This window comes from Paenibacillus rigui, assembly GCF_002234615.1.
In the GTDB taxonomy this organism is placed as follows: domain Bacteria; phylum Bacillota; class Bacilli; order Paenibacillales; family NBRC-103111; genus Paenibacillus_S; species Paenibacillus_S rigui.
Window position 1 is genome coordinate 1 of record NZ_NMQW01000021.1, and the last position, 57671, is coordinate 57671.

The 57671-nt window shown below is 49.2% G+C and carries 47 protein-coding genes and 2 pseudogenes (1 of these 49 running past the window's edge); 41 read left to right on the forward strand and 8 right to left on the reverse strand.

From position 1 onward, the window contains the following. Nucleotides 1-296: hypothetical protein (locus CF651_RS32665; RefSeq protein ID WP_218827850.1), on the reverse strand; the 296-nt coding region annotated here is incomplete at its 3' end. 365 nt (nucleotides 297-661) lie between these two features. On the opposite strand from CF651_RS32665, the gene CF651_RS14895 reads away from it, so the two are divergent. The 4 genes and pseudogenes from CF651_RS14895 to CF651_RS32850 all read left to right on the forward strand — a co-directional run. Continuing rightward, nucleotides 662-970 carry a PadR family transcriptional regulator gene (locus tag CF651_RS14895; protein WP_094015661.1) on the forward strand — a complete coding sequence of 103 codons (309 nt, stop codon included), beginning with the start codon at nucleotides 662-664 and terminating at the stop codon, nucleotides 968-970. Beyond that, nucleotides 967-1314: a DUF1048 domain-containing protein gene (locus CF651_RS14900; RefSeq protein ID WP_094015662.1), complete on the forward strand. Its 348-nt coding sequence runs from the start codon at nucleotides 967-969 to the stop codon at nucleotides 1312-1314. Before CF651_RS14895 ends, CF651_RS14900 begins: the two co-directional genes overlap by 4 nt. 12 nt (nucleotides 1315-1326) lie before the next feature. Further along, nucleotides 1327-1677 carry a DUF1048 domain-containing protein gene (locus CF651_RS14905; protein WP_094015663.1) on the forward strand — a complete coding sequence of 117 codons (351 nt, stop codon included), beginning with the start codon at nucleotides 1327-1329 and terminating at the stop codon, nucleotides 1675-1677. Nucleotides 1678-1719: 42 nt separating this feature from the next. Continuing rightward, nucleotides 1720-1836, forward strand: a pseudogene (locus CF651_RS32850) (ABC transporter permease); the annotation flags it as partial. Here CF651_RS32850 and CF651_RS31945 read toward each other — a convergent pair. Then, entirely contained in the window at nucleotides 1817-2038 is a 222-nt protein-coding gene (locus tag CF651_RS31945; protein WP_144029052.1) for a hypothetical protein, read from the reverse strand. The pseudogene CF651_RS32850 and the gene CF651_RS31945 overlap by 20 nt on opposite strands. An 85-nt stretch (nucleotides 2039-2123) precedes the next feature. On the opposite strand from CF651_RS31945, the gene CF651_RS14910 reads away from it, so the two are divergent. Then, nucleotides 2124-2975, forward strand: coding sequence for a helix-turn-helix domain-containing protein (locus CF651_RS14910; protein WP_094015664.1), 852 nt, complete (start codon nucleotides 2124-2126; stop codon nucleotides 2973-2975). A gap of 61 nt (nucleotides 2976-3036) precedes the next feature. Here CF651_RS14910 and CF651_RS14915 read toward each other — a convergent pair whose 3' ends face one another. Further along, nucleotides 3037-4932, reverse strand: coding sequence for a rhamnogalacturonan lyase (locus CF651_RS14915; RefSeq protein WP_179232819.1), 1896 nt, complete (start codon nucleotides 4930-4932; stop codon nucleotides 3037-3039). 287 nt (nucleotides 4933-5219) lie between these two features. Here CF651_RS14915 and CF651_RS14920 point away from each other — a divergent pair, with 287 nt between their 5' ends. The 3 genes from CF651_RS14920 (at nucleotide 5220) to CF651_RS14930 (ending at nucleotide 7998) form a co-directional block, all read left to right on the forward strand. Further along, nucleotides 5220-5981 carry a (S)-benzoin forming benzil reductase gene (locus CF651_RS14920; RefSeq protein ID WP_094015665.1) on the forward strand — a complete coding sequence of 254 codons (762 nt, stop codon included), beginning with the start codon at nucleotides 5220-5222 and terminating at the stop codon, nucleotides 5979-5981. Nucleotides 5982-6122: 141 nt separating this feature from the next. After that, nucleotides 6123-7235, forward strand: a complete 1113-nt coding sequence (locus CF651_RS14925; RefSeq protein WP_094015666.1) for a glycosyltransferase family 4 protein — start codon at nucleotides 6123-6125, stop codon at nucleotides 7233-7235. Nucleotides 7236-7266: 31 nt separating this feature from the next. Beyond that, nucleotides 7267-7998, forward strand: coding sequence for a YheC/YheD family protein (locus CF651_RS14930; RefSeq protein WP_245855921.1), 732 nt, complete (start codon nucleotides 7267-7269; stop codon nucleotides 7996-7998). Nucleotides 7999-8166: 168 nt separating this feature from the next. Here CF651_RS14930 and CF651_RS14935 read toward each other — a convergent pair whose 3' ends face one another. From CF651_RS14935 to CF651_RS14945, 3 genes are all read right to left on the reverse strand, one after another. Next, complete coding sequence (locus CF651_RS14935) at nucleotides 8167-9678, reverse strand: sensor histidine kinase (protein ID WP_094015668.1); 1512 nt, start codon at nucleotides 9676-9678, stop codon at nucleotides 8167-8169. A 3-nt stretch (nucleotides 9679-9681) separates the two neighbouring features. Further along, complete coding sequence (locus tag CF651_RS14940; RefSeq protein WP_094015669.1) at nucleotides 9682-10410, reverse strand: response regulator transcription factor; 729 nt, start codon at nucleotides 10408-10410, stop codon at nucleotides 9682-9684. Nucleotides 10411-10596: 186 nt separating this feature from the next. Further along, nucleotides 10597-11229, reverse strand: a complete 633-nt coding sequence (locus tag CF651_RS14945; protein WP_094015670.1) for a TetR/AcrR family transcriptional regulator — start codon at nucleotides 11227-11229, stop codon at nucleotides 10597-10599. A 179-nt stretch (nucleotides 11230-11408) separates the two neighbouring features. Between CF651_RS14945 and CF651_RS14950 the strand changes: the two genes are divergently transcribed. The 5 genes from CF651_RS14950 to CF651_RS14970 all read left to right on the forward strand — a co-directional run bounded on the left by CF651_RS14950 (nucleotide 11409) and on the right by CF651_RS14970 (nucleotide 17495). Further along, a complete protein-coding gene (locus tag CF651_RS14950) occupies nucleotides 11409-12911 on the forward strand; it encodes an MDR family MFS transporter (protein ID WP_245855922.1) in 1503 nt (500 codons plus the stop codon). A gap of 294 nt (nucleotides 12912-13205) precedes the next feature. Further along, nucleotides 13206-14300, forward strand: coding sequence for a LacI family DNA-binding transcriptional regulator (locus tag CF651_RS14955; RefSeq protein WP_179232820.1), 1095 nt, complete (start codon nucleotides 13206-13208; stop codon nucleotides 14298-14300). A 63-nt stretch (nucleotides 14301-14363) separates the two neighbouring features. Next, nucleotides 14364-15524, forward strand: a complete 1161-nt coding sequence (locus tag CF651_RS14960; protein WP_094015672.1) for a Gfo/Idh/MocA family protein — start codon at nucleotides 14364-14366, stop codon at nucleotides 15522-15524. 114 nt (nucleotides 15525-15638) lie between these two features. After that, nucleotides 15639-16358, forward strand: a complete 720-nt coding sequence (locus tag CF651_RS14965; RefSeq protein ID WP_094015673.1) for a ThuA domain-containing protein — start codon at nucleotides 15639-15641, stop codon at nucleotides 16356-16358. Nucleotides 16359-16391: 33 nt separating this feature from the next. Beyond that, complete coding sequence (locus CF651_RS14970; protein WP_094015674.1) at nucleotides 16392-17495, forward strand: Gfo/Idh/MocA family protein; 1104 nt, start codon at nucleotides 16392-16394, stop codon at nucleotides 17493-17495. Between the two features lie 80 nt (nucleotides 17496-17575). Here the strand turns inward: CF651_RS14970 and sspI are convergent, their stop codons facing one another. Beyond that, a complete protein-coding gene (sspI, locus tag CF651_RS14975) occupies nucleotides 17576-17779 on the reverse strand; it encodes a small acid-soluble spore protein SspI (protein WP_094015675.1) in 204 nt (67 codons plus the stop codon). Between the two features lie 140 nt (nucleotides 17780-17919). Here sspI and CF651_RS14980 point away from each other — a divergent pair, with 140 nt between their 5' ends. The 8 genes from CF651_RS14980 (at nucleotide 17920) to CF651_RS15015 (ending at nucleotide 26147) form a co-directional block, all read left to right on the forward strand. Further along, entirely contained in the window at nucleotides 17920-18630 is a 711-nt protein-coding gene (locus tag CF651_RS14980; protein ID WP_094015676.1) for a potassium channel family protein, read from the forward strand. Between the two features lie 11 nt (nucleotides 18631-18641). Further along, on the forward strand, nucleotides 18642-19451 hold the full coding sequence (locus CF651_RS14985; protein WP_094015677.1) for a TrmH family RNA methyltransferase: 810 nt from the start codon (nucleotides 18642-18644) through the stop codon (nucleotides 19449-19451). A 122-nt stretch (nucleotides 19452-19573) separates the two neighbouring features. Further along, nucleotides 19574-19939 (forward strand): helix-turn-helix domain-containing protein, encoded by a 366-nt coding sequence (locus tag CF651_RS14990; RefSeq protein ID WP_179232821.1) that lies wholly within the window; start codon nucleotides 19574-19576, stop codon nucleotides 19937-19939. A 448-nt stretch (nucleotides 19940-20387) separates the two neighbouring features. Further along, nucleotides 20388-20786 carry a CidA/LrgA family protein gene (locus tag CF651_RS14995; RefSeq protein WP_094015679.1) on the forward strand — a complete coding sequence of 133 codons (399 nt, stop codon included), beginning with the start codon at nucleotides 20388-20390 and terminating at the stop codon, nucleotides 20784-20786. Continuing rightward, nucleotides 20783-21478: an LrgB family protein gene (locus CF651_RS15000; protein WP_094015680.1), complete on the forward strand. Its 696-nt coding sequence runs from the start codon at nucleotides 20783-20785 to the stop codon at nucleotides 21476-21478. The genes CF651_RS14995 and CF651_RS15000 overlap by 4 nt, the downstream gene beginning before the upstream one ends. A gap of 197 nt (nucleotides 21479-21675) precedes the next feature. Then, nucleotides 21676-22410: an SDR family NAD(P)-dependent oxidoreductase gene (locus CF651_RS15005; RefSeq protein ID WP_094015681.1), complete on the forward strand. Its 735-nt coding sequence runs from the start codon at nucleotides 21676-21678 to the stop codon at nucleotides 22408-22410. Nucleotides 22411-22711: 301 nt separating this feature from the next. Then, nucleotides 22712-24529 (forward strand): cache domain-containing sensor histidine kinase, encoded by a 1818-nt coding sequence (locus tag CF651_RS15010; RefSeq protein WP_094015682.1) that lies wholly within the window; start codon nucleotides 22712-22714, stop codon nucleotides 24527-24529. A 34-nt stretch (nucleotides 24530-24563) separates the two neighbouring features. Further along, nucleotides 24564-26147: a response regulator gene (locus tag CF651_RS15015; RefSeq protein ID WP_094015683.1), complete on the forward strand. Its 1584-nt coding sequence runs from the start codon at nucleotides 24564-24566 to the stop codon at nucleotides 26145-26147. Nucleotides 26148-26322: 175 nt separating this feature from the next. On the opposite strand, the gene CF651_RS15020 is transcribed toward CF651_RS15015, so the two are convergent. Further along, a complete protein-coding gene (locus tag CF651_RS15020; RefSeq protein ID WP_179232822.1) occupies nucleotides 26323-30738 on the reverse strand; it encodes an S-layer homology domain-containing protein in 4416 nt (1471 codons plus the stop codon). A gap of 1141 nt (nucleotides 30739-31879) precedes the next feature. Between CF651_RS15020 and CF651_RS15025 the strand changes: the two genes are divergently transcribed. The 20 genes and pseudogenes from CF651_RS15025 to CF651_RS15115 form a co-directional block, all read left to right on the forward strand. Continuing rightward, entirely contained in the window at nucleotides 31880-32761 is an 882-nt protein-coding gene (locus CF651_RS15025) for an ABC transporter permease (RefSeq protein ID WP_425436274.1), read from the forward strand. A 2-nt stretch (nucleotides 32762-32763) separates the two neighbouring features. Further along, complete coding sequence (locus CF651_RS15030) at nucleotides 32764-33633, forward strand: carbohydrate ABC transporter permease (protein ID WP_094015685.1); 870 nt, start codon at nucleotides 32764-32766, stop codon at nucleotides 33631-33633. A 66-nt stretch (nucleotides 33634-33699) separates the two neighbouring features. Then, nucleotides 33700-35277 carry a type 2 periplasmic-binding domain-containing protein gene (locus CF651_RS15035; protein ID WP_094015686.1) on the forward strand — a complete coding sequence of 526 codons (1578 nt, stop codon included), beginning with the start codon at nucleotides 33700-33702 and terminating at the stop codon, nucleotides 35275-35277. 85 nt (nucleotides 35278-35362) lie between these two features. After that, on the forward strand, nucleotides 35363-37459 hold the full coding sequence (locus CF651_RS15040) for a hypothetical protein (RefSeq protein WP_144029053.1): 2097 nt from the start codon (nucleotides 35363-35365) through the stop codon (nucleotides 37457-37459). 8 nt (nucleotides 37460-37467) lie between these two features. Continuing rightward, nucleotides 37468-38559 (forward strand): mandelate racemase/muconate lactonizing enzyme family protein, encoded by a 1092-nt coding sequence (locus CF651_RS15045; protein WP_218827851.1) that lies wholly within the window; start codon nucleotides 37468-37470, stop codon nucleotides 38557-38559. A gap of 52 nt (nucleotides 38560-38611) precedes the next feature. Then, the gene (locus tag CF651_RS15050; RefSeq protein WP_094015689.1) at nucleotides 38612-40636 is read left to right on the forward strand and encodes a family 10 glycosylhydrolase; all 2025 of its coding nucleotides are present in this window, start codon (nucleotides 38612-38614) and stop codon (nucleotides 40634-40636) included. A gap of 29 nt (nucleotides 40637-40665) precedes the next feature. Beyond that, nucleotides 40666-41664 carry a D-2-hydroxyacid dehydrogenase gene (locus CF651_RS15055; protein WP_094015690.1) on the forward strand — a complete coding sequence of 333 codons (999 nt, stop codon included), beginning with the start codon at nucleotides 40666-40668 and terminating at the stop codon, nucleotides 41662-41664. Then, nucleotides 41661-42536 (forward strand): NAD(P)-dependent oxidoreductase, encoded by an 876-nt coding sequence (locus tag CF651_RS15060; RefSeq protein WP_094015691.1) that lies wholly within the window; start codon nucleotides 41661-41663, stop codon nucleotides 42534-42536. Before CF651_RS15055 ends, CF651_RS15060 begins: the two co-directional genes overlap by 4 nt. A gap of 125 nt (nucleotides 42537-42661) precedes the next feature. Continuing rightward, on the forward strand, nucleotides 42662-44023 hold the full coding sequence (locus CF651_RS15065; protein ID WP_094015692.1) for an FAD-binding oxidoreductase: 1362 nt from the start codon (nucleotides 42662-42664) through the stop codon (nucleotides 44021-44023). A 1-nt stretch (nucleotide 44024) separates the two neighbouring features. Further along, entirely contained in the window at nucleotides 44025-45383 is a 1359-nt protein-coding gene (locus CF651_RS15070; RefSeq protein ID WP_094015693.1) for a (Fe-S)-binding protein, read from the forward strand. A 76-nt stretch (nucleotides 45384-45459) separates the two neighbouring features. Beyond that, nucleotides 45460-46860, forward strand: a complete 1401-nt coding sequence (locus tag CF651_RS15075; protein WP_245855928.1) for an FAD-linked oxidase C-terminal domain-containing protein — start codon at nucleotides 45460-45462, stop codon at nucleotides 46858-46860. Between the two features lie 170 nt (nucleotides 46861-47030). Beyond that, on the forward strand, nucleotides 47031-47777 hold the full coding sequence (locus tag CF651_RS15080; RefSeq protein ID WP_094015695.1) for an IclR family transcriptional regulator: 747 nt from the start codon (nucleotides 47031-47033) through the stop codon (nucleotides 47775-47777). A 157-nt stretch (nucleotides 47778-47934) separates the two neighbouring features. Further along, nucleotides 47935-48696 (forward strand): fumarylacetoacetate hydrolase family protein, encoded by a 762-nt coding sequence (locus tag CF651_RS15085; protein WP_094015696.1) that lies wholly within the window; start codon nucleotides 47935-47937, stop codon nucleotides 48694-48696. A 24-nt stretch (nucleotides 48697-48720) separates the two neighbouring features. Further along, entirely contained in the window at nucleotides 48721-50895 is a 2175-nt protein-coding gene (locus CF651_RS15090; RefSeq protein ID WP_094015697.1) for a malate synthase G, read from the forward strand. A 99-nt stretch (nucleotides 50896-50994) separates the two neighbouring features. Beyond that, complete coding sequence (ystJ, locus tag CF651_RS15095) at nucleotides 50995-52188, forward strand: NADP-dependent malic enzyme (RefSeq protein ID WP_094015698.1); 1194 nt, start codon at nucleotides 50995-50997, stop codon at nucleotides 52186-52188. 21 nt (nucleotides 52189-52209) lie between these two features. Further along, a pseudogene (locus CF651_RS33155) lies at nucleotides 52210-52350 on the forward strand (glycerate kinase); the annotation flags it as partial. Next, nucleotides 52342-52761: a glycerate kinase gene (locus CF651_RS15100; RefSeq protein WP_281254477.1), complete on the forward strand. Its 420-nt coding sequence runs from the start codon at nucleotides 52342-52344 to the stop codon at nucleotides 52759-52761. The pseudogene CF651_RS33155 and the gene CF651_RS15100, both read left to right, overlap by 9 nt. Before the next feature lie 493 nt (nucleotides 52762-53254). Then, entirely contained in the window at nucleotides 53255-54508 is a 1254-nt protein-coding gene (locus tag CF651_RS15105; protein WP_094015732.1) for a sensor histidine kinase, read from the forward strand. Beyond that, the gene (locus CF651_RS15110; RefSeq protein WP_094015700.1) at nucleotides 54505-55152 is read left to right on the forward strand and encodes a response regulator; all 648 of its coding nucleotides are present in this window, start codon (nucleotides 54505-54507) and stop codon (nucleotides 55150-55152) included. Before CF651_RS15105 ends, CF651_RS15110 begins: the two co-directional genes overlap by 4 nt. 131 nt (nucleotides 55153-55283) lie before the next feature. Beyond that, nucleotides 55284-57671, forward strand: the 5' portion of a protein-coding gene (locus tag CF651_RS15115; protein ID WP_094015733.1) for an efflux RND transporter permease subunit. Its footprint extends 705 nt past the window's final position; only the first 2388 of its 3093 coding nucleotides appear in the window; it begins with the start codon at nucleotides 55284-55286; its stop codon lies off the right edge, out of view.

A 57671-nucleotide genomic window follows, 5' to 3' on the forward strand; every position in this document is an offset into this window, starting at 1 on the left:
TCGACCTTAGTCAGCATAGGATGAGGCGGGTGAGGAGCGTCATCGACCTTCGTAAGCATAGGATGAGGCGGATGAGGAGCGTCATCGACCTTCGTAAGCATAGGATGAGGCGGATGGGGAGCGTCATCGATCTTTGTAAGCATAGGATGAGGCGGGTGAGGAGCATCATCGACCTTCGTAAGCATAGGGTGAGGCGGATGAGGAGCATCATCGATTGCCGCCTTTGTTTGGGCTCCTATTGGCATCGCTAATATTGCCGTTGCCGCTAAACTTAATACTATTGCTTTAAAATTCATTCGTATTACCTCCATATTTGCCCTGACTGATCAGGTTAATTTTTATAATTTGTATACTATCAGAGAAGGACGCAGGTTCGATATACTCAAAAGTTTGAGTAATGGCGAATCGGATGCGCGCGAACAATTAGCGGGGACTGTACCGAGAGTAATCAAGGAAGCTGCTGCCACGGCGGTTGCGAAAGGGAATGAATGTCCATTTTTCCTTGAGTTAACAGTCAAGATAGTTGAAAATGTAAATCTGTGTCAGAGCAATGCTATTGACAGACTAACTACTTCGTGTTACTATATAGCAGTAGTAAGTAATACATGATACCAGTCATACAGAATAGCAAAGGGTGATTGTACTGGAAAACCTAACGGAAATGCTCAAAGGCGTGCTTGAGGGCTGTGTACTTGAGATTATAAGCCGCAAAGAAACCTACGGCTACGAAATCACGCGGCGGCTGAACGCTCTAGGTTTCACAGATGTTGTGGAGGGAACGGTGTACACCATTCTGATCCGGCTTGAAAAAAACAAGTTGGTGGAGATCACCAAGAAACCCTCCGACATGGGACCGCCGCGAAAGTTTTTCGCGATCAACGGCGCGGGGCGCGAGGAGTTGCGGAGGTTCTGGGAAAAATGGGAGTTCGTATCATCCAAAATTTACGAGTTAAAGGAGAAAAAACAATGAATTTTTGGGAAAAAATCACTGGCAGCGACATGACAAAAGAAATGAAAACTTTTGAATTGCGAGCCCAAAAGCTGCCAGCTGATTATCAAGCGGCATGGAAAGAAATTAATGCCAATCTCTGGCCGCATTCGGATTTTACCGGCCGCAACCTCATGCCAATTCTTGATGGTGTGCTTGGTCTGCTCGAAGAAACGGCGGCGGACGGTCAGCGTGTCCATGAGGTTTTGGGTGACGATATCAAAGGCTTCTGTTCAGCCCTGACCGGTGCAGAAGGGGCAAAGTCTTATCGCGACAAGTGGCGTGAGCAGCTTAACAATAATATCGCTAAAAAATTAGGTAAATAGGGAGCGGGTAAAATGAGAATACAAGATATCATCCAAGGCAAAAAAGAGTGGCGAGCGCATGTGGCGCGTGTCAAAGCGCTCCCGCAAGATTATCAGATTGTTTATAAAGAGATTCAAAAATATTTCTTTAAGGTCGGCCCTGTCGAGCTGACCGACGGGACCGGCTTGCTCGCGGGGATTGTTAATCTTTTCGAAGAGGGTGCGGCTTCGGGGAAAGGCGTGCTCGAAGTGACGGGCAGTGACGTGGCGGCTTTCTGCGATGATCTAATCAAAGATTCAAAAACTTACGCTGACATCTATAAACAATCTGTTGACCAGGAAGGCAACAAGACCATGAAAAAGGGCACGGACAAAAAAAAGTAAAAGGGGGATCGGGATGGGAAAAGCAATTCATGGTCATCATTCCTATTGTCAAGTCAACCGGTAGGCAATGATATCTGGATCGCTTTAGCGTGGTGTTTAGGGATAATGATCGTCGCATATCTATTTGGGGTGCGCGCATTCAAACGGAATGCAGCTTAGTGAAGTGATGTTCTATTATTCCTTTTATATCGAAGTATGAGGCATCAAAGATAACCAGGGAGCAGACTGCCACGGGTAACCTGTTCTCTTTTTTTATTGAAGTTGGCGTCAAATCGTGGATGCCGTTAAGCTGCCGGGCACGGTAGTTCAATACATCAGTAACTTCCTCAAAAGGCACCGCTTCAAATCCGCTTTTTTGCATCAAAAAATGTACCTTATATTAACAATTTTGGGTATTATTTTAGTAGAGAGAAGGGAGAGGAACTTAAAGGGAGGAATGGATAGACGTGTCCGATTGGATATATGGTTCTGCCAGGGAAAACCGGACGACCACCCCCGGAAGGCTGCTGTCCGGCCGGTATCGTCGGCCTCACGGCTACAAGGTGAAGCGGTCCAGAGGAACGAAGGATTTTTACCTGACCTTTACCTTACAGGGAAAGGGGGTATTCCACAACGGACAAGATTCCTGTGAATGCCCGCAGGGTGACATCACGCTGATTACTCCCGGAACCCCGCATTATTATGGAACGCCGGAAAATACGATATGGGAGTTTTATTGGTGTCATTTTGTCCCCAAGGAGGAATGGGTGCCGCTGCTGCAGCTGCCGGAAGCGATCAAGGGGATCCGCTGGGCCCGTTTTTCCGGCAATAAGGAAAGCTTGCGTTTGAGGCGCGCGTTCAGGAGCCTGCTTCATTATAACGAGGAAGCGAATGCTTTTGCGGAAAAATTGGCGGTTAACGCGTTGGAGGAGATTCTGCTCTTAATTTCAAAAAACAGTCGGACCGGACGGACGGAGCTATCAATGGATCCGCGTGTGGAGCAGGTGATCGAGCTGATATCGAGGCAATTTTATCGCCCGTACCGCGTCTCGGATTTGGCGGCGCTGGTGAATTTATCGCCTTCCCGGTTCACCCACCTATTCAAGCTGCAGACCGGCGAATCCGTGATGGACATGTTAAACAAAATACGTCTTCAACAGGGGAGAAAGCTGCTGGAGACGACGTCTAAAAGCATTGCTGAAATCGCTGAGGAGGTGGGCTATAACCATTCGTTTTATTTCTCGCGGCAGTTTGCTGCGTTCTATGGCAAGCCTCCGGCTCTTTTTCGGAAATACGGCTTTTCCAACAGGGATGAATGAGGAAAAGGGAGCGGCCGTAGAATCAGCCGTTCCCTTAAGGAAGCAGGATGTCTTTCAAACGTTACGGGGTAACGTAAATATTGGGCTGTGCCGGTGTCGCCATGCCGGTGCCGAGATAGAAGCTCGTATGAGGCGGCTGGTTGTAGGCGACATTTTGCCAGGCCACGTCCAACCGGTACAACGGATCATGCATCAGAGTCCACAGACGGGTGCTCGTTACGTCCGTCGTCGCGTAGATCCGTAAGGCGGTATTGTCCGACTTGCGCCAGATGACCTCTTCGCGCCAGTCCCCGAGCAGATCGGCCTGAAGGCTCGGATTGCCCTTGGTTGTGTTATTGGACAAGGTGCCTGTAGCTGTCAATAAGGTCGTCGTGTTGGATGTGGTGTAATTCCATTTATCGATCCGGCCTACGCCCTTGGAGCCGTCCCAATTATGATCCAGCAGCTCGCGGGACAAGTCGCCGTCCCACCAGATGCCGAAGTTAACCGAAGAGGGAATGGTGCTGCTGATCTTCGTGCCGTTAATTTGATACAATCCGACGCCGTTGGTCGCCCACACCTCTTCACCCGGGTATCTGGGATCGATGTCCGCAGCCATGCCTCTTCCGGTGTCGGCGCCTGTGTAAACACCCCACTGAATAGCGCCGGTACCCGCATTCCAGACGGCTGCTCCGTAAGTGGCTCCCGTGTTCTCCATTACCTTGAACACTTCAAGCCCGGTATTGTTCGGGTTCAGGTCCCCGACATGAAGGGCATCCCCGTGGCCCAGCCCGGTAGTATACAGCTTCCCGCCATTATCGTCGATGGTCATTGCGCCGTACACAATTTCATCCTTGCCGTCGCCATCGACATCTGCGGCCGTCAGGTTATGGTTGCCTTGTCCGGCATAGGCGGAGTTTCCGGAGGTGTCGGAGTCGAACGTCCACAGCTTGGAGAGCGTTCCGCCGCGCCAATTGTAGGCGACCAATACGGTGCGGGTATAATAGCCGCGGGCCATAACGAGGCTGGGCCTTTGTCCGTCCAGATAAGCAATGGTGGCCAAAAAGCGGTCCACGCGGTTCCCGTAGCTGTCACCCCAGCTGCTGACGGTACCCCGGGGCGGATCGTAATTCGTTGTCGTTAACGCCTTGCCGGTGGCTCCTTCAAAGATCGTCAAATATTCGGGGCCGCTCAGTACTCTGCCCGTCGAATTGCGGTAATCCGCAGTGGAGCTGCCGATGGTAACTCCGGTGCCGTCCTTCGTGCCGTCTGCCGTTTTCATGGCAATCTCGGCTTTCCCGTCGCCGTCCAGGTCATAAACCATAAACTGGGTGTAGTGCGCACCCGCACGGATATTTTTACCTAGACCGATCCGCCAAAGCCGGGTGCCGTTGAGCTTGTAGGCATCGACAAACACTTCGCCGGTATAACCGTCCTGCGAGTTGTCCTTGGAATTGGACGGGTCCCATTTCAAAATAATTTCGTACTGGCCGTCGCCATCCAAATCGCCGACACTGGCATCGTTGGCATTATAGGTATAGGCGACGTTATCCGGCGTGGTCCCTCCAGCAGGCTGCTGAATGGGGACGTCCAAATAATTGGCAGCCCATGGCGTGACCGCTGCCGAAGCAGCCTGCTCCGTGCCGTCTACGATAGCGCGGACCGTATAGCTGGAGCTGGTGGTTCCTGCTGTATCCAGGTAGTTCGTGCTGGATGTGATGGGGGAGGCATTGAGCTTCACACCGTTGCGGTACAGATTGAAGGACACGCTGGATGCCTCCGTGCCAAGCAGCCTCCAGCTGATCAGGACACCGGTTCCGGTCTTGACAGCGACGAGCCCCCGGTCGAGCTTTTCCATTTGCCTGGCCACAGCGGCATGAGCGGCGGGAGGTGCCGGGAGGCCAAGGGAGGTAAGGAGCAGAGAGCCTAGTGCGATGAAGCAGAACGATTTTTTCCAGCGAGGAACGGATTTGAGCATAGCAACAGCCTCCTTGAATAATTGGGATTGCTGGGTGTATGCACCCACATTATGAATGCGCTTACATTATATATTATATCGCGGTCCCGGAGCCGCTTTAATGCAGATAATGGCTATTTTTCTGCACAAAACGGCTATCTCCTTTACTCAGACAAGCGAAGGCCTTTGTGAAGGACGGCACAGCCGCATAGCGGCCCGGGAAAGCGGGATCGATTTCACGATACAACCGGAGGTGTGCTACCATAAGGGGAAACGAACATTTTAATGGAAAAGAGGTTGAGGCTGTTATGCATTACTACATCATCACAGGAGGCTCGAAGGGCCTTGGCGCCGCGATCGTCTCGCAGCTGCTGCAGCAGGGCGCTGCGGTACATTGCATCGCCCGCAGCGCCCGGGAGAGCTTGCGGCCGCCGGCGCTTCCGCAAGGCGCCTCGCTTACGTTTCACGCGCACGATCTCGCGCAGACGGAAGCGCTGGATTCGCTCCTGGCGCAGATCCTCGGCGCCATGCAGCTCGATGCAGCGGACTCCGTCACGCTCATCAATAATGCAGGGACGCTCGAGCCGATGACCACCATCGGCCGGGTGGCTCCCGAGGACCTGCAGCGCAGCCTGCAGGTCAATCTTGTCGCGCCGATGCTGCTGGCGAACAGCTTCATCCGGCAGACGCAAGCGCTGCCGATCCGCAAGCGGGTCGTGAACATTTCCTCGGGCGCGGGCAGGAAGCCTTATCCCGGCTGGGGTGCATATTGCACGGCCAAAGCCGGGCTTGACATGCTGACGCGCTGCGTCGGCGTCGAGCAGGAGACACAGACGTACCCGGTCGAGATGTATGCTATCGCACCGGGTGTCGTTGACACGGACATGCAGCAGAGCATCCGTGCGACGGCTGCGGAGGATTTTCCGCAGCGGGGCCGTTTCATCCTGCTGAAGGAGCAAGGGGAGCTGCAGACCCCGGAGGCGACGGCGCATCAGCTTATTGCATTGCTGGACGCGGATGCCTTCGTACAAGGCGAAATTGCCGATCTTCGTACGAAAACGAAATCCTGAGCCCACCCTGCCTAGGACCTTGACCTGCTGTTGTACCTCGCGACCGGTTCTTTAAGGATAGGCGTCTGCCCTTAACCATAGCCCGGGTTGAAGCATACAATATGGTGTTTCAACTACCTCGAAGGGCAGGCGTGTTGTCCCATGCGAATCCTGATCATTGCACCCGAGCAAATTCCGGTCCCGCCGGTCATGGGGGGTTCCGTGGAAATATGCATTTTTGCCATCGCCAAGAAACTGGCTCGTCAGCACGAGGTTACCGTCATTAGCCGCAAGCATGGCAGCTACCCGAAGCGGTCGGTCATCGGGGGCGTGAACATTGTGCGCGTGCCGACGGGCAGCCCCAAGACCTATTTGTCCCATGTAAAGTCTTATCTTTCCGGCAAAAGCTATGATTGGATCCAGATAGATAACCGTCCCCGTTTTCTCCATGCTATCAAGCAAATGTTTCCCCATACACCGGTTTCCTTGTTCCTGCATTCCCTTACCTTTGTTTCTTCTCCGCGCTTATCCCGCAAGGAAGGAGCGGTTTATTTACGCAAGGCGGATTTGATCATTGCCAACAGCGCCTCCCTTAAAAGAGAGCTGTCCCGCCGTTTCCCCGGAGCTGCCGGACGCATTCGTAAAGTGTGGCTCGGCGTGGATGTGGAGCGCTTCCGCCCGGCAAAGCGAAAGCAGGCCGGCAGCTATACACTGCTGTTTGCTGGCAGAATCATTCCGCGCAAGGGCATTCCCGTCCTGCTGAAAGCGGTACACCTGGCCAAAAAACGATCGAGCCGCCTGAAGCTGCTGATTGCCGGAGGCTCGAATAACAAAGGCTACGGGCGGCAAATGCGCTCCTTATCCAAAAGGCTTGGCGTCAGCGCGACGTTTCTCGGAACGATTCCGCATCGCCGGATGCACAAGATTTATGCGCGTGCCGATTGCTTCGTATGCCCTTCACAGGGACATGAAGCTTTCGGGCTGGTCAATGTGGAAGCGATGGCCTCCGGTCTTCCCGTTATCGCTTCCGACAACGGAGGGATTAAAGAGATTGTAAAGCATCAGCGCAATGGTCTGCTTGTCCGCAATTACAAACATGCGGGAGCCTTCGCGGAGGCGATCGTCAAACTGGCGGGAAGCCGGAAGCTGACGCGGCAGCTGGGGGCCATGGCGCGCAAAGACAGTGTGCGGCTGTTCAGCTGGCAGGCGACAGCGTCGAGGCTGCAGAGCATCTACCGCTCGGCTGCTGCAAAGCAAAAAAAGAAAGGTGGATAATATGAACAGGTGCAAGGGAGCAAGACATGTCATGAGCAAATGGAAAAAAACACGGGTTCTGTGGAAGAAGGCGGAGCTGCGCTCGAATATACCCGAGACTCGCAAAATGACGCGGGAAACGTTAAAGGAGATGCTGAACCGGTACCAGATGGTGTATGTGAAGCCGGATGTCGGCACCTATGGTAACGGGGTCATGCGTGTTGAAATGAAGGAAAACGGCGGGGGATACCGTTATCAAAACGGCTTGAAGGTCAGAAGCTTTACCAGCTTCGATCCGATGTTCGAATCGATCCGCAAGCATACAAGACGGAGACGTTATCTTGTCCAGAAGGGAATCCACCTGACCAGGTATCGCAAACGACGCTTCGATATCCGCGTTATGGTCCAGCAATCCCCTAAGCGCAAATGGGAGGCGACAGGGGTCATCGGACGGGTAGGGGACCCGCGCAAGGTGGTGACCAATGTCCATAACGGCGGCAAAATCACGCCCATAGAGACGCTATTGGCAGCTTATATGCCCGACAAGCAAAAGCGGGTATTCGTATCCAGGCTGAAGAAGCTGGGGACGATGGCGGCGAAGCAGCTGCACAGGCAGTTTCGCGGGATCAAAGAAATCGGGCTCGACGTGGCGCTGGACCGCCAGCTTCATCCGTGGGTGCTTGAGGCCAATACGTGCCCTGACCCGTATATATTCAACAAATTGAAGGATAAACGAATTTTCGGCAAAATCGCACGTTATGCGAGGGCCTACGGGCGGATTTGAGGAAAAGTCTGCTTTCTGCCTTGCAGGACAACAAGCCAAAGAGCCCTGTGAAAGGGCTTTTTGGATGGAAGGGAAGGGGGCCCCGCTCGGGCTGCCCCCACGAGCAGAATGACACTTGCACGACGGCGGTCCGCTGATTCATGCGGCAAGCCACACAACCTTATGGGCTTACTCTGCCCCTCCCTTCGCCGGCTTTGTCTCCTCCTGAGCTGCGGGGAGGGGAAGCTGCGAATTCATTTTGGGCAGTGTGATATAAATGGTGGTGCCGATTCCCGGCGTGCTCTCTGCGGTAATCGTGCCTTCATGCGCTTCGACCAGCTGCTTCACGATGGACAAGCCCAGACCGGTTTCGCTGCTGCTTTTGGTGCGGGAAGGATCGGCTTTGTAAAATCGCTCCCAGATGAGCGACAATTCTTCTGGGGTCATCCCTCGGCCCGTATCAGTGATTTCTATCATCGTTTCCGTCTCGTTGTCCGAGCCCTTCAAACGAATGGAGCCGTATTCCGTAAATTGCAGGCTGTTTTTCACGAGATTAATCAGAATTTGGGTCAGGCGGTCATAATCGCCGTACACGGACAGATCGGGATCGCAGTCGATATCGATCCGCAGGTGCTTGGCTTCGATAAGAACCTCCAATGATTCCACTATCATTTCCAACAAGTCTCTTAACGCGTTGCGTTTTTTGTGCAGGGTGATCATGCCGGCTTCAATCTTCTCCATATCGAGCAGCTCGTTAATCAGGCGGATGAGCCGGAACGTTTCTTTTTCGATGATGCCGTAGTACTTGTATTTGTCCTCCGGCTGTGTCACGAGGCCGTTCTTCAAGCCCTCGATGATGCCGCGAATGGAGGTCAGCGGGGTCCGGAGCTCATGCGTGACGTCCATAATAAAATGGCGGCGGCGGTTCTCGTACTGTTGCAGCTTGTTGGAGGCTGCCTCCAGCCGGATCGCCATCGTGTTGAAATCGGCGGACAATTCCCCCAGCTCGTCCGAGCGCTGCACCGGGAGTCTGGAGGCATAGTTGCCGGAGGCAATCTGGCGCGTGGCCCGCCGGAGGGCACGGATGCTTTTGCTCATATTGCGGGAAAAAAGCCAGCTGACCAGCACGGCCAGCACAAAGACGATAAGCACCATGTAGATCAGGGCTTCGTTAAACGTTTGCAGCGTTACCTCATAGCCCTGCAGCGGGGAAAAGACGAATAAGAACATGTCGCCCTTCAAGCTTTTAGCCCGGATCGGCTTGGAGACGACGACCAGAGGCTCGTTATCCGTGCTGTTCAATATAAAGCTCTCGTTATCCTTCATTGTAAAAATTCGCTGCCGCATGTCGTCCAAAAAAAGCTTCTCCCGGTAAGGAGCAGGCATTTTCGGATCGCGGTATACGATCTCGCCTGACTTATCCAGAAGAATGAATGAAATTTTTCGTTCGCTCAGCAGATTACGATAGGCCTGGATGGCAGCGGTAGGTTCCACGTCCTCCTTGACCAGGAGTCTCACGATGCCTTTGCCGGCGCTAGTCAGTTCACTGGTTTCGAGCTCGAGCGCCTGCTGCTTCATGAAATAGACGAAGCCGGAGGCCAGCGCGCCGAGAATGAGCAGGGATACCATCAAATGGCTGACAAACTGCCTTGCAAAAAAAGTGAAGCGGTAACGAAATCCCGGTTGACCCTGAACCTTCATGCACTATTCCTCCAGCTTGTAGCCTACACCCCATACCGTCACGATCAGGGAGCAATCCGGCACCGAGATTTTGTTCCGCAGCCGTTTGATATGCACATCGACGGTTCGTTCTTCCCCCAGGTAATCGTATCCCCAAATGCTCTCGAGCAGCTGCTCGCGGGTAAATACCTTCTTCGGATAACGGACGAACAGGCAGAGCAGTTCAAATTCTTTGGGCGTTAAATTCGTAATCACATGACCTTGTATGATGGCCGTCCGGGCTTCAAGCTGAATGGTAATGTGCTTGTGCTTAAGCGTCTGAAAGCCGTTATCCGGTTCCTCGCCCCCCTCGGATGAGGAAGTGCCCTGAAGCTCGGAGCCTGCGGTGCCGCTCGCTTTGTAACGGCGGAGCACGGCTTTCATTCTGGCGATAAGCTCCATGGGGCTGAAAGGCTTTGTGACATAGTCATCTGCCCCCAGCTCAAGTCCTTGAATCCGGTCCTGCTCCTGATCGCGTGCCGTGAGCAGAATGATCGGCGTCTCCCGCTGCTTGCGCAGATCGCGGCACAGGCTTACGCCGTCTTTGCCGGGCAGCATCCAATCGAGGATGACAAAGTCCCAGTCTTCTTGCTCCAGCCGACGCTGAGCGGTTAATCCATCATGGACAAATGTCGTATTATACTGCTCCTTCTGGAAAAATAGCTGCAGCATTTCACAAACGGAAAGATCGTCTTCGGCCACAAGCAGCTTCACATCGAACACGCTCCTTGATTATCAGCATAGTTAGTTCAAGCATAGTCGATTCCGGCCTGGAATAGCAAGATGTGCGGCCGGGGAGGCGCAGGTGACCGCATTGCGGAGTTGCGGCGGAGACGGGAGGGAGGAGCGGGCCGGTGCCAAACCAGGTTACCTGTGGCAAACAGCCGCGTAGAAGCGGACCTACGGACGCGGTGGACCGAGATCCGGCTGGAGCGACAAGTGCGTAGGCCCAAGGAGATGCAGACGCTTCAGCTGCAGAGCCATATAAGTGGGGGAATAAGGCATATTGTGGTCCAGCCAGTGCTTCATAATACCGATGTGGGCGGCTGTCGCGTAGCGGATGATGAACTCGCGGGGAAGCAAGAGGTGCTGTTCATCGGGTTGGGCCAGCGTCTGCCTTTCGAACAGCGCCAACCGGATGACCCCCTCCATTCGTTCGGCGAAGCCCGGGATGCCGTTATGACTTAGCATAACCTTATAAAATGTGGCGTTAGTGGAGATATGCTCGAATTGGCGGATAAATGAAACCGGCGGCTCATCGGTGTTCATATTGAGTTGTTCCGCCGAAAAGTCAGGCGGCAGCTGCATCGCCTTCTGCAGCTGATCCAGCATGTGGTCGGTAAGCTTCTCCAGAAGATCGTACTTGTCTTTATAGTGCAGGTAAAACGTTGCTCTGTTTATCACAGCGCGGGCGGTAATATCGCGCACTGTCATCTTGTCAAAGCCCTTCTCACCCATCAGCGAGATGAAGGCATCATCTATGGCGCGCAGGGTCCGTTGGATTCGAAGGTCGGTTGAAGCTTCATTATTCATCCTTTTGTCCTCCTATGTGTCTATTATGTAGAGGATGTTCAACAGTCTGGACTGAGGTGTCAATTATGCGATACTTCTTCATTTTTTGACGGTTGAAGGTCAACGCTATGCCGTTTAATATAATCCACACAGAATTGTTAAAACGACACTGTGTCGATTATATTCGGAGGTGCATCATTTTGTCCAATGAAAAAACGAATACGAAATGGGTGACGGCAGGCTTGCTGCTGGGTCTGGTCCTGTCTTCCTTGGATCAAACAATTGTAGCGGCGTCGCTGCCTACGATTACGAAGCAGCTGGGGGGATTCTCTCTTTACAGCTGGGTGTTTACCGTTTACATGCTTGCTTCGACAGTCATGATGCCTATTTATGGCAAGCTTGCCGACCTCTTCGGACGCAAGCGCGTTTTCCTGGGCGGTTTGTCTTTATTTTTACTGGGATCGTTATTATGCGGCTGTGCTCATTCGATGTACGAGTTAATCGCCTTTCGCTGTATTCAGGGACTGGGCGCCGGTGCTTTGATGCCGGTCGCGTTCACGATCATCGCAGATATTTACCCGCCTGAGCAGCGGGTAAAATTTATGGGCTTGTTCAGTACGGTGTTCGCCGCTTCCAGTATAGGCGGACCGGTTCTTGGGGGGCTGCTGGCCGCGTGGAGCTGGAGGTGGATTTTCCTCATGAATTTGCCCATCGGCCTGCCCGCGCTTCTCCTGCTGGCTGCTGCTTTGAAGGAAACGCAGCCTCTGCGCAGCAGACCGAAGATCGACTGGTCGGGAGCGGCCGCTTTTGCCGGCAGTGTCGTCGCGCTGCTTCTCGCCCTGGTGCTGGGAGGCAACGAGTATGCTTGGGGCAGCCCCGTCAACTTGGGCTTATGGATCACGGGTGGAGCGCTTCTCGGGGTGTTTATTTGGGTGGAGGCCAAGGCGAAGGAGCCGATGATGCCCATGCGGCTTTTTACCCTTCGAACGGTGACCTGCAGCCATATCGCCGGATTTTTTATCAATGCGGCTTTGTTCGGAGCTATCGCGTATATTCCGTTGTTCGTGCAGGGGGTGATCGGGGTTAGCTCCGTGGTGACCGGCTATATTTTGGTGCCGTTCATGCTGGCGACGGTTGTCACAATGACAGGGTGCAGGCGATGGATGATGAAGGTTTCCTACCGCACGATTTTGGTGATGAGCTTATCCTGCACGCTGGCCGGCTTTCTGCTGTTTTCCCGCATGGATATGGATACAACAACGCTGGAAATCGTCATATATATGCTGGTTGCCGGGTTCGGAGCGGGCGCGGTGTTTCCGGCACTTGGAACGGCGGCGCAGCATGCCGTCGAGTGGAGCCTGCGCGGGGCGGCAACATCGTCGAACCAGTTTTTCCGGTCCGTTGGCGGCACCATTGGCGTCAGTATCATGGGCGGGATGCTATCAAGGGGGATCGCCGACCGGTTAGAGGCATCGAAGGCGGCAGGGCTGGACATCCAAGGGCTCTCCGATCCCGAAACGGTATTGAACGGGGAGCTTCGGCTCCAGCTGCCGGAGTCCGCCCTGCAGGAATTGCAAAGAGCCTTTAGCGGAGCGCTTCATGATGTGTTTCTGTTCGCCTCTCTGCTGGTTGCCGTCAGCCTGCTGGCGAGCGCTGCGATGGGCAAGGCGAGGCTGATTTCCCGAAACGGAGAGTCTTCCTGAGCGGAGGGACTGTGCGCGGGTGCGGGACCCGGCTTCAGGTTTGAAGGCCGGTCCTACCCACGATAAAACCGTTCAAATATTCGTTCGTGCTCTCCTGCAATGCCTCTCCCTTTATCCGTTACCGTAATGCACACCTGAGCTGTAGTGAGATTCATTGTCTAAGGGTGATTATAGCCAAAAATGCAATTGACAGAACAGCTCCCTCATGAGAGAATGAACGCGTGTACATTTTCATTCATAAGACTGTAGAGCCTAAATCATGTCTATGATGTCTTTCCTATACAGCTATGAACCATGGTTTGGCTTCATTACAGTTATTTTTCCGAAGGGAGGGTTCCCGTTATCGTTACAAGAAAGGAAGTCGCTGAGCTGGCGGGCGTATCCGAGGCTACCGTATCCCGGGTGTTCAACGGCGTAGGGCCGATGAAAGAGGAGACGAAGCAGCGGGTGCTGGAAGCAGCCAAGACATTAAACTATCATCCCAACGCTATTGCTCAGAACTTTGCCCGCCGCCGGAGCGGCAATTTGGGCGTCGTTCTTCCTTATGTTCCGAAGGTTCATTTATTTTCTACGTATTTCTTCTCTGAAATTTTGAGCGGGATCGGCGCGAAGGTGAAGGAGAAGGGCTATGACCTGCTGCTGCTGCTGCGTTCCCCGGATGAGGAAAGCGATTACATCGATATGTTTCGTTCGCAAAAGGTGGACGCTTGCATTATTCTGGGTGCTACCGATACCCCCCGCGAGCTGGAGCAGCTGAAGCGGCTGGAGGAGGGAGGGCATCCCTTCTGCCTCGTGAATCAGCATTTCAGAGGCGAGCAGTTCAATGAAGTCGATGCAGATCACAAGACGGGGAGCTATATTGCAGTCCGGCATTTGCTGGACCGGGGGCATCGGCGAGTTGCCTTCCTGAACGGCTCGCCGCAATTTTCAAGCAGCGGCGACCGCTTGGAGGGCTACCGGCAGGCGATGCGCGAAGCGGGGCTGCTCCCGGGGGGGATGGATGCGCTTTCGCCGCATCTGTACTATGAAGGCAACTACAGCCGCACCAGCGGCTATCGGGCAGCCGCCCAGATCTACGAGCATCGTCACGAGATCGATGCGGTGTTCGCGGCCAACGACCGGATGGCGATCGGTCTGATGCAGGGCTTGCGCGAGCTGGGCTGGGAGGCCGGACGGGACCTGGCGGTTGTCGGCTACGACAATTCCGACGCCGCCCGAGTGACCGATCCGCCGCTGACCAGCGTGGCGGTTCCTTTTTACGAGATGGGCAGTCTGGCAGCCGAGAAGCTGTTGTCCCGGATTGGCGGGGACGCTGCTTCCAAAGGGACGTTCCAAGTCAAGGTCGATACGGAGCTGGTTATCCGTCAATCTTGCGGCAGGCGGAGCTAGGACGCGCAATTCCGGCGTAGAGTACACCGGATTTTCAAACTATTGAATGGGGGAAGCAGGCAGATGAAGCAAATCAACATTGGGATGGTTGGATATAAGTTTATGGGCAAGGCGCACAGCCATGCGTACCGTGATTTACATATGTTTTTTCCGAAGGTGGCGAAGCCCGGCATGAAGCTGATTTGCGGCCGCGACGAAGCGGGCGTGGCCCAGGCGGCAGAGCAGTTCGGCTGGGAAGGCTATGTGACCGATTGGCGGGAGCTATTGCAGCGGGACGATATTGATGTGATCGATATCAACGCGCCGAGCGATGCGCATAAGGAAATTGCGCTGGCCGCAGCGAAGGCGGGCAAGCATCTGTTCTGCGAGAAGCCGCTGGCACTCACGCTGGAGGATTCGCGCGACATGCTGCAAGCGGCGGAAGCGGCGGGCGTGAAGCATATGGTCGGCTTTAACTACCGTTTTGCGCCGGCTGTGCAGTTGGCCAAGAAGCTCATTGACGAAGGGCGGCTCGGTCAAATCTATCATTTCCGCGCGTGGTTCCTGCAGGACTGGATCGTGGACCCGGACTTCCCGCTCGTCTGGAGACTGCAGAAGGAAATTGCCGGCTCCGGCTCCCACGGAGATCTTGGCGCTCACCTGATTGACCTGTCGCATTATTTGATCGGCGGCATGAGTGAAGTGATCGGTATGAGCGAAACTTTCGTCAAAGAGCGGCCGATGCCGACCTCGATGACAGGCCTCAGCGCCAAAGGCAGCAAGGATGCGCCCAAAGGGCCGGTCACGGTAGACGATGCGACGCTGTTCTTGAGCCGCTTCGAGAACGGAGCTCTTGGCAGCTTTGAGGCGACGCGTTTTGCGCCGGGGCACCGCTGTACGAATGCTTTTGAAATTAACGGCAGCAAAGGCAGCGTCAAGTTCGACTTTGAACGGATGAATGAGCTTCAGGTGTATTTCACTGACGATGCGGAGGATGTACAGGGCTTCCGCCGCGTGTTGGCGACGGATCCGGCGCATGCTTATATGGACGCCTGGTGGCCTGCGGGACATACGATCGGCTACGAGCATACGTTTGTCCATGAGGTTGTGGAGCTGATGCAGGCGCTGGAGCAGAATCGCCAGCCGGTTCCGAATTTCGTCGATGGGGTGAAGTGCCAGGAAGTGCTGGAGGCCGTTGACCGTTCCATCGCAGAGCGGCGCTGGGTCCGTATTGACGAAGTGTAGCATGATGCAGCACGGTTTGTAACCTTACGCGATTTTTAATATTAATAGAAGAAACAAGACGGTTTCCCGAATTTGCAGGGTCATGGAACGAAGACAAAGGAGCGTGTAGAAGGCATGAAAAAAGCACTGATCGTGCAAGGCGGCTGGCAGGGGCATCAGCCGAAGGAAGTATCTGAAATTTTCCGTTCCGTATTGGAGGAAGAGGGCTTTGAGGTCGAGGTGTCCGATACGCTGGATTCTTTCTCGGACGGTGACAAGCTGCTGGCGCTGGACCTGATCGTGCCGGTATGGACGATGGGGGAAATCACCAAAGAGCAGGCGGGCAACGTCTCTAGAGCGGTTCAAAGCGGGGTTGGCCTGGCAGGCTGTCACGGCGGGATGTGCGATTCGTTCCGCAACAATGTGGATTGGCAGTTCATGACCGGGGGGCAGTGGGTTGCGCATCCGGGCAATGACGGCGTCGAGTACACCGTTAATATTTGTAACACCTCCAGTCCGCTGGTGGAAGGTATTGAGGATTTTGCGGTGAAAAGCGAGCAGTATTACCTGCACGTCGATCCTGCGGTGGAAGTGCTGGCGACAACCCGGTTTCCGGTTGTGGAAGGACCGCATTCATTGAATAAAGCCGTGGATATGCCCGTGGTGTGGACCAAGCGTTGGGGCGTAGGACGTGTGTATTACAACTCGCTGGGCCATCAAGCGAATATCGTCGATATGCCGCAGGTGAAGCTGATGATGCGACGCGGCTTCCTTTGGACGGCTGAAGGCAAATCGCTTGCCGCTAGTGCAGGCGCAGGCAGCGTGAAATATACAGGCATGGGCGACAGCAACTAATTATCAAACCTGGAACGGGGGACAAGAAAAGCAATGGAAAAAGTCAGAGTAGGTATCGTCGGCTGCGGTAAGATTAGCGGCATCTATTTTAAAAACTGCAGTCAATTTTCCGCGTTGGAAGTGACGGCTTGCGCCGATTTGAACGTGGCGCGTGCCCAAGCCAGCGCAGAAGAATATGGTATTGCCAAAGCGTGCTCTGTCAGCGAGCTGCTGGCCGACCCGGATATCGATCTCATCATTAACTTGACGATCCCTGCGGCACATGCGGAAGTGTGCATTCAAGCGCTTGAAGCAGGCAAGCATGTATATGTGGAGAAGCCATTGGCCGTAACCCGCGAAGAAGGGCAGCGAATTTTGGCTGTAGCTAGACAAAAAGGACTGCTGGTCGGAAGTGCGCCGGATACGTTCCTTGGCGGAGGGATTCAAACCTGCATCAAGCTGATTGAGGACGGCTGGATCGGCACGCCGATAGCTGCGAGCGCATTCATGATTGGCCGCGGCCACGAGCATTGGCATCCGGACCCGGAGTTTTATTATGCGCTCGGCGGCGGTCCGATGTTCGACATGGGACCGTATTATTTGACCGCCTTGGTCGCTATGCTGGGACCGATTGCGAGAGTAACGGGTTCGGCGCGTATTTCGTATCCGGAGCGGACGATCATGAGCGAGCCGAAATTCGGACAGACGATTAAAGTCGAAACCGCCACGCATGTAGCTGGAGTTTTGGACTTCCACAGCGGGGCTATCGGGACAATAATTACCAGCTTCGATGCATTCGGGGGCAGTCAATTGCCGAGAATCGAAATTTATGGCAGTCAAGGCACGTTAAGCGTTCCCGATCCGAATACATTCGGCGGCCCTGTCCTGCTTCGTCGCAGCGATGCGAAGGAGTTCAGTGAAATCCCGTTAACCCATGGCTATGCGGTCAACAGCCGCGGGCTGGGCGTACTGGACATGGCGTATGCGATCCGAAACGGCCGGTTGAACCGGGCAAACGGACAATTGGCGTATCACATCCTGGAGGCGATGCATGGCTTCCATGATGCTTCCGAGCAGGGCAAGCATTATCTGATGCAGAGCACCTGCGAAAAACCGAAGGCCATGCCGACGGGTCTTGTAAAAGGTATGCTGGACTAATAAATACCGCGCTCTGAACTAAAGCGGATGGGATAGCCCATTCTTTAGCCAGAGCGCGTTTTTAGCAGCAATAATAAAAGTTAACTCAAATGTTCTTTGAGCGTGGTCACCAGCTGATTCTGAACCTCCGCTTCGCTATTCTGCCAAATAATCTCGAACAGCACCCCTAAGCCGGGCAGCACCTGCTCTTGGCCCCCAATGGAATCCTCAATCACCCCGAATAGCTCCTCATTGTTCTTGTCCGTTACTCGTTGAATGATGGCTTGTCTAAGGTTTAAGTTCATGAATAGTATCCTCGCTTTTCATCTCATGGTTTACCTGATTACTATGCTCCATTTGTCCTGGAATCATGCTTGCGTTATGATCGGTTCAAATTATGGTATAATAAAAGGATGCAGGCAGCAGACGAAGCCAGTTATCCTTGATGCTTACTACAAGCTTTTCCCGAAGGAAATCGGTAAGGAGTGAATCTCACATGAAAAAGCAATTTGCGGTCATCGGCATGGGACGATTCGGCATCAGTATTGCCAAAACATTGTCTGAGCTGGGCTTTGAAGTATTAGCGATTGACAGCAGTGAGCAGCGGACACAGGAAATATCCAACATCGTGACCCATGTCGTCCAAGCGGATTCTACGGATGAGGATGCGCTGCGGGCGCTGGGACTGCGCAATTTTGACGTGGTCATTGTGGCGATCGGACAGGATATCCAATCCAGCATCTTAACGACGATTATTCTTAAAGAAATCGGTGTGCCGAAAGTCATCGTCAAAGCGCAAAATGAGCTGCACGGCAAGGTCGTCAAAAAGATCGGTGCCGATAAAGTCATCTACCCGGAGCGCGATATGGGGATGCGTGTCGCCCATCATTTGATCTCATCCAGTATTATTGATTATATCGAGCTTTCGGATGACCATAGTATCGTAGAAGTACGGGCATCGCGGTCCATGGTTGGCAAAAGCCTGCGTGAGCTGGACATTCGCGCCAAGTACGGCTGTAATGTAATGGGCATCAAAACCGGTGATAAAATGAATATTGCCCCTTCGGCGGAGGATCTGATCAAGGAGGATGACATTCTGATCGTGGTGGGCAAAAATGTAGATTTGCAAAATTTCGAAAAAACATTTGCGGAGTAGAGTATATCCTTATGATACATGATTCGGTTATTACATCCGTCCATAATGCAAGAGTGAAAGCATGGACGCAATTATTAGAGAAAAAAGGTCGGGACAAGCAGGGACAATTCGTGATTGAAGGCGTCCACCTGGTTCAGGAAGCGATGGCTGCCACTGTGCCGATCGAGACGATTGTATACTCGGAGGAGCGGGTTCACCTTCTTCCGAAGGAGCTGCTGGAGCAGGCTCATGAGCAGGGGATCGAGTGCATTGCAGTCACCGAGCAGGTGCTCGGCAAATGCACGGATACGCAATCGCCTCAAGCGTTGCTGGCGGTGCTGCCTAAGCTCGCTTGGCAGGCGGAGCAGCTGCTGGATACGGGGGAGGGGCCGGGGCTGGTCGTCGTCATCGATGGTATTCAGGACCCGGGGAATCTCGGGACCATCATCCGCAGCGCTGACGCTGTAGGTGCCACCGGCGTGCTGCTTGGCCGCGGCACGGTTGATTTGTACAACCCGAAAACCGTACGCTCCACGATGGGATCGCTGTTTCACCTGCCCATTGCCCAGGGCGAGCTGCTGGAGGCCCTTCCGCAGGCTGCGGCGCAGGGAGTCGCAATTGTGACGACGAGCTTGCAGGGCTCGACGAGCTGCTACAACTATGACTTCACCCAGGATGTGTGGTTCGTCATCGGCAATGAAGGGCAAGGCGTGTCACAGGCTGTGGCCGGGTTGGCTACGCAGCATGTTCTTATCCCGATGCGCGGACAGGCGGAATCGCTGAACGCCGCGATGGCGGCAACGGTCGTGCTGTTCGAGGCGATGCGGCAGCGGGGAGTTTAACTAAACAATAATAGTTCGGATGTGAGTTGTAATTCAGGTTGTCACCGTTTGTAATTTGTTTTGTCATCGATTTGTAACATAGATTTGTCCCAACAAAGTCAGTCCCGATGTGGCTCAAAGCCTTGATACATCGGGATTTTTTAGTTCATAGGGTAGGCATTATATATTTAACTCCTAAATTCCATAACAACCTCAATCAAGTTGAGTTTGCTCGGATGATTGGTGTTTCTCAAGAAAGTTTAAGTGATATTGAAGCCGGAAAAAGTAAGCCCGCAATTGATACCGTTATTTCAATTCACGAGAGGTTTGGATGTTCACTAGAGCGGCTGTTAAAGGGAACCGATACTTATAAAACAGAAGCGATTTTTTCCTCATCCGAGTTAAGTCCAAATGAAGTAGAACTAATTAATGCTTTTCGAAAATTAGATACTAAAAACCAGATGGAAGCATTAGAGATAGTTAGGCTAAAATTGAGAAATATCATTTAATCATTAAGTAGAACATGATGATGACTTCTGTCAGTTATGACTTATGGTTGATGAAAAAATAAAGACTTCACGTAAATTTGTATAATTTAAGCAAAGTTGAATTTTCAATAGTCTTTGGCATTTAACAAGATAATCTGAGTGAAATAAAAAAAGATAACAAAAAGCCCTTTGCTGATACATTTTATGGTATATCCCCTTCTGGTAGGCAATTAAGAGAATGACTCTTATTGTTAGCTTGAAGGGGATTTTTCGTGAGCAGAATACTGTATGGAGGGAATTGACTGAACTTTGACCAGGTGATATGATTATTATCATAATTATGAACGTTGTTCATTATTATGAACAACATATATTTAGACTCTGTAAAGGTGTGACTTTAAAGAAAATCTGGGACTCGTTCAAGAATTTCTCTACTAAACAGCATGGTTGTGCTTAATGGAGGTGTAGTATGCAAGGGTTTGCAGTTTTACTTGTTTTTTATTTGGTTGGAATGTTCATTCAAAAAGTATTACATGTTCCTCTTCCTTCTAATGTAATCGGTCTCGTTTTATTTACTTTATTTTTATTCATGGGATTAATTAAATTGAAGTGGGTTGAAAGTGCAGCGACGTTTTTGAACCGTCATATGCTGTTGTATTTTGCTCCTATAGTCGCAGGAACAGTGTTCATCCTGCCATTGGTTCGGGGGCATGTTATTTCAATTATTGTGACTTTTTTTCTTAGTTGGTTGGCTGTACTACTTTCTGCTGGATGGACAGTGAAGTCGCTAAATGGCAGAAGCGTAAAAGGTACAAAACAAATTAACTCTACATCTTCGCACTTTTCAGCAAGGAGGGAAAATACGTGAGTTTATCTTCGGTTGCACAAAGCCCAATATTTGGAATATCATTGACTGTGCTGGCATACGTATTTTCACTTGGCATAAATCGTATTATTAAATGGCTTCATCCGCTCTTTATATGCTCAGGTTTGATTGTAGTTGTTTTGCTTATTGGCGGAGTCTCTTATTCGGACTACCAAATCGGGGGAAGTTTCATTGAGTTTTTCCTCGGACCTGCAACTGTAGCAATGGGAGTTCCGCTTTATAAGAACGTGCAAAAATTTAAAGAAAAGATAGCTCCATTATTGGCTGGGATTTTTGCGGGTTCAGTTATGGGCCTCGCCAGCAGCTCAGCATTGATTTGGCTGTTCGGCGAATCAAGAGAAATTATGGTTACCATGATGCCCAAGTCTGTAACTACTCCCATTTCTGTTGAAATTATCCGTAATTTGGGGGGGATTCCAGAGTTGGGATCCGTACTCACCGTATTAACCGGCTTGCTTGGTAGTATGATTGGTCCCGAGGTACTAAGGCTTTTTGGCATACGGGATGCGTTTTCCATTGGCATTGCAGTGGGAACTTCTTCCCATGGAATTGGGACGGGTAGATTAATTCGTGAATCAGATCTGCTTGGCAGCATCAGCGGATTTTCCATGTGCATGGCGGGGATGATCACTTCGGTACTAGTAATCCCAATATCTTGGTTAGTATATCCATAATTATCGTCAGACCCTTCCTGCTGAAGGAAACATTGCAGTAGTGTAATTATATTGAATATAAATATGGTAGCGGCCCAATAAATTAGTGGTACAGCTGTCTATGGTAAGCTTATATACGGTGCAAATAGATCAGGTTTTGAACACTTTCGAAATTCAAGAAAATCTTAAGATTTATTACACATACAGGAGGACAGACCATGAAAGGAAAGGTAGCTGTTATTACGGGTTCCGCTACAGGTATTGGAAAAGCAATTGCCCTTCGTTTAGCCAAGGAAGGGGTTCATATTACAATTAATTACTCAAAATCTGAAACTGAAGCGTTGGAAACGAGAAAGCAGATTGAAGCTTTAGGAGTTAAAAGCCTGCTGTTTAAAGCTAATGTTTCGGATGATTTTCAAGTCCGGCAAATGATTAGAGAAACCGTGGCTACTTTTGGTCGATTGGATATATTGGTCAATAATGCAGGAGTGACTAATTTTGTCAACCATGCAGACCTTGAAGAACTGAAGGAAGAGTATTGGAACCAGGTGATGGATGTCAACGTTAAGGGGCTTTTCTTCTGCTGTCGAGCTGCAGCATCCGAATTAAAAAAGCAGAACGGCTGTATTGTCAACATTACGTCAGTTGCAGGATTGACGGGATTGGGTAGCTCAATCGCTTATGCAGCCTCGAAAGCCGCTGCCATAAGCGTAACAAAATCGCTTGCCCGTGTCATGGCCCCCGAGGTCCGTGTAAATAGTGTTGCACCCGGGATTGTTCAAACCCGTTGGGTTGAAGGGCAGCAGGATCATATAACGAGACTGGCAGAGGGGACGCCACTCGGCAGAATTGCAACTCCTGAAGATGTGGCGGAAACAGCGTACTCTATAATTGCCCATTCGCATTTTGTGACCGGAGAAGTCATCAAAGTAGACGGCGGAATGTTTATCTAGGTAAGTGACCGCTATACTATCTTCGAACTACAGAAAATTAAACAATCACCAGATCCATTGAGGCTCTCCAAGAGCCTCTTCTTGTTGGGGGAAATTCACTTCCTCTTAACAAGATGAATTTATTGAAACGACATGTTTTATTAGGTACTATTAATATTAGCTCGCCTTGATCACTTATTGATGCAAAGGATATCATTAATGTAAGCGGATACAAAAATAAAGAGCGGGTATGTTAATCGGATCATTTTTTTCTGGTTACGGATCAAGCATGGGCCAAATTACAATTGAGGATGGATTTGCAATGGGGCATATCAAATGGTTCTCAAAAGCGGCTTTGTCTGTAAGAAATATGAAGCTCCACAACAAATTGTTGGCAGGTTACCTACTGGCTGGAGTCGTTCCGTTGATGGTGGTAAGTGCTATCATCTACCAACATTGGGTCAAGGGTTTGGAGGAATCCGCTCAAGAATTTGCATCGCTGTATACTTCCCAGATCGAGGTTTCGCTAAATAATTTCACTAAAGAATACGACATGATTACCAAATCGGTATTGGTTGACAATGATATTATTTTCAAGTTCGGTGAAGAGCGGAAGTTGACTATGGATGAGTTGATTATTCAGAAGGTTACCGTACAGAGATTGTTGATGAGACTTGCTATGTTGAAACCAGAAATTGTTAATGTGATGCTGATCAGCCGCGACAACGGTATTTACCAGTACGGTAGTGCAACTAGCATGGTAAACATGAATGCGTTAGTTACTAAGGAATGGTACAAAAGACTTCAAAGTTCAGACAATACATTTTTTATTACGGGCTTACACGACCGCACATATTACGAGGATAAAGGACAAGGTGCTCTGGTCACGATAGGCAGAGTGCTTCTAAATTATGATGGTACTTATGCCGGGCTGCTTCTTATTGATATTGACCCGTATACATTGCTTCCTCTTGGACAAGATTTTCTCAATGTTCAGGAAAAGTATGGAATAGCCGTTGACATAAGGGATAGTTCCGGTGAAATTGTTTACCATTCTGATGCGGCCAGTGGCAAACAATCATGGAAAAAAATAATGGAGTCCGGTAAGGAGTTTGCAAGTGGTTCGAGTACGGATGGAAAAATTGTTCTCACTGGCCAAACCGAGCTAGGTAATCTAATTATCAAGACTGAAATTTCCCGTGATAAATTACTGAAGAAAATAAGCAAGATGAAGGTTGTGACCGTCATGGTAATTGTAATCACATGCCTTATTATGATGATTATCTCAATAACATTGAGTTATACCATTACCAAACCAATCAAAGCCTTACGCCGAAGCATGAAGCAGGCAGAAACAGGAGAATACAAACCAATCCACAGTGAGCAGTCCAATGACGAAATCGGGTGCCTGGTTAGTAGCTATAACAAAATGATTACCACCATTCGAACCTTGATAGAGGAAGTTTATATAGCTGAGATAAAGCGCCGTCATGCCAAGTTTATTGCCCTTCAGAACCAGATTAACCCTCACATGCTCTATAATACGTTGGAATCGATCCGCATGAAGGCGATCGTCAATGAGGATGAAGAGACCGCCGACATGATCATGATCCTAGGAAGAATGTTCCGATTAGCATTGGGCAAAGAAGGAAGGCGGCATTCTATTAAGGACGAAGTTGAGTACACGGTTAATTATTTAAAGCTACAGAATATTCGTTTTGACGACAAGTTCTGCCTGGATATCCGCATTCCCGATGAGATGCAGCGGTGCAACATCATTCCCATTGTTTTTCAACCCATTGTTGAAAATAGCATCAATCATGGATATCAAGATTACAACCGGATGATGAATATCGTAATTGAAGGGCTTTGGACCGAGGAGGGATGGATATTGATTCGAATTTCGGACGATGGACTTGGCATGTCTGTTGAAGAATATGAAGGGCTTAGCCGAATTTTGGAAGAAGCTGAATTGGATAAGTATAAGCTTGAATCGGAGGATGGGCCGAAGGAAAAGGGGCTAGGCCTGAAAAATATTGCAGAGCGCATAAAAATACATTATGGCGAACGATATCACCTTAAGATTTTGCCTTGCGAAGGGCAAGGGACAGCAATAGAGATACTGATTCCCAAGCTCTAATGGCTTGTTAACTAAATAGAAAGGGGAGAGTGTCATGAAGGTCATTCTGGTAGATGACGAAAAGGGGATTTTGGACGGTCTCCAAGTGTTGATAAAACGGTATATTTCGGCCTGTAAGGTAGTCGGTGTAGCCCTCAATGGTCTCGAAGGTATAAAACTAATTCAAGAACAGAAGCCAGACATAGTAATAACCGATGTTCGAATGCCTCGGGCCGACGGTCTAGAAATGATCAGAATGCTTAAAGAAGCGGGGTGTCAAGCGAAGTTTATTATATTAAGCGGTTATGCCGACTTTGAATACGCCCGAAGGGGCATTCAGTTGGGGGTTCAATTTTACCTTAACAAACCAGTGGAGGTAGGAGAGCTGCGTGACTGTATTCATAATGTTATGGAGGTCATCAAGACGGAAAAAGCTAAGCTTCAGGAAGTAGAAAATCTGAGGCAAGAGGTCCATAGTCGAATGCAGGAAAATTCTTTGAGGGACATTATTGACGTTGGTAGTGAAAATACCGATTACGTCGAAGAACTATTGCGGATGGCATCTATTTCCATCGAAGGTAATTTTTTTGTTTGTGCCTTGTTAGAATTGGGAAATACCTTTGAGAACCTTAAAGAATTTGTTTTTGAACCGGTATTTCGCCAGATAGATCACACATTTGGGCAGTACCGGAAAGTATACAGATTCCGTTATTCCAGGGGCCAGATTGGACTAGTTGTTGCACATAATCGAGATATTGCTTATGAGAATTTGGTCGGTTCCATCCAGCGTTTGAGAGAGAGCCTGTATCGCGATTTAAAGCTGTCTATGACTGTTGGAATCGGAACCGTTCACGAGCGGGCAGCTGGGATTAGCCGATCTTTCGAGGAAGCACGCTATGCTTTAAGCTATAAGGTTATCAAAGGTGTGGATGTTGTGATCCCTTACCCGGAGATCATAAGCTTGCCGGGGACGAGTCCTTCTATTTCGGAAGATATGATCGTTCAACTAGAATCTGGTTTAGACAATATGGATGAAACAGAATGTGTTCGTATCGTACGTGAAATATTCCGGCAGATGGAGTTAGAAAGAGGAATGAGTCCAGTCGACCTCCAATTACAGTGCTTGAACATCCTTTTATCTAGCGTACGTAAAATGTCCTTCCTTCAGCTGCAGCAAAATAATTTTTTGGGAGAAAATATATTGGCTCCAGAGGATGCTACGCGTATTCGAACGATGGAGCAATTGGAGCAATGGATGGTTCAAGTGTTTAGAGGAATTATTTCCTTCAAGGTGGAAAGAAAAATACCTAAGAAAAAGGATATCATTACCCAGATCAAAGAATACGTGAGGGACCATTACCACGATCAGATCAGCCTAGCTGATCTATCCGAACGCTTTTTCATTAATCCATATTATTTAAGCCAACTGTTTAAACAAAAGACAGGCGATACTTATCTTAACTTTCTTGCTCAGATTAGGATTAACAAATCGATGGATCTACTGGAGAAAACCGATTTGAAGGTGTACGAGATCTGCCAAATGGTTGGCTACTCCGATGCTCAGCATTTTGCCCGCTTATTTGAGAAATTGGTTGGGACTAAGCCCAGCGAGTACCGTAAGAACTCGAGGAGAAAATAAATAGAACCTAAAAAAGCTGCTGGATTCGTTCGACACTAAGTGTCAAACGAATCCGGCGATTTTTTTTCATCCTAACATGCTAAAAAAGATGTCTGAACGTTCTGGACTTGGCTCTGAGAACCCATTAATAAAGAAGGGGTCCGTGGAAGGACCCCAATATCATCTCTTTATATGTTTAATCTATAAAATGGACGGCTTTTAAGAAACGCTTCAGGATGACAGCGGTTTGTGCACGAGTTGCCATTCCGTTGGAACCGAGTGAGTCATCGGACATGCCGTCGATCAAACCTACACTGATTGCGGCAGCGATTTCTTTCTGCCCCCAAACGATTTTGCTGGAATCCTTGAATCGGCCGAGAATCATGGATTGGTCCGAAGGAGCAAGGCTGCTGCCCTCGCCGACGTAGTTCATGGCCCGGATAGCCATTGCCGCAAGCTCCTCACGGGTAATTGGCGCATTCGGACGGAACGTGCTGTTTTCATAACCATGGATGATTCCGGCAGCCGAAGCTGTGGAGACAGCGTTCGAGTACCAAGCATCGGCATTGACATCAACAAATGAGGAAGCCGACGTCTTGGGGCTAAGCCCCAAGGCCCGAACGATCAATGCTGCAAATTCCGCACGGGTGATACTGCGGTCGGCATCGAATGTACGTTCCGATACCCCGTCAATCACAAGTTTGTTAGCCAGCAGTTCTATATCTGTCTTTGCCCAGTGAGCGGCGATGTCGTCGAAGCTCCGGTTTAGCTCAACAACCGTGTAGACACTACTGCCGTTCCGCTTCAGGGTTGCGATCGTTTTGCCATCCTTGAATTCGAAAGTAGCAGGTACGAAGGTTAAACTTCTGGTAGTCTCATTGAACAGCGCCCCCGTCGCTTTGTCAGGGTCAACCGCTTTTTGTACGTCGACGGATCGGGAAGCATAGGTTGTGCCAAAGTTTACGTCATATGAATTTCCGCCTTTGGCTTGAACGGTCACGCTGAAGTCAACCGCGTCGGAGACAGACGATGCATTCGCTTTGGAGACGGCCTCCGCAACGCCTGTGGCGATATCTCCGGTTACTTTCTTTATGGATACGCTTACATTCAGATCGTCTATGCTGACCCCTATGGATTGGACTAGCTCCTCCAGCTTCAGAACAGACAGCGGAAGAACGAAAGATCCGTTCGCTGAGATCACCTTCACAGCTGAGCTTGGATTCTTCGAAGCATCGATGAGACCTGCAGCCGGCAAGCTTACGCTGTCTCCATTCGCCGCAATTTCAACTAGATTCAGAGCGGCAAGGGCCGATATGAGCGAATCGGAGTCTACCTTCCCTTCCGCGTCTGCTGTTAAGCCCGCGCTCGGAACGGATTCGCCTGGAGATGCGCCGCTCCCGCTGTTCACGGAACCGCCGCTTCGGGAAGAAGTCGTGGACACGTTAAGCGTTGGGCCGTCCGTGCTTGCGTTGCCGTTTGCGTCGACGGCCTGAATGGTAAAGGTATAATCGTTGCCCGATGTCAAACTGCCGATGGTGGCATATGTGGAGCCAACGACCGTAGTGGATAAGGCAGCTCCGTTATAAACTCGGTAAGCTGCGGCTGAATTATCTGCTCCGCTCCACGAAAGCCCTATGGAGTTTTGGCTGCGGCTGGTGGCAACCAAACCTTTGTTGTTCGCCCACGAGGGCGGGGTTATATCGGAAATCGTCACATCATCGATGTATAGCGTGTTCTTGTCAGCTTCCCCGGTGCGGAAGCTGATCGTATCCAGGCTCGTGAACGGAGCGGAAAACGGTATTCCCGATGCTTTCAAAGTGTTATTTACGTAGATGTCGTATTTGTTCGTGGCAGGATTTGCCGTCAAACTCACGTTGTACCACGTTCTGGCGCTTAGGCTCTGGAGAGCGTTGCCGTGTACCACCAAGCTTCCGGCATCATTCACATATACATCTGCTGCTACAGTAGTGCCGCTCTTTAATTGAAATCGGTCACCCGTTACATTCGATTCTTCCATAAATCGCCACTGAATTGTGAGCGTTTCCATATGCGCAGTGAAGGTTTTGGAAATCTGCGCAAAGCCTGCGGTTGAATCATCCTTCAGGTAAACACTCCGGTTGACCGTACTGGGCACATTCATGATGGAAACGGCCGTGTACGCCGCCTTGGTTACTGTCCAACTTGGAAATGCTCCCGTAACCTCTTCGTCAAACGTATTACGCAGCAGCACATTCGTATCGATCGGTTCCAATACCAAAAGCTGCAAGCTGTTCGGTTCAAGGTATACAGAAGTGCTGTAGGAGCCGTTATTAGCCACGATCTTGTCGTCAACCATTTGCAGGTTAGGGTTATCCGGGTCTCCATTATAATAATTACTCGTTGTATTGTTGATCTTATAAATCTTTACCCTGACTTTTTTACCGTTGAATATGGACGGCAGGTTGGATATAGTGATGGCCGGATTGTAATCTGTATTTCCCGTGCCCTGATAGTTCCACACCATAAGGGAAACGCCTGTATCATCCTTGGCAGCCAGAGCGTATACACCTTTACCGTTGCTGTCGATACGATCCGATACAGCCGATACCTTGGTCGTTTTCATTTTTGACTGCATTTCCCGCATATTTCCGTAGGGTGTAAACTTATCCGAATAAATGGGGTTTAGGGGTTTATTGTTTCTATCTCTCGTTACTAAAGCATCCTTTCTGCCGTTACCGCCATTATGGCGCGTATTCCAGCCGAACGGATAGTTTTTACTGCTGCTGCCCGAATACCAATAAGCAAGCGAGGCCATTCCTGCCGCCTGTCTTAATTGATCTTTATCGATATAATCAAATTTTGGCGGTTTTCCTGTCGCAAGCGAGGCCAGGTCAAGATCGTCCCCCAGCGGTCCCGGGTACATGCCCGTCTCCGTGATGAATGACGGGATTTCCGTGCTTAGGGCTCTACTGCTGAGTTCAGTCTCAATCGCAGATCTTTCCGCCGCCGCCATGTTGGGGGTATCCTTATAGAAAAGATTTTTTCCAGTCGCCGGATCTTTTCTTAAATAACCGTGATAGGATATAAAATCAAGCTTCTTTGCCGGAGAGGTATCATTCTTATATCCATCCAGAAACCCTCTGAACCAATCCAAATCGAAATTGTATAAAGCCGGTCCACCCACCAGCAAAGGGACTGACGGATTGAGTTCCACATTGACTTCGTATACCGCATCGGAGAATGCCTTATAATAGCCGTATAGATTACTGGGTGAAAGAATATTGATATTCGTTTGTTTGCCTGTAATCGGATCCAATCTGTAGTAGTTAGCTTCACTGTTAGCTGGTGCATCCGGCTCGTTAAAAACTTCTATATACTTGATTTTGGGGAATTGCAGTTTAATGTGTTTGATATATTCCTTTACGACAGGCTTGATCTGCGCAGGCGTATATTCCAATTCTTTGATCACTTTTTCAGCTCGTAAATTAATTAGCAATTCATCGGCCATATTACTTACTTGTGATAAATAGGTGTCAATTTGGCCATAATTGTTGAATAAACCCGTGGTTTCGTCATAAATTTCTGCTTCATTCAGCCACGCTCTTTGAATCTTGGTATGAAGGCCCTGCTCATTAAGAAACTGTATATCCGCAGGCCTCGATGCCTGTGCCGCCGGAAAAGTGGATTGCTTGGCTATATTAAAGTACTTTTCGCTTCTAAAAAGCTCGCCTTGTGAGACGCTTGCATCAACGGAGACCGTTGCAATTGAGGGTTTGCTTACGGGCTCCAGAACCAGCAATTGCAAGCTATTCGGTTCAAGCTGCACGGAAGCGGTGTAATTCCCGTTGTGGGCCACGGTCTTGTCGTCTACCATTTGGAGATTGGCTTTGTCGGGATTGGTATAATAATTACTTGTGGTTGCATCGATTTTATACGTTTTCACTCTGACATTTTTACCGTTGAATATGGAAGGCAGGTTGGATACATTGGCAACGGTATTATACCCTTTTGTATCCGTTCCCTGATAGTTCCACATCATCAGAGAAACGCCTGTATCATCCTTGGCGGCTAAGGCATATACGCCTTTACCGGTCACGATGCTATCCGAGGTGGCCGCTATTCGGGTCGTTTTCATTTTGGACAGCATGGAGAGCATATTTCCGTAAGGCGTAAATTTATCTGAAGGTATATTTGACAACACCACATTATTGGTATCTCTGGATACTAAAACATCCTTTCTGGAATTATCCGGATGACGCAATTCCCACTGAAACGCGTGGTTTTTGCTGTTATTCATAAACCAGTAATGAAGTGATGCCAATCCTGCAGCCTGTCTTAATTGGTCCGGCCCAACACCCCCGTTGCTGTTGGGGACATCAGACAAAGTTCCCGGGTAAATCCCCGATTCAGTAATGAATGACGGGATATCCGTGCTAAGGCCTCTGGTGCTAAGCTCAGCATCGATCTGGATCCTTTGAGTGTCGACGATACTGGGATTCTCCTTAACAAATCCGGTATAGTTCGGTCCGACAAAATAACCGTGGTAGGAGATGAAGTCAAGCTGCTTTTTTGGCGATGTATCATTTTTATATCCGTCAAGCAATCCACGTAACCAGTCGAGGTCCAATCTCATTGTCGTAGGCCCTCCAACCTGTAAAGGGACCGAAGGTTTTAACTCATCGTTCACTTCATATACAGCATCGGAGAACGCTTTATAATAGCTGTATATTGTGGCGGGTGTAATAACGCCTTTATATCGATTGGTATACACATCGTCAGGCTCATTTAAAGCTTCAATATACTTTACTTTAGGATAATTCTGTTTCAGGTATCTAATAATATTCTTAAGGATAGGCTTGACTTTATCAGGAGACTGGTATTCGGGGATCACTTTCTCTGCCTTAATATTAACGAGTAAGGCATCCGCCATATGACTTGTATCGGAGAAGTAATCGTCATATTTGCTAAAATTATACGTATCGGTGTCCACATCATAAATATCTTGGTCAACCCAAGTCCTTAAAACTTTACTATGAAGACCTTGGTCATTGATAAACTGTATGTCTGCATCTCTTTGTTCCCCATAGGTAAAATATTTGGATATGTTGAAGTATTGTTCACTTCTATACAGTGCGCCTTGTGAGACATTGGCATCAACGGATACCACTGCACCTGAAGGGCTTGGAGCCGCATTTGCTATGCTTGGTTGTGGGATGATTGTACTTGTTCCCAGTAACACACTTGCTAGGGTGAAACTAAGAGTTTTTACCCTCAACAACTTGTTTAAGTTTAGCATGAATTAAATATACCTCCTAAAAAACAGGATGATTTTGGCGACACATTAGCCAGGAATAAGAGTACAAACGGAACACCTTTGTTAGCGTTCTTAAAAAACCACCACCTTTTGGCAGAAATTTGTATCCGTTTACAAAAAAACTATACTATCTGTTCAGCTATTCTCCAACAGGGCATTTTATAGTTCATAACAATGGCATTTTTAAGGAAATGGAAAAAGCTCTTTCGCCAATGGAAGGGCTTCTCTGTTTGGAATATGAAATGTCCGGGCTAGTAAAGGAGAAGCAAGAAACATCTAAAAAATGACGTGGTTAGAAACTTAAAAACGCCTAATTGAGCTAATCTGGACGAAATAGTATAGTGTTTGTGAACGAGTACAACAGTAGATTGCAGGGGGGAGTAAGTTGGAAAAAGTCGTAAATAACCAGGTGAAAGTGGCTGCAGGAGGTAGCAGAGTGGAGAGAGTCTCCAACCATCGGATGAAATTGTTGTGGCCTCTATATATTATGGCCATTCCGGGTATCCTATTTTTAATCGTATTCAAATACGTTCCTCTTGTTGGAACTGTAATCGCATTCAAAGAATATTCCGTGTTCCAAGGGATTCTTGACAGTCCTTGGGTGGGGCTTAAGCATTTTCAGACTCTTACTCATCATCCCGATTTTATCCGGATATTCGGCAACACGTTGATGCTCGGTTTTCTCAAAATCGTGCTGGTGTTTCCTATTCCGGTCCTTCTGGCACTCATGATCAACGAAATCCGGAAGTCGGCGCTCAAGAAAGGAATTCAAACGGCGCTCTATATTCCGCACTTTTTGTCCTGGGTCATCATCGCCGGCATCGTCTTTGATTTCTTCTCTTTAAGCGGATTGTTCAATGTGGTAATAGGTTGGTTTGGTAAGGATCCCGTACTTGTCATGCAAGAAAGCGATTACTTTCGCCTGATCTATGTTATCACAGCCGTATGGAGGGACGCGGGATGGGGGACTGTCGTTTATATGGCGGCCATCAGCGCAATTGATCCTCAGCTGTATGAGTCGGCAATGATTGATGGCGCTTCCAAGTTCAAGCAGGTCCGCCACATTACCTTTCCGCTCCTTCTGCCCACCGTGTTGGTGCTGTTCTTGCTGGAGATCGGGAATTTCATGGAGCTGGGCTTCGATCACGTATACAACCTGCTTACTCCGATGACATACAGCGTGGGGGACATTCTGGACACTTATGTATTCCGAGCTGGAATCCAGCAAGCGCAGTACAGCTTTGCTACGGCGGTCGGCTTGTTCCAGTCGGTGATTGGATTTACTTTAGTATTCATTTTCAACAAGTTGTCTAGAAAAGTGTCTGATGGGGGGCTCTGGTAGATATGTCTCAATCCAGAGGAGAAAAGATATTCGTTTTGGGAATTACAATCGTCCTTGTTCTGTTATCCATTTTTGCGATCATACCGCTGCTGTCCGTCCTCTCCACCTCGTTCAGCTCTAAGAAAGCCGTAGATCTGAATCTGGTGACGATCTGGCCGAGGGAATTCACGTTCGACTCGTGGAATTATATCATTTACCGTCCGGACCTGTGGAAAGCGTTCTTTCTGACCTTTGGTTCGACGGTGATCGGCACGGCATTGGCACTGCTGATCACTGCACTGCTAGCTTATCCGCTTTCCAAGTCGGAGTTCCGCTGGGGCCCGGTGCTTATGGTCGGCGTAGTGATAGCGATGGTGTTTAAAGCGCCATTAGTACCGTATTTCCTGACCATCCGCGGTGTCGGATTGTATAATAATCCGTTGGTCCTGATCTTGCCCCATATTCTGAATCCGTTCAATCTGATCATCATGAGAACCTTCTTTAAGCAATTTTCCAAAGAGCTGGAGGAGGCGGCTTTTATCGAGGGGTGCGGATACTTCCGGATGCTGTTCCAATTCGTGCTCCCGCTGTCCAAGGCGGTGCTGGCCACTCTGGCCTTGTTCTACGGCGTTGTGATATGGAATCAATTCCAGACGCCTTTGCTTTTCTTGCAAGATCCGGACTTGTTTCCGCTACAGATCAAAATCCGGCAGTTTATTACCGATGATAGCGTGATTATGGCGCTTGTTCCTTCCAAGCTTGACGTGAATTATAACGAACGCACATTAAGAGCAGCGACCGTTATTTTCGCGATCGTTCCCGTTATTGCCGTATATCCTTTCTTGCAGAAGTACTTTGTCAAGGGAGCCATGGTCGGGTCCGTTAAAGGATAATATCATTATTGGTTTTGTGGCGAAAAGCCTGAAACATATTCAAACGAAATTCAAGGGGGAAATGGCATGAAAGTCAAAAAAATCAGTGCGCTTTCCGTTTCGGTTTCACTTGCATTTTCGGTCCTTGCCGGCTGTTCCGGCAAAACGGATTCTCCGGCACCATCTGCATCTTCGTCTCTGGACTCGAGCATGACGAACGAAATCGTGGATCTTGTCGTATGGAGAGAAAACAACGGCTATATGCCGACCACCAAGGGCAGTAAATTATACGAATTTTATAAGGAGAAGCTGGGCGTGGGAGTCCTGCATCCCTATGTGGAATGGAACGGTGGCACCAATTACCTAAACCAGCTAAACCTGAAAATCGCCGCTAACGAAATGCCGGACCTGTTCGCGCCTTATAATGGTATCGAATCAAGCCTCGCCAAGAGCGGCGCCATTGCCGATCTGACGGAATTATTGCCTAAGTATGCGCCGAATGTATGGAATGCTATTCCCAAGGACGTATGGGATATTGTGAAGGCCAACGACCCTACTGGGCAAGGGAAAATCTATTATATCCCCGGTGTGCTTGACTATGGAAGATACGCCGGCATGATCCGGAAAGATTGGCTCGACAAGCTGGGTCTACCGATGCCCAAGACCCTGGACGAATATGTGAAGGTGTTAGAGGCATTCCGGGACAAGGATCCCAACGGCAACGGCCAAAAGGACGAGGTTCCGGCCGGCGGCAGGGAGCAGGCTCGTTGGATGGATCATCTTTTCGCGATGTACGGCGTTGCGATGTTCGAGGGAATACCGGATTGGGATCTATACGACGGCAAGCTGACCTATTCCGCGGTAACTCCGAATATGAAAGCGGCACTGGAATTTATCTCTAAGCTATACAAAGATGGGTTGTTGGACAAAGAGACGCTCCTGAACAACAAACAGAAGTGGGATGGAAAGGTAGAAGGGAATAAGGCCGGAAACTACTTCCACTGGGCGGAAACGACTAATGACCGTCTGGAAAATATGAACAAGAACACAGGAGTTAAGGCCGATTACTCGGTACTCCCGATACTTGAAGTTCCAGGATATAAAGGCTTCTATACCTGGAAGAGGATGACTCCTCCGGCCTGGGTCGTCAAGAACAACAAGGATCAGAAGAAGCTGATGGCTACCTTGAAGCTGCTGAACAACGCGTACGACAAAAAGAATTGGAACGATCTGTATCTGGGAGTAGAAGGCATGCACTACGCCATGAAAGACGGCAAAGCAGTTAGACTTCCGGATGACAAGAGCACCCAGGAGAACATCATTTTCGAGCCGTATAAAAATGTGGCCACCCTCGATTTTATGACCAGTCTCATCAAGAATACGTCCACCGAAGACAGAAAGTGGGCTACAGACCAGACCATTCGTAATATGCAGGATGCCCAGAAGTATGCCAAGGTTATAGCCGGCGATGGAATGCCCGCAGACATCTACGAAGGTTTTGCGGATATCAACAACCGTACGCTGTATGTGGAATATGCCACCAAGATTATTCTTGGTCAGTATCCGATCAGTAAATTTGACGAGTTCGTAGACAAATGGAATAAGTCGGGTGGGGAAGAGGTAACAAAACGCGCCAGAGACTGGTATGGGAAAGTGAAAAAATAACTAAGTCGCGGAGTCAAGTGAGTATGGGGAGGGCATGTTGTCTCGGCAACGTGCCTACTTTTTACAGGGAAAAGGAAGAGAATCAATGACAATAGCACTAACATTTCCGGATCATTCTCCAAAGCTAGACTTTGCCATTCGCAGGTTACAATCAGCAATATCAGAATTGGGTGAAACCTGGACCCTTAACCCAATGCAGTCCCAAGAAAATGATCGTATCGTAATTGTTATGGACGACACGGATGCGGAAGGAACATTTGGTTTGGCTGTCGATGTGTCGGTCGGGGCGGAAGGATTTGAAATACGCCGCTCAGATCATCTCGGATATAAGGGACTGTTCGTTCTGGCATGCGACGAATCTGGCGCTATGTATGGCGTCCTTGAGGTCGCGGAACAACTTCGGAAGCACGGGAATTTATTAGGTGTCTCTGAGTGCATCATTAATCCAAGATTTGCATTCCGAGCCGTGAAGTTCAATCTTCCTTGGTCAAGCTACCGAAGGAATGAATCCTTCGAATTACAAAAGGAAACGGTCCGTGGTCTTGACTTTTGGCAAGACTTTTTGAACATGATGGCAGAAAACCGATACAATGTGCTGACTTTATGGTGCCTTCATCCATTCCCTTATATGATTAAGCCTACGAATTTTCCCAAAGCCACCCCCTTTACAGATGAGGAACTTGTTGATTGGAAGCGGTTTTGGACATCGCTGTTTCAAATGGCTCATGATCGAGGAATTGAAACATATTTGATCAACTGGAATATTTTCGTCTCGGAATCGTTCCGGGAGCATTATGACACGAATGCTGTTAGTGATGAGACGTTCTACCATCACGGAGACTATTACTCTACGGAGCAAATCAAGCAGTATACCCGTGAATGCGTAACGCAGCTTATCGACGAGTATCCCGGGTTGGCCGGCTTTGGCATTTCCGTAGGGGAAAGAATGAATGGCATGACGCCTGAGGAGCGGCAGGATTGGATCGCTGATGTGTATTTTGAAGGGATGAAGAATGCCGAACGCGCTGTGAAATTTATCCACCGCGCCCCATTCTCTGTGGATCCGCACATCACGAGAACCGCGATCGAAAAAAACGAGACGCTATTTCAACCGGTATGGGTTGAAGTTAAATTCAATTGGTCACATGCGTACTCTTCAACGAAGCTTCTGATGACGCATGGAGGTTCTGAAGGCATGGAAGGATACTGGGACCCGACACCGCTAAATTACAAAATCACGTGGATGGTCCGAAATGAGGATTTCTTCACGTTGCGCTGGGCTCAGCCGGATTTTATCAGAAAACATCTGTTGGATAACGGCCATGATTATGTCGGTGGGTATTACGTCGGATCCGAATGTTTTATTCCTGCCTACGATTATTCCCATGCACCGGGTAGTCCACATATTCAATGGACATATGCCTTTGAAAAGCACTGGTTGTATTACATGCTATGGGGAAGATTGTTGTATGACCCAAATACGGCCGATGATGTGTTTGCTAACGCTATCGAAAGACGTTACGGCAAGTCTGTGGGCCGCCCGTTGTTATCGGCTTTTTCGTCAGTTTGCAAGATGCCTATGGCGTTTGCTTCGTTTTTTTCATTCTCTTGGGATTTTACTTTGTACTCTGAGGGATTTCTTGCCACCGATAAATCCGAGTACAACGAGGGAAAGGCCTTTATTTCGCTCGAGGATTTGTTGGAAAGCCAACCTCTTGATCCTGACTATTTATCGATCCGCAGCTACGTCAACCATTTCATCGCGAATAAACCGACTGAAGGTTACGTGACACCGGTCCAGCTAGCCGGTACGTTGGAAAATGACGCCCGGCAAGGTTTGGCGGCGCTCGCCTCGATAGGCTGTGGATCGTCGTCCCTTTGCTGCGAAATGGCGGATGTCGAGGCTTGGGCGCATTTAGGGCTTTATTTTGCAGCTAAGCTGCGTGCCGGTGTTTCTTATGAATTGTACGTGAGAACTGGCAATGAAGCGGAATGGCAAAAAGCCTTGCAATGGTTGGAGGCCCCAAATGCCGTTAAACACTGGGATGATCTGATACGTGTGACGAATTCTCATTACGTCAAGCAGCCGCTGCTGCATTTGGGTAAAATGCCGTTTTCATGGGAACTATTCCGTCCGCAGGTGCTTGAGGATATTGAATTTGTTCAGAAAGTTAAACGTTAAAGGAGTTTATGATGAAAATCAGGAGCATAGAAACGTTCAGCAGTCCCAATATTTGCTTTACCCGGATCCGCACGGACGATGGCCACGAGGGGATCGGACAAATCGCCCCTTACCATGCCAATATTTCCGCGCTGGTGCTGCACCAGCAGATTGCTCCTCTAGCTCTGGGCAAGGATGCAGATCAAATAGCCGATCTCGTGGAGGCCATCATTACACACGAGCATAAATTTCCCGGCTCTTATGTATGCCGGGCTGTCGGCGGGCTCGATACCGCACTGTGGGACCTAAAAGGGAAACGTCTAGGGAAAAGCGTATGCGAGTTACTGGGCGGCAAACGAGGAGACATTGAGGTTTACGGCTCCAGCATGCGGCGTGACATCATGCCGGAAGATGAGGCGGAGCGTCTGAAGCGGCTTCAGGACAAACACGGTTTCCGCGCCTTTAAGTTCCGAATCGCGAACAAATTCGGGAACGATGTCGACGTTTATCCGGGCCGTACGGAGCAGATCGTACCTGCCGTGCGCCGTGCGCTTGGTGACGAAACGCTGCTGTACGTCGACGCGAACAGCGGCTTTACCCCTGCCCGTGCGATTGAGGTGGGCCGAATGCTTGAACAGCACGGTGTGGTGCATTATGAAGAACCGTGTCCTTATCCAAGGCTCGAATGGACCAAGCAAGTCGCCGACGCTCTCGGGCTGAATGTAGCGGGCGGGGAGCAGGATACCGACCTGGTGCAGTTCGAGCGGATGGTAGCTATGCATGCGGTCGATATCGTACAGCCGGATATCTGCTACATCGGCGGACTCAGCCGGGCGCTTGAGGTCGCACATATGGCTCAGGATGCCGGAATGCCGTGTACTCCGCATGCAGCCAATTTGTCTATGGTGATGATTTTTACGATGCATATGTGTGCTGCGATTCCGAATCGCGGTCCATTTATGGAGTTCAGCATTGAATCCAATGACTGGACGAAGGAGTTGTTTATGGAGGATCTCGTGGTGCGGGACGGCAAAATATCCATTCCGGACGGCCCTGGCTGGGGAGTTACCGTGCGGCCGGAATGGCTTGCGAAAGCGGATTATCGAATAAGTCAACTGTAGCAGCGAAAATGTCTGAGCTGCATAATTACATTATTCTTAGGAGGAACCGACGATGGGTTGGTGGCAACAGAAGCCGATGCGGCTAGTACAGACCAATTTAAGAGAGATTGACGCGATGCTGGATATCGATGAGTATATGCGTAGCCTTGAGGAGTTTTCTGCAAACGTCCTGCTGTTTAACGTAGGGGGAATCGTGGCCAACTACCCCTCCGCGCTAGAATACCATTACGTCAATCCGAACTTGAAGGATGATTTTGTCGGCAAAGTGATTGAACGCGTTCACGAAAAAGGGATGAAGTTTATAGCCCGTTTCGATTTCAGCCGGTTAAATGAGAAATGCGCTTTGCCGAATCCGGACTGGCTGTATCGAAGCGTTGAAGGAGAAATCGTCAATTACAACGGCCAGGTGCATACCTGCGTCAACGGGTATTATCAACAGGAGTATTCGCTCCAAATATTGCAGGAAGTGGCTGAAAAGTATCCCATAGACGGCATCTTCTTCAATATGCACGGTTACGTGACTCACGACTACAGCTACAATTATTACGGGATTTGCCAATGCGGCAGCTGCCAAAAACGATTTTTCGAGTACACAGGTAACGAACGGCTGCCTCTGAAGGAGGACCCGAACGATCCGGTGTTCCGGGATTACGAGAAGTTCCGCACCGATACGGTAAGAGAGCTGTTTCTCAAGCGGGTTGAGGTCGTTAAGCGCATTAATCCCCATATCGCTGTATGCAACTACACACATTCAGGCACCGACATTTTCCGCAAGGAATCGAACACGGGGATCAATCGGCCTCTGCCGGAATGGAATTACTCGGCTACGGAAAATGTGCGTACCGTTCGGGGCACTTGGAACGGGATGGCCGTCAGCAATTCGGCGGTTCATTTCGTGGATTATGCCATGCGGCATACGGCCGTTTCTCCTTACTTAACCGGGCTGAGGCTGGCGCAAAATCTGGTGAACGGCGGGTGGCTTGATTATTACGTGATCGGCACTCTGATTAATCAGGATGACCGGCTTTGTTTCGACATTGTGAAAGATATTTACCGATTTCATCACAAGCATGAAGATTATTACGCGAACCTGGAGTCGCTGGCAGAGGTCTGCCTCGTGGTTCCGGAAAGCAGCAGCATGTACGGAAGCAAAGACGAATTAAAGGGAATCATGCGCATTTTGGCCGAGAACCATGTGCAGTACGACCTGCTGCACGATAGCGTTCTGCAATCGCCGCAGATTAACGAGAAGCTCAGCCGTTACAAGCTTCTGATCCTCGCCGACCAGCGAAGCATGAGCGACAAGGCTGTGGAGGCTGTTGACCGTTTCGTAGAACAGGGAGGGAAGCTCCTTGCAACTGGATTTACCTCTACCTGCGACGGGAAAGGGCATCCTTTGGGGCGCATCCGCCTGCACAGCGTAGGGGTAAAAGAATTTGATCTTAAACCGCAGGTACAGGGTGCTTATTTCCGAATTCGGGAGGAAGACAAAGCAAGGCTGCAAGGCTTCGAATGCATAGACCTTGTGTATCTATACGGAGAAGCTTTGGAATGCAAATTGGAAAATGGGGCGAAAGGGCTTCTCGGGCTGATTCCTTCCTGCATGTTCGGACCCCCGGAGAAATGTTATATCACCGAGGAAACGGACACGCCCGGATTGATTTACAACCGCTATGGAAAAGGGCAATCCGCCTATATTCCGTGGGGACTCGGAGCGCATTATGAAAAACTGAGCAATCACGGCCATTCCCGCCTCTTGATGGCAGCGCTGCGGGATGTGCTCGGCCACAGTGAGCTGCTGCAGGTAGCCGCACCGCCGTTGGTTGAAGTTTCTTATTATAAAGGGACTTCGCGCCGTTTGGTCAGTGCTGTGAATGTATCCGGCCAACTGGGGACTGCATTCCATGCACCGATTCCGCTTCGGGACATTCGCTTTAGTCTTCAGGCCGATTCCGAGCCTTCGCGTGTTTACGCGTTACGCCGTACCGGAAATGTACCGTTTGTTTATAGCGAAGGGCAAGTCACATTTAGTCTCGATGAGCTTGACCTGTTTGAGACGTTCGTGATAGAGGGTTAAAGCTGCTAATTGACAGAGGGGGCTGAAATATGAGGGACATTAAGGTCGTGCTTACTACAGTCGAATATAAAGATGAGCATTATCAGAGATTGGCCCAAGCGTTTGCACCGGCATCGCTCATTCGATTGCGAATCGACGATCGCGAAGGTATTCGAAAAGCACTCGAGATCGCCGATGTAGCCGTGCTTGCGGGCGATATCCTTGATGAACAATTTTATCAGGCTCCGCTGCTCCGTTGGATTCACTGCGATCATGCCGGCTTAAACAAAAGCGCCCGGCCGGAGCTGTTCGAGCGGGGACTGTTGGTAACAAGCTCGGCGGGTCGCTCGTCCCCGGCGCTGGCGGAGCATGCGATATTTTTTATGCTGGCTCTGGCTTACCAGATTCCTCGGTTCCTTGATGCCCAGCGGGCCCATCAATGGGGAGTGCCCGGTCAGAACGATCTTCGAGGACTATACGGACGAACGGTCGGCATTGTGGGCATGGGCAACACCGGTACCGAGCTGGCTGTGCGAGCCAAGGCGATGGGCATGCGAGTTCTCGGTTATCGGCGAAGCAGCGCCCCTCCGCCTCCGGGAGTTGATCGGCTCTACTGCGGCGAGACCGGCGATTCGCTGGACGAGGTACTCGCGGAGAGCGATTTTATCGTTCTAGCCGTGCCGCTCAGCAATGCGACGCATCACTTGATTGGCCGACGGGAACTGGCGCTGATGAAGCGCTCCGCATGCATTATCAATATGGCGCGCGGTGCTGTCATTGATGAAGAGGCGCTGGCTGAAGCTCTATATGCGGGACAGATCGGTGGAGCCGGACTCGACACCTTTACACAGGAGCCGCTGCCTTCGGACAGCCCGCTCTGGGACGCGCCAAATACACTGATTACACCGCATACGACTCCGCAGGTGCCTGATCGCACAGGACGTTCCATAGACATTATCGCGGAAAATGTCAGACGTTATCGAGCTGGGGAACCGATGCTTAATGAACTGAAGCCAGGCGATATATACACAAGGGGGAAATCGAAATGAAACTTGCATTTATTGGTTTGGGGAATATGGGGCTGCCTATGGCGCGGAATCTGGTGAAAGCTGGGTACGAGGTGTACGGAATTAACCGGAGTAAAGGTAGAGAAGAGTCGTTTGCCGAGTTCGGGGGAAAAGTCGGGCTTTCCCTGAAAGAACTGGCACAGCAGGCCGATGTGATCATGACATGCTTGCCGATGCCGGCGGACGTGGAGCAAATGTTCCTTGGTCCCGAAGGAATCGTGTCGAACGGCCGCAAAGGACTGACCTTGATCGATTTCAGCACCGTATCGCCGGATCTCTGTGTAAAAATCGCCACTGCAGCGGAGCAGGCGGGAATGAACTTTCTCGATGCGCCGGTCAGCGGGGGAACGGTAGGAGCCGAGCAAGCGACGCTTTCGATCATGGTCGGCGGAAGTAAGCCGGTGTTTGATCAGGTTCTTCCTATTCTGGAGAAGCTGGGAAAAAACATCTATCATGTCGGGGAAGTCGGGAACGGGACTGTCGTCAAGCTGCTAAATCAGCTGATGGTTGGTATCCATACCCAAGCCGCAAGCGAAGCGATGACGCTTGCCGACAAAATGGGCCTGCCTAAAGATATGCTGCATCGCATACTGAGCAATAGCTTCGCACAGAGCCGGATTTACGACAGACATTATACCCAATTTGTCGAAAAGGACACGTTTCAGCCGGGTTTCGCTTTAAATCTGCTGCACAAGGATCTTGTGCTGGTGAAGAAAATGGCCGACGATATCGGCGCCGCGTTACCGATTGGAGCTCATGTAGAGCAGTTGATCGATACGGCCAAAACCAAAGGGTTTGGTGAGAAAGACATGTCCGCTATGTATCTGTACATGAACGAAAAGAACGAACAATGACAGGGAACAAAATAAATTTAGCAGAAAGATCATATATTGTGGTATCGGATTTTATATGAACGTAGTTCGTTATTGTGAACGAAACTGAAGTGTGGGTTCCATTGAATTTCAAGTGAGGTGGGGAAATGCCCGAAACGTTCAAGCTGTCAACAGATAAGATGAAGCGTGATTTGATCGAAATGGTGGGTCCTGAGCGTGTTGTGATTCGCGTTGAAGAAGAGAAACGTCGGTACCGGCTTCACGCACCTATCGTTGTATTCCCTTCCGAAGAAAGGGAAATAGAGCAAATTTTAGGCTGGGCATATAAAAACGATGTGCGGGTCTCACCTCAAGGAGGAGGCACAAAAGATGCCTTCGGACATCCCGGCGATGGAACGGACGTGATACTATCGCTCAGAAATATGTCCGGCATTCTCCAACATTCCGCTGGCGATCTCACCGTCACCGTGCTGCCGGGAACAACCCTAAACGAGCTTCAGCAAGCTCTGGATAAGGAGGGGCAATTTCTGCCGCTGGATCCCGCGTGGGGAGAGCAATCGACCCTGGGCGGGATCGTCGCCGCGGGCGCTTCAGGGCCAAAGAGAGCCATGTACGGCTCGGCGAGGGATTATTTAATCGCATCACGTATTTGTTATCCGGACGGTACGCTGATTCGAACGGGCGCAAAGGTTGTTAAAAACGTAGCCGGCTATGACATGAACAAGCTTTTTATCGGTTCCATGGGCACCCTCGGGGTATTCACTGAGCTCACCTTTAAAATCCGGCCGATCCCCGTTTATGCGGGAGCTTTGGTCATACACACCCCAGATTTGCTAAAGCTTCGTAAACTGCAGGAAATGCTGCTCGACTCTCAGCTTGAGCCTTCTGCGGTGGAATGGGTAAACGGGCGGCTAGGGGCGCGTATATTTGGGGTGACCTTTGAAAGTCCTATCCTGTTAGTATCATTCGAGGATGTGGAACGATCGGTCCGATTTCAGACGAACTGGCTGCGGAACGCATGCGGCAGCTTGGGAGTTAAAGTACAGGAGCAGATCGAAGGGTACGGAAAAACCGGGGACGTTCTCTCCGGATTGCGAGAGCATCTGCCGAATTCAAAAGATATTCCCGATGATAAGCTTGTGATTAGCGTCAAGCTGCTCTCCATGATTGCAGAAGTGCCGGACGTTTACGAGTTCGTGCAAAATTCAGCCGATGAAAAAGGGCTGCCGCTCGACTTCCATGGGGGGCTGTACACAGGCATCAGCAGAGCAACGATTTGGGCGGACATAGAGCAGCAGGGGGAAGTGTTCGAATGGTTGCGATCGGTCCAGTCGTTCGTCGGCAGGCTGAACGGACGTTCGGTGATTGAAGTCGCTCCTCGTAACATCAAGGAGAGCCTGAACGTCTGGGGAGCAGAAGCGGAAGACTGGATTTTGATGAAATCGATCAAACATAAAATCGATCCAAAGCGCATCTTGAACCCGGGTCGGTTTGTAGGAGGGATTTGAAATGTCGCAACAAGGCGTCACCAAAAGGCAAGCGGCTCCCACGGCATGTGACGATGTTTCGTTAACCCGTTCCAATTATTTATGGGAGGATGCTCCCGATCCGGATAAATTTTCGCAATGCGTTCATTGCGGAATGTGTCTCGAGGCGTGCCCGACCTATCAGGAAACCGGGTTGGAGCCGCATTCTCCGCGGGGGCGGGTTTATTTGATCAAATCGGTGGCGGAAGGGAAGATGCAACTGAACGAGTTTTTCAAAAATCCGGTGTCTACCTGCCTTGATTGCCGGGCCTGCGAAACCGCTTGCCCGTCGAACGTTCAGGTGGGGGCGCTCATCGAAGAAGCGAGAGGACAACTGTACAAGGCCGATCCTCCGAAAGGCTTCTCGGGTCTGATTCACAAACTGTTTTTGCATAAGCTGTTCCCGTATCCGTCGAGAATGCAAATGCTGGGTACGCTGCTGAAGCTGTACCAAAAGTCCGGGCTTGCTGCGGCCGCGGATAAATTAGGGCTGATGCGTCTTCTTCCTGCGCACTTGCGCGAGATGGAGAAGGCGCTGCCGAAGCTTTCGAGGCCCCCGGTACTGCGTTCCCACCCGGAAACGCTGCCCGCTGTCGGTGTGAAAAGGGCAAAGGTGGCCATGCTTACGGGCTGCGTCATGGATGTCGTGTTCAGCGACGTCAACGAGGCGACAATCCGGGTTCTGCGCCGCAACGGCTGCGAGGTATGGATTCCGAAGTCGCAAAAATGCTGCGGCGCTCTGCACGTTCATGCCGGTGACCGCGATCAGGCCAAGCAATTGGCCCGCCATAATATCGACGTATTTTTATCGGGCGACATTGACGCCATAATTGTAAATGCGGCGGGCTGCGGTTCGACGCTGAAGGAATACGAGGAATTGTTCAAAAATGACGAACGTTACCGGGACAAGGCGCATTTGTTCAGCGAAAAAATTACGGACGTTTCGCAGTTTCTCGACCGGCTTGGCCTGATCGCGCCCAAAGGGGAACTCAACATGACGGTCACTTATCACGACGCCTGCCATCTGGCGCACGCGCAAGAAATACGTGCCGAGCCGCGCCGCCTGCTTGCAGCCATCCCCGGCTTACGCATAGTCGATCTGCCCGATGCCGACCGCTGCTGTGGCAGTGCAGGCATCTACAACATTACACATCCCGAAATGGCGGGGCAGCTTCTGGATCGCAAGATGAGCGACATCCCCGGCGGATGCGACGCGGTCGCTATGGGCAATCCCGGATGTATGATGCAGTTCCAGGTAGGCGTCGTCCGCCACGACCGGTCGGAGCAAATTGTCCATACGATCCAGCTGCTCGATTGGGCATACCGTAATGAGGAGGCATAGCGTCATGAACAACGATAAGAATACGGTGTCGAACGGATTCGTCAATCTCGAGCAGCGCGAGCAACTCATTCGGGCGATGGTTCAGTTGGTCGGTTCGGCTGCCGTTCTGCACCGGTATGAAGACTTGGTAGCATATGAATGTGATGGATATACGATTGAGAAATCGCTTCCCGCGGCCGTCGTTTTCCCAAAATCGACGGGGGAGGTTTCCCGTGTCGTCAATTATTTATACGAACAGAAAATTCCTTTTTTGCCTCGGGGAGCGGGAACGGGTCTCAGTGGTGGTGCTATAGCGCAAGGCGGGGAGGTGATCGTCAGCCTGGTACGGATGAATAAATTACTTAGCATCGATTATTTGAACCGCAGGGCTGTCGTTCAGCCGGGTTATATCAATTTGAAGCTGTCCAATTCGATTTCGTCCAAAGGATACTATTACGCACCGGATCCTTCCAGTCAGGCTACCTGTACGATCGGGGGGAACGTCGGGGAAAATGCCGGCGGAGCGCACTGCCTGAAGTATGGTGTAACGACCAACCACGTATTGGGACTTGAACTCGTATTGCCGAACGGGGATATCGTCAGGACCGGAGGGACGCTGGACAGTCCGGGATATGATTTGCTCGGTCTGCTTACCGGATCGGAAGGCACGATGGGTATCGTAACGGAAATTACGGTCCGAATTTTGAAGAAACCGCAGGGCGTCAAGACGGTGCTCGCCTTATACGACGATGTCGATGACGCAAGCAGAGCCGTTTCGGAAATCATTGCCGCGGGCATCGTTCCGGCTGCCCTGGAAATGATGGATAAAACCGCCATTCAAGGCGTTGAATCGGGAAACTATCCTGTCGGATATCCAAGGGATTTGAGTGCGGTACTCATTGTCGAAGTTGATGGGATCGAGGAAGGGCTGCAGGATCAGATTGATCAAATCATTGTCGTTTGCCAAAAAAATCGGGTGCGTGAGGTGCGCCAGGCAGCCGATGCGCAGGAAAGAGCACGCTGGTGGGCCAACCGGAAAACCGCATTTGGCGCAATGGGCACCATTTCCCCCGATTATCTGGTGCAGGACGGGGTGATTCCGCGCAGCAAGCTTCCCGAAGTTCTAGCGAAGGTCGGCGAGATCAGCACGAAATACGGGCTGCGCATCGCCAATGTGTTCCATGCCGGCGACGGCAATCTTCATCCGCTCATCTTATTTGATTCGAGAGTGCCTGGGGAGACGGAACGTGCGGTAGCCGCGGGCTCCGAGGTGCTCAAGGCTTGCGCGGACGTGGGCGGATCCATTACCGGCGAGCACGGAGTAGGCATTGAGAAGATGGAGGACATGCGCTTTATTTTTAATGAGCGGGAAATTCAAGCCCAGACGGATATTCGTGACGTATTCAACCCGCACGGCTTATGCAACCCGGACAAAGTATTCCCGAAACCTGCCCGTTGTGTGGAAGTTAAGAAATATGTCGCATCGTCCAAGTCGTAAAGAACTTCCGCTTGTGGTCAGTTGGCTGTACTTGTTCTTTGAAAACCTCAAACACATTGACTAAGCTGAGAAATGCGTGTTAGGATTGTGTGGAAATGAGGATATAATAGCTTGTAAATTCTGATATTATCGGAATTTACGGGATCGCATGGATGAAAGAAGGTTGCGCGATGGATCAAAAATATGCCGTTCCTGCACTCGATCGGGCACATGCCGTGTTGAAGCTGCTTGCCGATGAACCGTTTAGATGGAAATTATCCGATATATCCAAGCATTTGCGCATCAGTAAGAGTACGCTGTACTCTCTGCTGTCCACGATGGAACGTCTGCAATGGATACGGAAAGACCGAAACGAGACGTATGCGCTCGGAAGTTCGCTCGGAGATTTCGGAGGAGCCTATTTCAGGCAGTATGATCTGATTGAGGAATTTAAACGAGCCTCTGAGCCGGTCATGCAGGTTCTTCAGGAATCGGTACAGTTAGCTCGTTTAGATGGGAATACGGTCTTATATCTTGCTAAAACGGAAGCGCCTTCTCCGGTTCAGATGGTGTCAGGTCCGGGCGTGCGATTTCCAGCACATGCAACCGGTCTTGGAAAGTCGCTGATGATGGATATGGACACCAAAGAAATTGCACGAATTTTTCCTGAGGAGACGCTGCCTCAATTGACTTCGCATACGATCGACTCGAGGGAGGACTTTTTAAGGGAACTGGAGAAAGCCCGACTTCTTGGCTACTCCATGGATTTTCAAGAGGGTGTCATGGGATTTTGCTGTGTGGCCGCACCGGTTCGGCAAAAGGGAAACGTAGTCGCTGCAATCAGCTGCTCCATGCCGATTCATCATTGGGAAGAAAAGAAAGACAGAGCCATAAGGGAGATTTGTGCTTTGGCCAAAAAATTGTCAACGTCCATCTGAGTCTCGAAAATCCCGATAAAACGTCTAACGACGAGCGGGATTTTTTCTGCTGGACCGACTGCAAATCGTGTTCCAATTCCCATTGACGTTATGGGAATATTATTTTAGATATAATATAGAACGATGTTCAATATAATGAACAAAGGGATGATGAAAGATGAAACTTGCCCGATTCACTGTTTCCGGGGTAAATGGGATTTTGAGCGGCATTATCGAAGGAAGTATCGTTAAGGAATTTACCGGAGATTTATTTGGCGCCCATACATTAACAGGGAGGAGTTTTCCGCTGGGTGATATTCGATTTAAAGCGCCGCTTGATCCGAGACATATCATCGGCATCGGCAAAAATTTTGCGGCTGAGGGGACCGAGAAGCCGCATGTTCCCGAAATGCCGATTTTATTTTTCAAGCCGCTTAGTACGGTGGTCGGTCCTGAGGATCCGGTACTCTTACCTCACGGGACGGAGGAGATCAGGTTCGAATCGGAGCTTGCCGTCATTATTGGGAAAATCGCGAAAAATCTGAGCCCGGCGGAGGCGGACGAGGCGATTTTCGGATATACGGTAGCGAATGACTTTGGAGCCTTCAATTATTTCCACCCTGAGGGGCATTGGACGATCGGCAAAGCGTTCGATACGTTCTGTCCCCTTGGTCCGGTACTGGAGACGGAGTTCGATTATCGCTCTGCACGCATTAAAGCGGCCGTTAACGGGGTTTTGAAACAGGATAGCCCGATGGAGCGCATCATTACGCGGATCGACGTCATGATCTCCTACATCAGCCGGTTTATGACCCTTATGCCGGGCGACGTTATTTTGACGGGAACCCCCGCAGGATCGGAAGCTGTTCGCGACGGCGATGTGATCGATTGTTATATTGAAGGGATAGGAAACCTTCGAAACCAAGTAAAAGCGGAGTAAATGATATGGAGGAGGAGTTTATCGATGGAACAATACATCAAGGTAGGCCATCTGCAGGTTGCATCTGAGCTATATCAGTTTATCAACAAGGAAGCATTGCCTGGAAGCGAGGTGGATGAAGGGCATTTTTGGTCTGAGTTGGAACTCCTTATCACTGACCTGATACCTAAAAATAAGGCTTTACTGGCCATAAGGGATCAATTGCAAGAGCAAATCAACGATTGGCACCGAAAAAACGGTGAGAGGTATCGTTTCAACGAATATAAATCGTTTTTGACTGATATCGGTTACTTGGAGCCGGAAGCTGAAGATGTTCAGGTGACGACCCAAAATGTGGATGACGAAATTGCTCTTCAAGCCGGACCTCAGCTCGTCGTGCCGGTCAACAATGCCCGTTACGCGCTTAACGCAGCGAATGCCCGCTGGGGGAGCCTTTATGACGCTCTTTACGGAACTGATGCGACGGATGACGAAGAAGGTGCCAAGCGAACAGGTGGTTACAATCCGATCAGAGGCGGAAAAGTCATTGCGTACGCGAAAAGCTTCTTGGATCAGGCAGTGCCGCTGATGGAGGGTTCGCATGATGACGCCGTTCGCTATTCGATTGTAGAGGGGCAGCTATCTGTTTCGCTGGGCAGCGGGGAACAAGCGGGATTAAAAGAGGCCACTAAGCTTGCCGGCTATCAAGGCAGACCGGAAGAGCCGACTTCCCTCCTGTTTGTGAATAATGGGCTGCATTTTGAAGTTCAAATCGACCGCCGCCACCCGATCGGCCAAACGGATAAGGCCGGCATAAAAGATATTCTGATGGAAGCGGCGCTAACCACGATCATGGATTGCGAAGATTCCGTAGCGGCGGTAGACGCGGAAGACAAAGTATTGGTATACCGCAATTGGCTGGGACTTATGAAAGGAACCTTATCCGCGGAATTCACGAAAGGCAATCAATCGATTACCCGGACGCTCAAGCCTAATCGCAGGTTTACGTCGCCTTTGGGAGAGGAGCTCAGCTTACCCGGGCGTTCATTGTTGTTTGTACGCAATGTCGGACATCTGATGACGATTGATGCGATTTTGGACTCTAGCGGGCAGGAAATTCCCGAAGGGATTTTGGATGCTGTGGTGACCAGCCTTATCGGCAAGCACGATTTATTGAAAAATGGTCCGTACACCAGTTCTGCCAAAGGCTCCATCTACATCGTGAAGCCGAAAATGCATGGATCTCAGGAAGTCGCTTTTGCAGGCGAGTTGTTTGACCGGGTGGAAGACATGCTCGGCTTAGAGCGTCATACGATCAAAATCGGGGTCATGGACGAAGAACGCCGTACTTCTCTCAATTTGAATGCCTGCATTCGTGAAGTGAAGGAGCGGATCGTGTTTATTAATACCGGATTCCTGGATCGAACCGGGGACGAGATTCACACATCCATGGAAGTAGGTCCCATGATTCGTAAGAACAACATGAAGTCGGCGAAGTGGCTGCAGGGCTACGAGCAATCCAACGTGAGCATCGGGCTGGCCTGCGGCCTGCAAGGACGCGCTCAGATCGGCAAAGGGATGTGGGCGATGCCCGACCTCATGAAGGAAATGCTGAAGTTGAAGATCGCTCAGCTTGAGGCTGGCTGCAACACGGCATGGGTGCCATCGCCAACGGCGGCTACGTTGCATGCACTTCATTATCATCAAGTCGATGTGAAGGCGGTGCAAGAACGATTAAAGCAAAACGGCCAGGACTTCCGGGACGATATTTTGGACATTCCGGTGGACAAGAACCGAAATTGGAGTCCTGAAGAGATTGCGCAGGAGTTGGACAACAATGCCCAAGGCATCCTTGGCTATGTCGTTCGCTGGGTAGAGCAGGGAATCGGATGCTCGAAAGTGCCAGATATTAATAATGTAGGTTTGATGGAGGACCGGGCTACCCTACGCATCTCAAGCCAGCATATGGCGAACTGGCTGCATCACGGGATTTGCACGAGGGAACAAGTTATGGAAACGATGAAGCGCATGGCAAGAGTGGTCGATGAGCAGAACGCCGGTGATCCGGCATATCATCCGATGGCCGATGATTACGAACGCTCCGTGGCGTTTCAAGCGGCCTGCGAGCTTGTATTCGAAGGATACAACCAGCCAAACGGCTACACGGAGCCTATACTTCACCGCAGACGTAAGCAATTTAAGGCCATGTTGAAAGTGTAACCGCATTGATAGAGAAGGCATGTTGTCGCAGCAGCATGCTTTTTCCTTTATCCAAGGAAGATTTTTCCGGATTGAATATTGAAAAAGGCGGCGATAAATATGGCGTTACGTGAAGATGCACTCGAATTACATCGGAGTTTCAAAGGTAAGCTGGGTATCGTTTCAAAAGTTCCTGTATTAAATTCTAGGGATTTGAGTTTGGCCTATTCCCCGGGCGTAGCCGAACCTTGCCGGGAGATCAGCAAGTGGAAAGAATGTGTGTATGATTATACCAATAAAGGAAACATGGTCGCGGTAGTTACCGACGGTACGGCCGTGTTGGGGCTTGGCGCCATTGGACCCTATGCGGCATTGCCGGTGATGGAAGGAAAAGCGGTTTTGTTTAAGCAGTTTGCCGGAGTCGACGCTTTTCCGATTTGTATCAATACTTCCGATATTGATAAACTGGTTGAGACCGTCAAATTGCTTGAACCGGTCTTCGGCGGCATTAATTTGGAGGACATAGCGGCACCGGCTTGTTTCGAGATTGAAGAGCGTCTCAAAAAGGAACTCGAGATTCCCGTCTTTCACGATGACCAGCACGGAACGGCCATAGTCACATTGGCCGGGCTGATCAATGCCGCAAAAGTGGTAAATAAAAGACTGGAGGATCTGCATGTCGTCATCAACGGTTCGGGGGCGGCCGGCATCGCCATCGCGAAACTGCTTCTTCAAATAGGAATATCAAACATGATTATTTGTGATACGAAAGGTGCCATCTACGAAGGGCGTACGGAAGGCATGAATGGTATAAAAAACGAAATCGCCAATCTGACGAACCGGCAAAAAACGGCAGGTCTGTTGGAACAAGTTATCGCAGGTGCGGACGTTTTTCTTGGCGTTTCGGCAGCAGGAGCGTTGACGGCGGATATGGTACGATCCATGGCGAAAGACCCTATCATTTTTGCCATGGCCAACCCCGATCCTGAAATATTGCCGGAGATTGCGCTCGAAGCGGGGGCTAAAGTGGTCGGTACGGGACGCTCGGATTATCCGAATCAAATTAACAATGTGCTGGCCTTTCCTGGAATTTTTCGAGGAGCCCTTGATGTCAGAGCAACTGAAATAAACGATGCTATGAAAATCGCGGCTGCCCGGGTCATAGCCGAATTAATCAGTGATGAAGAATTGAACGGAAATTATGTGATTCCCAGGCCGTTTGACGAGCGCGTCGTTCCTAAAGTGGCGGCCGCTGTCGCAATAACCGCGCAAGAAACAGGTGTCGCCCTAATGGGAAAGGAGGGGAAAGCGTGAGAGTGGTTATCCGCACCGGATTCTTTCAAAGGCAGTTTGTCCGCTTCGCAGGTTGCGGAAACCATGGCGCGGGCCGTACAAAGTGAGATTTCTTCGGCCCAAGTGATCCAAATCCCAATGGCGGACGGCGGTGAAGGAACCGTCGATGCGCTGGTGGCTGCGTTAAACGGAAATGTCCTCGGTTTTGCGTTTCTCGTGCTTGGGGCCGACTTGGTCCCAGGAGCGAAGTTCGTTGAGAAAATGACCGGACTCAAGGATTGGATTCATGGTGCGGATTGGGTATTAACGGGGGAAGGACGCAGCGACAGCCAAACGCTTTATGGCAAGCTACCTCGATATGTAGCTGAAATAGCTCGGGACGCTGGGACGGAGGCCGTGCTCATTTCCGGCAGCTTCGGGCCAGGCAGTGAAAAGCTACTCTCCTATTTTTCGGCATGTTTTTCCATCGTTGACCGTCCAGCTGCACTAGAGGAATGTATGGAACGAGCTGAAATACTGTTGTATGAATGTACCCGCAACATTGTACGTTCGATCGTCAGAGCACAGAATCAAAATCTACAAATGAGCAACTAATTAACATAAACCTCTATCGAAGTGATAACTTTACTTTGATGGAGGTTTTTCTGTGTATTTTGCATCAAATTAATCAATCCTGTGGCATGGCTTTTTACATATGAACTACGAGAAAGAATTAGTCGTTATTGCATAAACATTAAATGCTCTCAAGGAAGCAAACTTGAAAATCCAAAGCGATACATCAGTTGTAAATGCTATTAAATGAGATTTGACCGTACTTTTAGAAATACCATGTCACTATTGTTTGAAAGTGTGTCCAATTTCCATGCCGGGTTACTTAATTCTATAATTCGTTGCCAATCACGGTCATTTTTCTAAATGCTTGTACTCTCTGATTCGTTAGTAGGTGATTACGTATAGGCATAGTCTTGAATGGGAGAGCAGAGGCTTGGTTAATATGTATAGAATGTACTTATGGGTATGCACGAAAGTACAAGTTATTTTTGGGGAAACATACTATAATCATAACTATGGAAAAAAGGAGTGTGTCATGTCATATAAAACGAATCATTCTGAGAGTTCTGACTTCGGACCCGATATAACTCACCATTGGGACAAGTTATACAATTATGAGCAATTATCTATTTCAAAGGGACCCATCGTTTTCTGGGTTATCCTGGTTTATTTTGCAACAATAATTTTACAGACATTATCTGTTCCTATGTTGATTCCTAGCCTGATGTTTACAGGGATAATAGGCATTCATGTTACTTTGTATTGGTTTTCAAAAGCCTTTTTAACAAAAAGACCATGGCTTTATTTTGTTGTCCAGGGATTTTTAATTTTGGCATGTGCTTATCTTATGCCCGATGGTTACCAACCTGTTCTCATAGGTTTATTTCCAGTACTGATCGGTCAAAGCATTGGGGTTTATTTTAACACTTTTAAAGTAATTTTTGTTTGTCTGTTTATCTTTCTTTTGGTTTATGGTGCTTTAACGTATCACATACAATCGAAAGAGCTTGGTGACTTGCTGCTTTTTCTAAGCTTGTTTCTCTTGTACACGATCATTACGATAGCATATGCCACTCTCTTTTTTAAACAGGTGCGTGCTCGAATTCGTATGCAATCATTCTTGCAAGAATTGGAGCTCACTCATCAGAAAGTAGAGGAACTAACCTTGGTAAATGAGCGCCAGAGAATGGCAAGAGATTTACACGATACCTTGGCTCAGGGTTTGGCGGGTCTCATTATGCAGTTGGAGGCAGTAGATGCACATTTATCAAACAGGAATATTACAAGAGCTCAAGAGATTATAATACAATCTATGTCTCAAGCGAGGAAAACACTCAGTGACGCTAGGGGGGCAATTGATGACCTTCGCTCAAAGTCTCATTCAAAAACGGATTTCAAGGAAATTCTCCAAGAAAAAATTAATCGATTTACGAATGCGACTGGTATTCAAGTTGCTTCGGATATAAGGATCTATGTTCCATTAGCTGACCTCATTATGGAACATAGCGTGTATTTGGTAAGCGAAGGCCTGACCAATATAGCAAGGCATGCTCAAGCAAGGAATGCTTGGATAGATGTAATTAGCAATAATGATTGCATCCATATTCGAATTAAGGATGATGGTACTGGGTTTAACACAGAGGATATCGGAAAGAAGCCCGGTCACTATGGTTTGCTAGGGATGATCGAACGTACTCGATTGATAAACGGAACATTTAATGTAAGCAGTGGACCAGAAGGAACTTGTTTCGACATTAAAATTCATCATATGAAAGGAGACTCGTTATGAAACATAAGGTGCTTATTGTGGATGATCATTATGTTGTTAGAGAAGGGTTAAAATTAATATTGGAAACAAACGATCACTTTCAAGTTATTGGTGAAGCAGAAAATGGGGAAGCAGCCTTACAATTGATGGAAGAGCTACAACCTGATGTGATACTAATGGATTTAAATATGCCCCAAATGAGTGGTTTAGAAACAATGCAGATTTTAAAGGAAAGAAAGTATAATGTGCCCATCATCATTCTAACTACGTATAATGAAGATGAATTGATGATAAAAGGGCTAGGATTAGGAGCAAAGGGGTACTTATTAAAGGATACAGGCCGAGATAACTTATTCAGAACCATTGAATCTGCAATACGAGGGGAAACATTGCTTCAACCGGATGTTACCGCAAGAGTATTTGCTATGACAGAAAACAGTATTTCCTCGTTTTCAAAATTCGAAAAACCTACAATGTCAGAAAAAGAGCAAATGATTCTTCAAGCCATTGCAAGAGGCCTTCGAAGTAAAGAAATTGGTTTTGATATGGGGATCTCTGAACGAACAGTGAAGGCTCACCTGACGAATATTTATAATAAGCTTGGCGTAGATTCTCGTTCAGAAGCGGTTGCTGTAGCTTTAGAACGAGGAATTATTCATCTTTGAATACATTAGCTAGGCATAATTTCTTTGCCCAATCGTACATAAGGCATCTGCCCTTATGTACGATTTTTTTTTTTGTAAAAAAGTTTAGGATGATGATGCAGTATGTTGAAAGTATTGAAAGGAGTATAGGAATGAATCTATTAACACGCTTTTCTATGAAGAACGTTTCTGCGCTATTCATGATTATGGTTCTGCTTTTTGTAGGGGGGGCTTACTCAACAACTCAGTTAAAAGTAGAAAACATGCCAGATGTATCGTTTCCGGTACTCGTTATTACTACAAGTTATACTGGATCTCCGAAGGATGTTATGGATGAAATCACGGATCCAATCGAAAAAAAATTGGCGAATCTTGAGAATCTAGATTCCATGTCATCGACATCAAGCGATAATTACTCGAATATCGTTCTCATGTTCAAGCAGGGAGTGGATATGGATAAGAAAAAGCTGGATGTCCAGGATCTATTAACCGAAGTAACATTGCCACAAAACGCAGGCACACCCAAAACCTCGACCTATGGCGCAGCGTCCTCCCCGTCGAATTATTTAGTCGTGCATGCTGGCAATGGAATGAGCCAAAGTGAGTTGGATAAAGATTTTAAAGACAAAATTAAGCCGGCCCTAGAAGGAATTAGAGGAATTGACCATATCGATATCATCGGCGAACGAGAGACATCATTGGAGATTCAACTTGAAGCAGACGCACTTGATTACTATAATCTATCTCCGTCTCAAGTCAGCAATGCCATTACCGCCGCTGCAACTAAGAGTCCGATTGGTAGAGTGGAGATTAACGGAAATAATAAGATGACCCGGGTAACCGGAGACCTAGAAAGCTTGTATGCCTTGGAACGTCTCGAAATAAAAAGTCCAAACGGAAATATTGTCACCCTTGCTCAATTAGCTAAAGTAAAGGCGATCACAGAATCGAAATTTAAAGGAAGACTAGATGGGCAACCGGCAATTGGCGTGATTCTATATAAAGCAAGAAGTGCTAATGCGGTGGACTTCTCCGATTCAATCAATGAAAAGCTTAACGAGTGGCAAACTACATTGCCGAATATTACCTTTAAGCAAACATTTGATAGTGCAGATGAGATAAAACACTCCATTGATGGGTTAATTCGAGAGGGGATTGTAGGGGCTATATTGGCCGCATTGATGATTTTGTTTTTTCTACGCAATGTCAGGATGACGTTAATTGTCCTTGTGTCTCTTCCACTCTCTATTTTGATCACATTGATGCTGATGTTTCAGTTTGGAATAACGCTCAATACGATGTCACTTGGCGGTATATTTATGGCCATAGGACGTGTTGTGGATGACTCCATCGTAGTAATTGAGAATATCTATGCCAAATTAGAAAAAGCTCATGAACGAAATGAATCTGTGATTGCTTTTGCCACAAGAGAAGTATCCTCAGCTATTACATCGTCGACTTTGGCAACTGCCGGGGTGTTTGTTCCACTAGGACTAGTATCCGGTTTTATTGGAGAATTTACCAAACCATTTGCAATAACTATCGTATGTTCACTACTAGCCTCATTACTTGTTTCTTTAACTGTTATTCCGATGCTGGCCAAGCTGTTAGTTCTGCGTGGGAAATCAACAAAAAATCTTCATGATGACTCCAACCCATCCAGTTTGATTCAGTTTTATGAGAAAGTACTAGTCTGGTGCTTGAAAAATCGTATGAAGACCTTGGTGTTATCAGGTTTAATTTTTGTTATTACGATCGCTGTTTCACTTCCTACACTATCTGTATCGCTTATGCCAAGTCCGAAAACATCTCAAACCATGTATTTTCAGATCAAGATGCCTTACGAAACTTCATTCGAATCAACGGATGCGAAGACCAAGGAGATCGAAACTGTCCTTTTGGATAAAAAAGATTCCAGCGGTGCTCCGGTTTTTAAATTCGTAGAAGTGTTAGTGGGATATGCCGGTGATGATGAAGAGAGAAGCCCGTATGCTTCACAAATCTTTGTTCAACTGAATGATAATGTTGATGCAAATAAATTAAAGGAGCAAATCACAGCCTTTATCCTCTCTGAACTACCTGCCGGTTCTGAAGTAGAGCCCAAATCGATGGAAGGAAGCATGGGGAGCTCTCCTGACTTTGAATACAGTTTAAAAGGTGAGGATCAGCTTCAATTAGAGAAAGCTGCATCGTTGGTAAAGGCAAGGTTAAGTACGATACCCGAACTTACAGAAGTTGAAGATAATCTCAGTGATGCTAAAACTGAAATTGAGATTAAGGTTGATCAGAGCAAAGCCAGAGCCTATGGTTTAAACCCTGCGACGATAAAAGATACAGCGCGTGCTTGGATTCAAGAGCAAAAACTAGGCGACTTAAAGTTTGATAATGTTGTATATGCCACTAAAGTTTCTCTAGATAAAGCGGACAAAGATACACTTCGGAAGATTGAAAATATCCCCTTGAAAAGTGATAACGGATCGGTTGTTTTATTGAAAGAGCTAGCTAAAGTGAACGAAATAAAAGGAGCCGTATCCCTTACA

Excerpts from the sequence above, each read along its gene's own strand:
- CF651_RS31945 (WP_144029052.1), bottom strand. The coding sequence starts at position 2,038 with ATGCAAAAAAGCGGATTTGAAGCGGTGCCTTTTGAGGAAGTTACTGAT.
- CF651_RS14985 (WP_094015677.1), top strand. The coding sequence starts at position 18,642 with ATGATACATGATTCGGTTATTACATCCGTCCATAATGCAAGAGTGAAA.
- CF651_RS15035 (WP_094015686.1), top strand. The coding sequence starts at position 33,700 with ATGAAAGTCAAAAAAATCAGTGCGCTTTCCGTTTCGGTTTCACTTGCA.
- CF651_RS15015 (WP_094015683.1), top strand. The coding sequence starts at position 24,564 with ATGAAGGTCATTCTGGTAGATGACGAAAAGGGGATTTTGGACGGTCTC.
- CF651_RS15055 (WP_094015690.1), top strand. The coding sequence starts at position 40,666 with ATGAGGGACATTAAGGTCGTGCTTACTACAGTCGAATATAAAGATGAG.
- CF651_RS15005 (WP_094015681.1), top strand. The coding sequence starts at position 21,676 with ATGAAAGGAAAGGTAGCTGTTATTACGGGTTCCGCTACAGGTATTGGA.
- CF651_RS14970 (WP_094015674.1), top strand. The coding sequence starts at position 16,392 with ATGGAAAAAGTCAGAGTAGGTATCGTCGGCTGCGGTAAGATTAGCGGC.
- CF651_RS14980 (WP_094015676.1), top strand. The coding sequence starts at position 17,920 with ATGCTTACTACAAGCTTTTCCCGAAGGAAATCGGTAAGGAGTGAATCT.
- CF651_RS15060 (WP_094015691.1), top strand. The coding sequence starts at position 41,661 with ATGAAACTTGCATTTATTGGTTTGGGGAATATGGGGCTGCCTATGGCG.
- CF651_RS14930 (WP_245855921.1), top strand. The coding sequence starts at position 7,267 with ATGAGCAAATGGAAAAAAACACGGGTTCTGTGGAAGAAGGCGGAGCTG.
- CF651_RS15105 (WP_094015732.1), top strand. The coding sequence starts at position 53,255 with ATGTCATATAAAACGAATCATTCTGAGAGTTCTGACTTCGGACCCGAT.
- CF651_RS15050 (WP_094015689.1), top strand. The coding sequence starts at position 38,612 with ATGGGTTGGTGGCAACAGAAGCCGATGCGGCTAGTACAGACCAATTTA.
- CF651_RS14905 (WP_094015663.1), top strand. The coding sequence starts at position 1,327 with ATGAGAATACAAGATATCATCCAAGGCAAAAAAGAGTGGCGAGCGCAT.
- CF651_RS14995 (WP_094015679.1), top strand. The coding sequence starts at position 20,388 with ATGCAAGGGTTTGCAGTTTTACTTGTTTTTTATTTGGTTGGAATGTTC.
- CF651_RS15075 (WP_245855928.1), top strand. The coding sequence starts at position 45,460 with ATGGTTCAGTTGGTCGGTTCGGCTGCCGTTCTGCACCGGTATGAAGAC.
- CF651_RS15070 (WP_094015693.1), top strand. The coding sequence starts at position 44,025 with ATGTCGCAACAAGGCGTCACCAAAAGGCAAGCGGCTCCCACGGCATGT.
- CF651_RS14955 (WP_179232820.1), top strand. The coding sequence starts at position 13,206 with ATGGTTTGGCTTCATTACAGTTATTTTTCCGAAGGGAGGGTTCCCGTT.
- CF651_RS14935 (WP_094015668.1), bottom strand. The coding sequence starts at position 9,678 with ATGAAGGTTCAGGGTCAACCGGGATTTCGTTACCGCTTCACTTTTTTT.
- CF651_RS15025 (WP_425436274.1), top strand. The coding sequence starts at position 31,880 with ATGAAATTGTTGTGGCCTCTATATATTATGGCCATTCCGGGTATCCTA.
- CF651_RS15090 (WP_094015697.1), top strand. The coding sequence starts at position 48,721 with ATGGAACAATACATCAAGGTAGGCCATCTGCAGGTTGCATCTGAGCTA.
- ystJ (WP_094015698.1), top strand. The coding sequence starts at position 50,995 with ATGGCGTTACGTGAAGATGCACTCGAATTACATCGGAGTTTCAAAGGT.
- CF651_RS14895 (WP_094015661.1), top strand. The coding sequence starts at position 662 with ATGCTCAAAGGCGTGCTTGAGGGCTGTGTACTTGAGATTATAAGCCGC.
- CF651_RS14900 (WP_094015662.1), top strand. The coding sequence starts at position 967 with ATGAATTTTTGGGAAAAAATCACTGGCAGCGACATGACAAAAGAAATG.
- sspI (WP_094015675.1), bottom strand. The coding sequence starts at position 17,779 with ATGAACTTAAACCTTAGACAAGCCATCATTCAACGAGTAACGGACAAG.
- CF651_RS15020 (WP_179232822.1), bottom strand. The coding sequence starts at position 30,738 with ATGAGATTGGACCTCGACTGGTTACGTGGATTGCTTGACGGATATAAA.
- CF651_RS14965 (WP_094015673.1), top strand. The coding sequence starts at position 15,639 with ATGAAAAAAGCACTGATCGTGCAAGGCGGCTGGCAGGGGCATCAGCCG.
- CF651_RS14915 (WP_179232819.1), bottom strand. The coding sequence starts at position 4,932 with ATGCTCAAATCCGTTCCTCGCTGGAAAAAATCGTTCTGCTTCATCGCA.
- CF651_RS15040 (WP_144029053.1), top strand. The coding sequence starts at position 35,363 with ATGACAATAGCACTAACATTTCCGGATCATTCTCCAAAGCTAGACTTT.
- CF651_RS15080 (WP_094015695.1), top strand. The coding sequence starts at position 47,031 with ATGGATCAAAAATATGCCGTTCCTGCACTCGATCGGGCACATGCCGTG.
- CF651_RS15085 (WP_094015696.1), top strand. The coding sequence starts at position 47,935 with ATGAAACTTGCCCGATTCACTGTTTCCGGGGTAAATGGGATTTTGAGC.
- CF651_RS14920 (WP_094015665.1), top strand. The coding sequence starts at position 5,220 with ATGCATTACTACATCATCACAGGAGGCTCGAAGGGCCTTGGCGCCGCG.
- CF651_RS14960 (WP_094015672.1), top strand. The coding sequence starts at position 14,364 with ATGAAGCAAATCAACATTGGGATGGTTGGATATAAGTTTATGGGCAAG.
- CF651_RS15110 (WP_094015700.1), top strand. The coding sequence starts at position 54,505 with ATGAAACATAAGGTGCTTATTGTGGATGATCATTATGTTGTTAGAGAA.
- CF651_RS15030 (WP_094015685.1), top strand. The coding sequence starts at position 32,764 with ATGTCTCAATCCAGAGGAGAAAAGATATTCGTTTTGGGAATTACAATC.
- CF651_RS14925 (WP_094015666.1), top strand. The coding sequence starts at position 6,123 with ATGCGAATCCTGATCATTGCACCCGAGCAAATTCCGGTCCCGCCGGTC.
- CF651_RS15065 (WP_094015692.1), top strand. The coding sequence starts at position 42,662 with ATGCCCGAAACGTTCAAGCTGTCAACAGATAAGATGAAGCGTGATTTG.
- CF651_RS14945 (WP_094015670.1), bottom strand. The coding sequence starts at position 11,229 with ATGAATAATGAAGCTTCAACCGACCTTCGAATCCAACGGACCCTGCGC.
- CF651_RS15010 (WP_094015682.1), top strand. The coding sequence starts at position 22,712 with ATGGGGCATATCAAATGGTTCTCAAAAGCGGCTTTGTCTGTAAGAAAT.
- CF651_RS15045 (WP_218827851.1), top strand. The coding sequence starts at position 37,468 with ATGATGAAAATCAGGAGCATAGAAACGTTCAGCAGTCCCAATATTTGC.